Origin of the sequence: Streptomyces sp. NPDC002888 (assembly GCF_042888465.1) — a bacterium.
Classification (GTDB): domain Bacteria; phylum Actinomycetota; class Actinomycetes; order Streptomycetales; family Streptomycetaceae; genus Streptomyces.
Genome location: NZ_JBIAPU010000002.1, coordinates 387,511 through 444,270 on the forward strand (window position 1 = coordinate 387,511; position 56,760 = coordinate 444,270).

The window sequence follows — 56,760 nt, forward strand, 5'->3', positions numbered from 1 at the left end:
GAGGAGCTGCTTGCCGTACCGGCCGGTCGCGGTGGTCTGGTCGCCGGAGGTCGCCTTGTCCACGGGCAGCAGCTCCGTCAGCGGCCGGGCCGGTTCCTTCTCGTCGGACGCGACCTGCTCACGGGCGGTGCGGTGGTCCTCGACGCGCGACTCGAACCGGCTGAGCTGCCAGGACCCCATGAACACGCAGAAGGGGATGGCCAGCAGCACGAAGACGTTGATCCCCCACCAGCGGGGCGTCAGCAGGAACCGGTACACACCCCAAAGGTACGGTGCCGCCGCGCGCCCCCGGGCCGCGGGGTCGGCCCCAGCGGCCTGCCCGGCTGTCGGCCGCGTGGAGGTTGTCCACAGGTTGGGGACCTGGCCAGCGCATTGTCGGCGGGGGCAGGCAGTATGGGGTCATGACTGAGAGCAACGAGTCCGACTCCCGGGAACAGCAGGTGTCCGGCGAAGACATGCCGGACTGGGAGAAGCGCTTCCGGGCGCCCCGGGTGTGGCTGCCCGACTGGGCGGAGGACGCGCCCGAGCGCTCCCTGTTCGTGTCCAACGCGACGGGGACGTACGAGCTGTACGCCTGGGACCGGTCGACCGGCGGCCAGCGCCAGGTGACGGACCGGCCGAACGGGACGACGGACGGTGTGCTCTCCCCGGACGGCGCGTGGATCTGGTGGTTCGACGACAAGGACGGCGACGAGTTCGGCGTCTGGCGCCGCCAGCGCTTCGAGGGCGGCGAGAACGAGGTCGCGACGCCCGGCCTCGACCTGTCCTACCCGGCCGGGCTGGCTCTGGGACGGGACGGCCGCACGGCGGTCGTCGGCCGCTCCACGGACGAGGACGGTACGACGATCCACCTCGCGCGCTTGGGTGAGGCCCCCGCGGAGGTCTACCGCCACCGCGAGTCGGCGGGCGTCGGCGACCTCTCCCACGACGGCTCGCTGATCGCGATCGAGCACACCGAGCACGGCGACGCGATGCACTCGGCGCTGCGCGTCCTGCGCCCGGACGGCACCGCCGTCGCCGATCTGGACGACACCAAGGGCGGCACCGAGGAACTGGGCCTGGAGGTGCTGGGCTTCGCCCCTGTCGACGGTGACACCCGCCTGCTCATCGGCCACCAGAGGCGCGGCCGCTGGGAGCCCCTGGTGTGGGACGTCGCCACCGGCGAGGAGAGCGACCTCGCCCTGGATTTGCCCGGTGACGTGAGCGCCGAGTGGTATCCGGACGGCTCGGGACTGCTGATCGTGCACAGCTTCGAGGCCCGCAGCGAGCTGTTCCGCTACGACCTGGCGACCCGCGGACTCGTGAAGGTCCCGACCCCCGCCGGCACCGTCTCCGGGGCGACGGCCCGCCCCGACGGCAGCGTGGAGTACCTGTGGTCGTCGTCCGCCGAGCCGTCGGCGGTCCGCTCGACGACGGGCGGGGTCGTCCTGGACCCGCCCGGGATGAGGTCACCGGGCTCGGTCCCGGTGGAGGACGTGTGGGTGGAGGGCCCGGGCGGCCGTATCCACGCGCTGGTCCAGAAGCCGGCGGGCGCGACCGGTCCCCTGCCCACGGTGTTCGACATCCACGGCGGCCCCACCTGGCACGACAGCGACTCCTTCGCGGCGGGCCCGGCGGCCTGGGTGGACCACGGCTACGCGGTCGTCCGGGTCAACTACCGCGGCTCCACGGGCTACGGCCGCGCCTGGACGGACGCGCTGAAGCACCGCGTGGGCCTGATCGAGCTGGAGGACATCGCCGCGGTACGGGAGTGGGCGATCTCGTCCGGGCTGGCGGACCCCTCCCGCCTGATCCTCACCGGCGGTTCCTGGGGCGGCTACCTCACCCTCCTCGGCCTCGGCATGCAGCCGGGCGCGTGGACCCTGGGCATCGCGGCGGTCCCCGTCGCCGACTACGTCACGGCCTACCACGACGAGATGGAGGCACTGAAGGCGATGGACCGCACGCTGCTGGGCGGCACCCCGGAGGAGGTCCCGGAACGCTTCGAGGCGTCCTCCCCCCTGACATACGTCGACGAGGTGAAGGCCCCCGTCTACATCTCCGCGGGCGTGAACGACCCTCGCTGCCCCATCCGCCAGATCGAGAACTACGTCAAGCGCCTGGAGGCGCGGGGCGGGGTCCACGAGGTGTACAGATACGACGCGGGTCATGGGTCGCTGGTGGTGGACGAGCGGATCAAGCAGGTCCGCCTGGAATTGGAGTTCGCGGAGAGGCACCTGGCGAATAACTAGCCCCTCCGGCGTTTGAGGAGCGGGGGTCCAGGGGGCAGAGCCCCCTGGCGGGGTCGAAGGGGCGGAGCCCCTGGTGATGGGACGGGTAGGGGCGGCGGGGGCGAAGAAACCATGGGCCAGCCCCTACGTGGCTGCCCGCTCCCGCGGCCGCCGCCCCAACAGCTCCGCCAACCCCCGCCGCGTCGCCGCCAACACCACCCGATCCTCACCCTTCAGCACATAGGACTCGGGCAGGTCCCACACCAGCCCGGACGACTGCACATCCTCCGAGGAGTCCTCGCCCCCCTCCCCACGCGCCCGCTCCCGCTCCCGCGCCCCCGTATCCAACGCCAACACCCGCCACGCCCCCGCCCGAAACGCCTGAGCCATCGTCTTCCCCTCCAACTGCGGATGCCCGCCCACCTGCACCGCGGCGAACAGCAACACCCGCCGCTCCACCGGAATCGCCCCCAGAATCTGCCGCCCCAGCATCGCCCCGGCGAACGCGGGCGCGGCCAGATGGGACACACTCCGGCTCCGGGTCAGCGCATGCGGATGCGCGGCCCGCAACGTGCGATACACCGCCGTCGCGAAGTCGTCGTCGTACAGCCGCAGCACCACGCGCAGATCCGGCCGCAGCGACCGCGCGTACAACGCGGCCTCCAGATTCGTGGTGTCCGAACTGGTCACCGCCAGCAGCGCATGCGCCCGATGGATCTTGGCGGCCTCCAGCACGCCCTCCTGCGTGACGTCCCCCAGCACCACCGGCACCCGCAACCGCCGCGCCGTGGCCAGTCCACGAGCCTCGGGCCCGGCCTCGACGCACACCACGGGAATGTTCAGCTCCCGCAGCCGCGTCAGCACACGCGTCCCGATCTTCCCCAGCCCCAGCAGCACCACGTGCCCACCGAGCCCCCGAGGCGGCTTCCGCAACGCCCCGGCGCTCCGGAAGGTCCCCAACGCCTCCAGCACCGCCGCAAGCAGCACCGGGAGCAGCAGCAACCCCACCAGCCCGGACAGGAGCTGAAGAACCTGCCGCTCGGTGGACGCCCCGATCGCCGGATCGTTGATGGAGAACAGATCCAGCAGCGTCAGATACAGCGCCCCCAACGGATGAACCCCGGTGGCCAGCCACAACGCGACCGCCAGCGCGAGCACACACACCACCAACCCGGCCAGCGACCAACGCAACCGCCGTGAGAACAGCGAGGCGAACGGCGCCACCACCCCGACCCCGCGCCCTGCCGACAGCGCGGGCCCGGCGGCGGAGTACGACACCTGCTCGAGCACCACGGTCCCGCGCCCCGTCGCCTCCCGTACCGCCGTCGCGTCGGGCAGCAGCTGCGGCCCTTGCTCCCCGCTGCTCTCCGAACCGTCCGCTCCGGCCGGATCGTTGCTCGTCGTGGACAGCAGCGCCAGTGTGGCCAGCCCGGGATCGCCGCCCCGTCCGGGCCCGGTCGGCGGCCGGTCCACGGCGCGCAGCAGCAGCCCGTCGGTGTGGACGACCTTGGTGGTGCCGGCGACGGCGGTGGCCGTCAGCGCGGGCGCCGCGGTGTCGGCGTCGGACAGGACGGTGGTGGAGGCGTCGCCCGCCGGGTCCCCGGCCCCGGTGGCCAACGCGGCCGCCTGGTCGAGGAGTTCCTCTATGTGCTGCCCCAACCGCCGGTTGTACAGCCGCAGGACGAGCCGCAGACGGGGGTTGAGCCGGCGTGCGGTGAGCGCGGCACGGATGTTGGTCTCGTCGTCGTCGTACACGAGCGCCAGCGCGGCCGCCCGCTCCACGCCGGCGTCGGCGAGCACGGTCTCGGTGGGCTCGGCGGCCTCCATCACCCGCTCGTTCCCCGGGGGTTCACTGCCGCCGGCCGCATTGCTCCCGTTGCCGGCCGCCCGGTTGACCGCCGCGCTCACCACCCGGTCGAGCAGCGCCGCCGACACCGCGCGCGCCCGCCCGACCACCGGTGGTCTCACCGTGCGCTCGTTGGGCGGTACGACCAGGGTGACCTGTTCGCCGTACACACCGCGCAGCTCGGTGGCCAGCCGGTGCGCGAGCCCGTCGTCGCCGCAGACCACCATGTGCGCGCCGACGTCGGTCGGCAGACCTTGATTCGGAACGCTTGCCACGAGGGAAAAGACTGCCTTACCGGGACGGGTGGTTCCAGGGGCGACTGAACGTCCGTTCCTCCGATCCCGTATGAAAGGGGAGGCAGAGCACGGCAAACCCGGAGGGACCCGACCGTGGCCATCACCGAAGACGCCCCGCCGCGGGCGGACCACACCGGCGGGCCGCCCGGACCGGGCGCACGGGAGCAGGAGGGCCGGCGCCTGACCTCCCCGCTGGTGCTCACGATGGTGTTGCTGCTGGTGGTCGTGGTCCAGTCGCCGATCCGCCGCGCCCTGTCCGCGCCGGTGATGCAGAGCTGGATGACGGTGTTCGTGGCGGTGGTCGTGCAGGCCCTGCCGTTCCTGGTGCTGGGGGTTCTGCTGTCGGCGGCGATCGCCGTGTTCGTACCGGCGTCGTTCTTCGCCCGTGCCCTGCCGAAGCGGCCCGCGCTCGCCGTCCCGGTGGCCGGTGTGGCGGGCGCGGTGCTGCCGGGCTGCGAGTGCGCGTCGGTCCCCGTGGCCGGGGCGCTGGTCAGGCGCGGGGTGGCCCCGGCGGCCGCACTCGCCTTTCTTCTCTCCGCCCCCGCCATCAACCCGATCGTGCTGACCGCGACCGCCGTCGCCTTCCCCCGCGACCCCGAGATGGTCCTGGCCCGGTTCGTCGCGAGCCTGCTCGTGGCGTGCGCGATGGGCTGGCTGTGGCAGCGCGTCGGCCGCACCGACTGGCTGCGCCCGCCGACGCACTCCTCGTACGAGGGGCAGAGCAGGGGCGCGGCGTTCTGGGGTTCGGTCCGGCACGACGTGATGCACGCGGGCGGTTTCCTGGTGGTGGGCGCGATGGCCGCCGCCACCCTCAAGGCGGTCACGCCCGAGAGCTGGCTGCGTTCGGCGGCCGACAACCCGCTCTTCTCCGTCCTCGCGCTCGCCGTCCTGGCGGTGATCCTGTCGATCTGTTCGGAGGCGGACGCGTTCGTGGCGGCCTCCCTGACCCAGTTCTCGCTCACCGCCCGCCTCGCCTTCCTGGTGGTCGGCCCGATGATCGACCTGAAGCTGTTCGCGATGCAGGCGGGCACCTTCGGCCGCGGTTTCGCCCTGCGTTTCGCCCCGGCCACCTTCGTGCTCGCCGTCACCGTCTCGGTGCTGACCGGGGCGGTGCTCCTGTGAACCGCCAGGCCCAGGCAGCCGTCCTGTTCCTCCTCGGCGCGGCCCTGCTGCACGCGGGCTTCACCGACCTCTACCTGCGCTACGTCAAGGCGGGCCTGCAACCGCTGCTCCTGGCGTCCGGCGTGGTGCTGATCGCGGCGGCGGTGGCGACGGCGTGGTACGAGTGGCGGCAGACGAAGGAGGAGAAGGCGGCTCACGCGGACAAGACGGCCCAGGCGGAGAAGGCGGCTCACGCGGACGCCGAACACGGTCACCAGCACCGCGAACCCCGCGTCTCCTGGCTCCTCGTCCTCCCCCTCTTCGCCCTCATCCTGGTCGCCCCGCCCGCCCTCGGCTCCTACAGCGCCACCCGCACCGGTACGGCCCTGCAGGAGCCCCTCGCCTACCCCGCCCTCCCGGCGTCCGCCGGCCCCCTCCGCCTCGCCGTGGCCGACTACGCGGGCCGCGCGGCCTACGACCACGGCCGCTCCCTCGCCGGCCGCCGCATCGAACTCACCGGCTTCGTCGCCCTGGACCGCGCCGGCACGCCCTACCTGGTGCGCATGGCCCTCAACTGCTGTGCCGCCGACGCCCAGCCGGTCAAGGTCGGCCTGACCGGTCGGATCCCCCCGGTGCTGCAGCCGGACACCTGGCTGACGGTGACCGGCACCTACACCGCCCGGCAGACCAGGGACCCGGTCAACAACGGCCGGATCCCGTTCATCGAGGTCACCGCCGCCGAACCGGTACCGGTCCCGCACGACCCGTACGACGAGACCTGGAACAACTGACACCGGCGTACCCCCGCGGGGCGGCGGGTAAGGGGCCTCCATGGGGGAAACGGGGCAGGGGCTGGAGCCGGCGCGGGTCGCCGAGGTGCTGGTGTGGCGGCCGGGCGGACGGCCGGGCCGACGCGGTTCCGGCTACCGGGTGGGCGAGACCTGCGTACTGACGGCAGCTCATGTCGTGGCCGACCCGGTGGAGTCGATCCGGGTCCGCTTCGACGCCGACCTGCCGGAGGAGTGGAGCGCCGACGCGCGTGTGGTCCTGCTGTCCGAGGCCGCCGACATCGCCCTGCTGGAGCTGGGGTACGTACCCGCCGCACGGCTTGGCGCCGTCTCGTCGCCCCGCTATGCCGCGGTCCCCGACGCCGACGTGGTGCTGCCGTTCACGGCGGTCGGCTTCCCCCGCTTCAAGCTGCGCCAGGACATCCCGAGGCCGCCCCTCGACGACGCCTCCTCGGTCCAGTACCGCGACTCCTGCCACCTCTCGGGAACCGTCTCCGTGCTGTCCAACCGCCGGGAGGGCACACTCGAACTGGCCGTCGTCGCCCCGCCCGCCGACGTCGAACCGGAACGCTCCCCCTGGGAGGGGATGTCGGGGGCCGTGGTGTGGAGCGAGGGTGCCGTGATCGGTGTGGTGAGCGCCCACCACCGCGCCGACGGCCTGGGGCGGCTCGCGGCCCGCCGCGTGGAACGCTGGTACGACACCCTGTCGCCCGTCGAGCTCGACCTGATGGCCCGTCACGCCGGCCTGCCCCCGCGCGAGTCACTCGGGGCCCCCGGTGCGACACACCAGGTCACCTCCCTCGCGGGTCTTCCCGACAACCTGCCGCTGCGCGACCTGATGCTCCTTGTGGACGTCCTGATGACCCTGCCGACCCTGCGCGCCCCCGGTGGCATGTCCTTCGTCCTGGACAGCATCAGCTCCGTGATCGCCGCCAACAGCCCTCGCGACTCCCGGCTCCGCTTCGACCTCATCGGGGTCGTACGCACCTGCCTGCGCTACCCGGGGACGCTGGACCAGTTCCTGGAAGCCGTACGACTCCTGGAGGGTCCGTCGACGGAAGTGGAACGAGTGAACACCGTTACGGACCAACTTGCCCGGCAGCACGGCTGACTTGATCTCGCGGGCGCGGCGTGGATATGGGGTTTCGCGGGGTGGCCCGCTGGGTCATGATGGTTGAGGCACCGGCAGCGCCGACACATCGCACATCGTTAACGGGAGGGGACTTGGCAGCCGTGGAGGAAACGATGTCTGCCGTCGAGTCCGCTGTCGTGGATCTCTCGGGGGTCTCTCTTGCAGCGCTGCGCTCCATGGACGACACGGCCGTCGCCGAGTCCGTGGAGCAGTTGCTGCGCCACATCGACGGCCCGCAGGCCATCACGGTGTCGTTCAACCCGAACCGCTTCGACTGACTCGACCGAGGGGACCGGCAGGGTGCTGTGGAGGACTCGTGGCCGGTGACGCCACGACAGCGGCGGACCACCTGACGTTCCACCGGCTCTCGGCGTCCGCCGCCCTGGCCCTCGCGCGCGGGGAGGGCGACGAAGCGGTGCTCGACGAGGTGCTGAACGCGGAACGCAGCCGTCGGCTGTTGCTGCTACGCGCGTTGGACAGGGAACTTGCCTCACCGGCCCAGGCCGACGGGGCCCAGAACGACGGCACCGAGGACGACGGCACCGAGGACGACGCCGCCCAGGGCCACGACCCCGAACTGCCGTACGCCGAAGCCTGGGCGCTGCTGGAACGCGTGCAGCGGCAGGCGCCCGAGGTGTTCGAGGACGTGCTGATGTCCCCGGGCACCGGCATGTGGGTGTCGCTGGCGCTGCGCCGGCTGCGGGGCCGCTCCTACGAGGACGCGCCGACCTGGGTGGTCCTGGGCCATCTCACGGCACTGGCCGCGGCCGCCGGAGCGCGGGCCGGGCTGGACTTCGAGATCACCGTGCCCGTGCGCCGCAGCGTCGTCCCGCTGCCGACGCTGGGCTGCGCCCGGCTCCCCGCCCAGGAAGCCTGGGGCACGGCGCGGGTCGTGGCGCGCGAGGGGCGGCTGCGGATCAGCGGGGCGGGCGGGGAGGTCGAGGTTCCTCCAGGTCAGGCCGGTCGTGGCCCGGGGTGGCTTCCCGTACGCCGGTTGACGCTGGGGTCCGGGGAGCGGGCGAAGACGATGGTGCTGGAGGAGCTGGACCCGTACCGCACGTTCCCCCGGCCGAGCGAGCCACGGCTGCTGTCCGAGGACGAAGCGGAATCCTGGGAGACGCTGCTGGCGGGCGCCTGGGAGGTGCTGCTGCGCGACGAACCGGAGAGCGCCCAGGCGATGCGCCGTGGGCTGATGTCGGTGGCACCGACCCCGACGAGAGAAAGGTTTCGGCCGTACAGCGGCACGGCCGGGGACGCCTTCGGCGGGATCACTGCCTCCCGCCCGGACGACGCGCCCCAGCTGGCCGCGACCCTCGTCCACGAGTTCCAGCACACCAAGCTCGGCGGCCTGATGCACCTGGGCCGGCTGAGCCTGCCCGCCGACCGGCAGGCGCCCGAGCAGCTCTTCTACGCCCCCTGGCGCGACGACCCCCGCCCCCTCGGCGGCCTCCTCCAGGGCATCTACGCCTTCCACGGCGTGACCCGCTTCTGGCGCACCCACCGACACGCCGCCGACCCGGCCTACGCGCCCCTGGCCCACTTCGAGTTCGCGCTGTGGCGCGCCCAGGTGTGGCCGACGCTGAACGAGGTGCGCGGGCACGCACAGCTGACACCGCTGGGCCGCGGCGTTCTGGACCGCCTGGGCGAGCGGCTCGAGGAGTGGATGGCCGAGGAGGTGCCGGAGAGGGAGCTGCGCCTGGCCCTGGAGGCCGCCGCCGACCATCGGGCCCGCTGGCGCGCCCATCACCTGCGGCCGCCCGCCGAGGCCGTCGAGGAGGCGGTACGGGCCTGGCGGCGCGGTGACACCCGGCCCCCGGCCGCCCTGGCCGCCGCGCCGGCGGTCGTCCCCGACATCGAGGTGCGGTTCCTGGACGGTGCGGCCGTCCTCGCCCGGCACGGGCTCGACGATCCCGACGGTGACTGGCGGCACCACGCCGCTTCGCGTGACGGCGACGCCGGGGGAGTCGACGGCGCCGACGCGGCCGACGTGCTGCTGGCCTGCGGCGACCACACCGCCGCCCACGCCGCCTTCACCGACCGCCTCGCCACCAAGGGCACCCCGGCGGCCGCATGGGTGGGCTTGGGGCGCACCCTCCCCGCCGACACCCCCGCCGCCCGCCTCCTCATGGACTTCCCGGAGCGGGCCCGCGCCGTCCAGGACGCCCTCCGGGCGACGACGGACAGCGGCGCGGATCCCGACCCGGTGGCGCTGGCGGCCTGGCTGGCGGGCGGGGAGCCGACGGCGAGTTAGACAAGACGTGGGCCAGAGGGGACACAGGGGGCTGCTCGCAGCAGCCCCCTTCGCCTCACCTCACAGCGGCAGCGGATCGATGTCGCAGTTGGCGCGTTCACCCGCCCGGAACTGCACGGTGGCAGGGTGCGGGGTGCCCGACTCGACCTGGAGGCGGGGGGCGTCGAGCACACGCTCCATGCGCTCCAGGGTGTCCTCGCGCAGGGTGCGCGCCTGGGCCTCGGCGCCGGTGGCGGCGAGGTCCAACGCCAGGTTCCCGGCACACGCCAGCGTCGTCGGGTGGTCCTCCCCGAACGTGATCCGGCACAGGGCCAGCGTGTCCTCGCCCCGGCGCCGCGCCTCCTCGTACTGTCCGAGCGCGGCCAGGTCGCTGGCCAGGTTGATGGCGCAGACGAGGGCGAGGGGGTGCCCCGCGCCGAGCCGGTCGGTGAGCGAGCCGAGCGCCGTCTCGTCGAGTCGCCGCGCCTCCTCCGCCTTGCCGAGCAGCCGCAGCGTCACGGCGAGGTCGATGTCGGCGGACAGCACGTGCGGGTGGTGCGGGTCGTAGATCTGCCGGTATCCCTCGGCGGCCTTCACGCCCCGCGTGCGGGCCGCCTGGAGGTCGCCGTTCTGACGCAGCGCCACCGAGAGGGTCAGCGCCGCGGACAGGGAGCGGGGGTGGGTCTCGCCGTAGCGCCGGATGAACTGGGCGTGTGCCTCGGTGGCCAGCTCCAGTGAGCGGGCGTGGTCGCCCTCCTTGCGGCAGGACTCGCTCAGCTGGCGCATGGCGTCGACCGCGGCGGGGTTGCCGACCCCGAACACGTCCCGGTACGCCCCCTGCACGGCCTCGTGCAGGGACCGCGCACCCACGTAGTCACCGGTCTCCCGCACATCGATGGCCATGGCGTACTCGGTGATCAGCGTCCGCCGGTCGTCCCGTCCGAACAGCCTCAGCTTCAGGCCCAGCGTGCGCCGGTCCAGCTCCAGGGCCTGCTGGAAGTCACCGGCGAGGCGCAGGCTCACCCCGAGGTTGTGGGTGATGTTGAGCGTGGTCGGGTCGTCCTCGCCGAACGCCCTGCGTGCCCGCTCGTAGGCGACTCTGTCCAGCTCGGCGCCGGTGGCGAACCTGCCCTCGACCCGTCGTACGGCGGCTTCCAGCTGGATCGCGTCGAGCGCGTCCTCCCGGATGTCCTCGCTGTCGGGCGGGGCGGTGCGCTCGTAGACCTCGCGGAGGTGGGAGACCAGCCGGGCGGCGTCGTCGAAGCGGCCCACCACCCAGTACATGAAGCAGAGCCACTGCCCCATCAGCAGTGTCTGCTGGTCCTCCTCGCCGAAGATGGTGAGCCAGGACTCCCAGGCCTGCTCGGAGAAGTCGAGCGACACGTCGTGGTCGCCCCAGAAGTACAGGTACTCGGCGACGTTGCGCACCAGCTGGCGCACCCACGGCTGGTCGGACTTGATCGCGTCGGAGGCGATGACGTGGCTGTACAGCTCCGCGTACCGAGGCCAGCTCCCGGGATTCGAGGGAGTCTTCGGGTCGGCGGCGGCCAACAGGGTGTGAGCGCCATGACGCATACGGGACTGCTCCTGGGGAGACATGCGGTTGTTCAACACGAGCTGCACCAATCGATGCATCTCGATCGAATTCGTACGATGATCGATACGCGCCAGCGAATACCGGTTCACCTCCCTTATCGCACGCGCCAGCCGGATCGGGTCGTTCAGCGCCGCATCCAGCTCGGGGAAGATGCTGCTGTTCCCCAGCCCCGAGAAGATGGACCGCGAGATCGGGTCGGGAGCGAAGTAGGAGCACAGCTGGAGCAGACGCAGCGCTGCGGGGCTGCGGGTCTCCAGGTGGTCGAGGGAGACGTTCCAGGCGGCGGCGACCGGGAGTTGGTAGTCCGGCGGAGGGGCGACCTCGAGGAGCTCCATGCGCTTGGACTCGAAGAGGCGGAGGTACTCCGACGCCGGCATCCCGGTCTCCGCGCGCCACGCGGCGGCCTGTTCCAGCGCCAGCGGCAGATCGCCGAGTGCCTCGGCCAGCGCTTCGGCCTCCTCCTCCTGCAGCGGCAGGCCGGAGCGGCGCAGCAGCTCCTTGCTCTCCTCGCGGGTGAACACGTCCACCTCGAGGGAGCCGCCGACCTGGCCCCAGCGCCGGTTGCGGGAGGTGACGAGGATCGTGCCGTTGCCGCCCTGCGGGAAGTAGTGGCGGACCTGCTCGGGGTTGTCCGCGTTGTCGAAGATCAGCAGCCAGCGCGAGTACGGCCGTCCCTCGCGCAGCGCCTCCCGGACCGCGGGACCCGCGATGTTGGCCTCGGGGGAGGTCTCCAGGCCCAGCCGCTGGGCCAACTCCACCAGGGCCTGTCCGATCTGGCCCGGCCGCTCGGACGGGATCCACCACACGACGTCGAACTCACTCTGGTGGCGGTAGGCGTACTCGATGGCGAGCTGTGTCTTGCCGACGCCGCCCATGCCGTGGATCGCCTCCGGCAGCACCGTCGTCGTGCCCTCCCGCAGCCGCTGGTCGAGCAGCTCCAGCAGGGCGGAGCGCCCGGTGAAGTTCGGATTGCGGGGCGGCAGATTCCCCCAGACACGCGGCTGTGCCGTGCGGTCCCCCTCCGCGGTCCGCTGGGGTGTTGTCGACATCTGCGAGGCTCCTTCGGAAGCGGTTCGGGACGCGTGCGCCGCTTCGGGGCCGACCGCCGCCGAGGTCGGACCGGACGGCACGGTTCCCGTCAAAGTACGTAGTGGTTTCTCCAGGCTGACTGCGTATCGCCGATCGTGCCAGCTCAACACCTTCGCCAACATGGCGGCACGCTGGGCGTACCTGCCCGACAGGGCTCGTAGAGCGGTCAGCTCCACGCGGAAGAAGGCGATGTTGCGCCTGTTGACGCTCGGCATCGCCAGGGTGTCCAGCGGTTCTTGTGGAGAGGGCAACAACGCGTCGGCCGCCCGGTCTTCGGCGAATAACGCGCGTACGTCGTGCAGCACCCGCGCGGTGGCGCTGCGGCGGCCCAGCGCCAGCAGCTCCTCCCGGGTGTTCGGGGCGAACGTGAAGGTCACGTCGGCCGGTCCCTCACCCTCCGTACGGGTGGGCCGGACCAGTCCGCTCATCAGCAGTTCGGAGACATGGACGGGGCCGGCGTCCGGGGTGGTGCCGACGACCCTGCGGATGACGGGCAGGCTCAGCGGCGCGGCGGCCAGCCGGGTCGCGAGCGCGAACGCCGTCGGACTGGCCGCGGCCCTGAAGTCGGACACCCGTTCGGCGGCCGGGACGGGGCTGTGCGGGTCGGGCATGTCCTCGGCCCAGGGCAGGGCGCGGGCCGCGTCGGGCCTGCTCTTCCACTCCCTGGCCTGGATGGCGGACAGGTCCAGCCACTCGGGCTCCCGCCCGGACACCAGTCGGGTGAGGGCCTCGGCCCACCGGTTGGTGAGGGCGAGGACGGGGACGACGACCGGGTCGGACTCGGCCTCGGCCTCGGTTGTCTCCCCCTCGCTGCTCCCGGCTTCGGCGCCGGGCACCCCGGGTGCGTCCTCCAGCCCGGCCGGAACCTCGCGCTCGGCCCAGTCCCAGGCGCTGTTGGCCGTCCAGGGGCGGGATGCGCGGATGCGGACGCGGTACACGTCCAGGCCGGTGCGGAACCACAGGTGCTGAGGCAGCAGATGGACCACGGCGACGGGGCACGTACGGCCCCACTCGCGCAGCAGCGGCTGCACGGCGCCGAGCCGCCACCCGAGCGCCAGCGCGTCGGTCAGCACCAGCACGACCCGGCGCACATCCGCCGGCCTGGCACCGAGGGGTGCCTCCGGGGCCACCCGGGCCGGGTCGGTCTCGTCGGTGCCCAGCAGCCGTACCACCCGCACCCGGGTGAAGTCGCCCGCCTGCCGCAGCTCCTCGACGAGGTCGTCGACGGCCCGGTCCCACACCCTCATCGTGGGATGGGCGTCGATGACGAGGATCGCCTCGGCGGGCTCGGGCCCGTCCGGCTGTGCGAGCCTGCTCAGGGCGTGGGCGGCCTCCCGTCGCGCCCGCGCGGCCTGTGCCGGTCGCCGGCCGTCGTCATCGTGCATGGGAGCTCTCAAGGCGTCGCGGTGACGGCGAGAGTGACGCGGAGTCGCGCAGACCCCGGGCATGCGTGACATCCACGGGGAAAGCCTTGCAGTGCGTCCACCCCCGAGGCAAGTGCGTACGGGGGCTCATGCGGAGGGTGCGCAAAAGCATGCTAGGGGCAGGCAACCCGGCTCGGGACCGGCACCGGCCGATGGATGCACGTGGGTTCATTGCGTGGCACGTCCTCTCGCCGTCGAACCACGGTCCGCGACCCCGTGACCCGGCCGACCGGTTCACCGCTGCCCCGGCGCGTGGTCGGGGCCCGGCGGTCCGGGTCTGCGCTCCGGGTCGTCGAGCAGGATCGCGAGGTGGCGTCCCACGTGGTTGTCCCATCCCTCGGGGCCGGCCGCCAGCGCCTCTCTGCGCCATCTTCCGGTCCGCTCCAGAAGGCTGCCCAGTCCACGGTCCTGCACGATGTCCGCGACGGCCTCCTTGAAGGCCGGATCCGAGCAGTCGCCGCGGTGCCAGATCATGGCCGGGATCCCGGCCCGCAGACCCGCTCTGAACTCGCGGCGGCTGGTGGGGGAGTCACCGCCCGGCGGCTCGCTGAGCACCAGGCAGACGGCCTGCTCGTCCTCCTTCAGCTCCCGCTCCAGATGGAAGTGCGAGTGGCCGGGACGGTTCCAGTAGGGGTGGCTGTTCGCGGGCTGTTCCTTCAGCTGGCGCCACTTGTTGTGCCAGGGCCGGTGCCAGGAAGCCTTGCGCAGGCGTTCGAAGCTGCGGAGCAGGACGGGGTAGTCCAGCACCAGGGGCGTCGGGGAGGAGGAGGAGCCCGACTCCTTGTTCCACCACTCGACCGGCTCACCGAGGAGTTCCCACGGCAGGATGAATTCGATGACGACCGGTTGGCGCAGGTCCGACCAGCGCTCCTCGGTCTGCTCGATGAGCTGCTCGACCTCGGAGGGCAGCTCGTCGCGGTGCAGGTGCAGCGTCTCGCCGGGGACGGGGTGCCAGCCCTCCGCGTCCGACTGCCGCCAGTGGGAGAGGTAGTAGTGGTCGGGGTCCACGCCGTCGGGCTCGAACTGGATCATCAGATACGCCGGTACCAGCGACGGCGGCGGCTGGGCGACACCGGTGCGCTGCCAGTCGGCCATCCGGTCCTCCAGGCCCCAGTCGCGGGCCTGCTGCCGGTTCCAGCGCCGCAGCTGCTGCGCGGGCTCGGCCTTGCCGTCCTCCATGAGCTGGTCGGCGGCCAGGGACAGGAACGCCATGCTCACCGGCAGTTCCTTCGCCGCCGCGTTGTCACCGGCCAGCCTTAAGAACACCGCCCAGCCCGTGTCGCACCACGCCGGCAGTTCCTGGGTGCGCGAACGGCTCGCCCGGCGCGCCATCGCCGTCAGGGCGGCCGTCGACCGCATCTCCAGCAGGACGGACCGCAGCGGGTGCAGGTCGGCGCCTTCGAAGAAGTCCACGGCCTCCCACTCGTCCACCAGGCGCCGCAGCGCGCCGACGGCCGCCGACTGCTGCTCCACGTATTCCAGGCACCGCCAGGGACGGCATCCCCTCCGGGAGCCGGGCGCACTGCTCGACGAGCTGGAACATCTGCGGCCGCAGCTTCTCGTTGCGTGCGAGCTCCACCGGGGAGCCCAGTTCCTGGCCGAGCATGCTCACCACCAGGTCGGCGCTGTGCGTGTGCCGCATCGCGTCCGACTCCTGGAGCACGTTGACGACCTCGGCCACCAGCTCGTTGCGAACCCGCGCAGGGCTGCGCCCTTCCACCCCCGTGACCTCCCGATCGCCCGCCACCGTCATCGAGTTCGTCCTGATCGTGCCGACCAGCGTACGGCCCGGGCGGCGTGTCGGTCAGCGCTCATCGTCGACCTCGTTCCCGGAGATCAGCACCGTGTGGCGGGTGCCGTCGGGGGCGACCAGCTTCGGTTGCAGGGTGAGGCTGATCCGATGCGTGCGCTGGGTCCCCGTGGAACCGTCGGCGCCCGCCTCGACGACCCAGAACCGCACCTTGCCGGCCGCCCCGCCCTTCCGGTCGACCGCGACGGTCGCCTCGACCTCGACGGGCCCGAGCTCGAACCGCACCGGCCCGCCCGCCCCGTCCGTCATCGCGGCGTTCAACTCGTGCCTCAACTGCCGGATCATCTCCGCGAGTTCGATCACACTGCCCTCCCCAGAGCGCGCTCCTCCCTCAGTTCTACAGGTGTCGGCTGAGGCACGCCCGGGCTTGGGTGGAACGAGGGTCGTCGTGGGTCGTCCGAAAGGCCGACCGTCCCGCTTTCGGGTGGCGAAGGGTGGCCGAACGGCCGAGGCGGACGAGCCGGGTGGGACGCGAGATTAAAGCTCCCCTCGCCCAGGAGCGCGTTGATGTCGGTCCAGTCGATTCCTCCCCTCGCCGCACCACCGGTCGTCGAAACACCCGTCGCTGCCCCTTTGACGGTGCCCGTACGGGCCCTGCGCCGGGACGCCCTGTACTGGCTGGGCTGCGCGATGTTCGCGATGCTGCTGGCCCTGTTCACGACCCTCACCCCGCACCGCGTCTGGGGCGCCTGCGCGTCGGTCGGTTACGCCACGGCGGCCGTGCTCGCCCGCCGGTCACCGCGCGACTGGGGCAGCCGTACCGCTCCGGTCGCCGCCCTCGTGGGAGCGGTCGCCCTGCCGCTGCTGATCCTGATCGGAGTGGGCGCCGCGCAGTCGGAGGTCCACGTGGTCGAGCACGCGGGCAGCCTGCTCCTGAACTCGGGCAGCCCCTACGTCCCGCATCCGACCGACGTCGACGACTACAACCCGTACCTGCCCGGCATGGCACTCTTCGGCGTCCCCCACGCACTCCTGGGCGACACGGCGTTGGCGGACGCCCGCGTGTGGTTCGGCGCGGCGTTTTTGGCGTCGATGCGGGGGGCGTCGAGGGGCTTGGCGGCGAGGGGCCTGGGGTCGAGGGGCTTGGCGGCGAGGGGCTTGGCGTCGAGGGGCCTGGGGTCGATGGGCCTGGCGTCGAGGGGCTTGGCGTCGAGGGGCTTGGCGTCGACGAGCCTGGCGTCGAAGGGCCCGGCATTGATGGGCCTGGCGGAATGCGGACGCGGGGCGGGAGGAGCGAGTCGTACGTTCGCCTCCGTCCCCCTCCTCGCGGCCTTCCCCGCGGTCGCGCTGCCCTTGGCCGTCGGCGGGGTCGACCTGCCGGTGATCGGTCTGATGTGCCTGAGCCTTGCGCTGGCGGGCCGGGGCGGCAAGGGGATGGCGGCCGGGCTGGCGATGGGCGCGGCGGCCGCTCTGAAGTGGACAGCGTGGCCGCTGCTGCCGGTGGGCCTGGTCCTGCTGGCTCTCACCTCAGGGCGCAGGGCGGCCGTACGCGCCGCAGTGACGGCCCTCCTGCTGGCCTCCGCGGCCGTGGTCCCGGCCGCCCTGGCCGACCCGCACGCCTTCCTGGAACACGTGGTGCTGTTCCCCCTGGGCGAGGGCGGCACCCAGTCGCCCGCGACGAGCACTCTCCCGGGGTACCTGCTCGCCACATACGTCCCCGGCGGTTCCTTCCTCGCACTGGCCGCCCTGGCGGCAGCCGCCGTGGCCGTGGCGGTGTCGTTGCGGGTACGCCCGCCCCGAACCGTCGTGGCGGCGGCCGACCGCCTGGCCCTCGGCCTGGGCCTGGCCATGTGCCTGATCCCGGCCACACGCTTCGGCTACCTCGTCTACCCGCTAATCCTCGCGACCTGGTTCCGCCGCCCGGCGGCGCAGGGAGCGCAGGGAGCGCCGGGGGCGCAGGGGGGTGCTCGCCCGTGACTGAACACGACAGGCAGCACCTGATCCGGGTCACGGTCCTGGCGGTCGTCGCCCTGCTCGCGGCGCTGTGCCTGCCGCTGAGATGACCGGGCGGGGTGCCCGGTAGCCGCCGCTATGACGGCAGTCATAGAGTGAGCCCCGGATGGTTCGAGCATGCGGAGGTCGAGGATGGCGGCGCCCGAACGAGGCCCGCGCGAGCGGATGGTCTTCAGCGCGGCCCAGCTCATACGGCGCGACGGTGTCGCCTCCACCGGTATGCGCGAGGTCGCCGCCCACGCCGACGCGCCGCGCGGTTCGCTCCAGCACTACTTCCCCGGCGGCAAGGAACAGCTGGTCAACGAGGCGGTGGGCTGGGCCGGCCGCTACGCGGGCAACCGCGTCGCCCGCTTCCTCGCGGCGCTGCCCGAACCGACCCCCAGCGGGCTGTTCGCCGAGATGGTCCGCCAGTGGACCGACGAGTACGAGACCACAGGCTTCGCGGGCGGCTGCCCCGTGGCCGCCGCCACGGTGGACTGCGCGGAATCCACCGAGTCCACCCGTGAGGCGGCGTCCGCCGCGTTCGCCACCTGGACCGGCCCGGTCTCCCGCGCCCTGGCCGAGATGGGCGTCCCCCAGACCCGCACCGAGCCCCTCGCCACGCTCATGATCAGCTCCATCGAGGGCGCGATCCTCATCGCCCGCGCCGAACAGGACACCCGCGCCCTAACTACGGTGTCCCGCGAACTGGGTGCCCTCCTCGACGCGGCACTGCCCAGCACCGACTGACTCGGCTACGGGACGTCAGGGGCGCACAGCGCGTCGCCCCCTTGCGAACGACTGCGTACGACTGCGTACGACCCGGACAACTGGCAGATCCGTGCCACCGCCAGCGGCAAATCCCCTGGTAAACGGCGCCCACGTCTGGCACACATCCGCCAACCTCGGTGCTGCGGAGCTGCCGGTCGCCTCAGCCGGCCGCACGGAGACGGCCCCCGTCTCGGCAGTCCCTGCAGCGTCCGGGGTGGGGTGCGCGGAAGGCGCGGTCGCAGCCGTCGCAGGTTTGGAAGGGCTGTACGGACGGGCGGTCCGTGATCTGGGGGAGGGGGAGCGGTGGCGGTGCGGGCAGGGGGGTTTCCCGGAGGCGGAAGGCGAGGATGCCTGCCGGGCGGACCAGCAGGCGGTCGGGGAGCCCTGTGGTGAGCAGCTCGGTGATCTCGGGCGCTCCGACACCGGCTGCCAGCCACTGGGAGACGGCCGGGGCCAGGCGAGCGGCCTCCCGCACGGACAGGACGAGGCGGGGGTCGACCCGGCGCAGCCTGGACAGTACGGCGATCGCCTGGGGGTCGGCGTCGGTGAGCGACACCGGGTCTTCCCCTACGGTCACGGAAGTTGCGGTGACTTCAGCAGGGGCGGGCGCGGCGGGCTGCTTGCGGGGCCGAGGCGGCTTCGGTGGCTCGGGAGGCCCGTCCGGGCCCGGATCGCCGCCGGGGACGTCGTAGAAGTACGTCCGGGTACGGATCTGCCCGGTGGCCAGTCGTTCGCGGCGGCGTTCCAGGTATCCGGCCGCTTCGAGCTCCCTGAGGGCCCGCGAGATCAGGATCTCGCCCTCGGTGAAGTGCTCGCACAGGGCCGCGATGCTCACGGGGGAGCCGTCCGGCAGGGAGAGGATGTAGGCCGCGACGCCGATGGTGACCGCGCTGCCGCGTCGCTGCGCGAGGGCGTTGGAGATCACGGTGAAGTCGGCCGTGAGGCGGGTGCGTACGTGGATCACGCCGGAGGTCGGTGCTCCGGCGTCGGCGCGCAGGCGCGCGTTAGACTGCGGGTCAGCCATTGGGAAGGCGGTACTTCCTGATTGGTCAGGCCCTCGTTCGGGATGCCAGTCCCGGCCGGGGGCCGTATCTGTTTGCGGTTGTCGCGGCGAACGTAACCGCCCGTATCCCGCGCCTGCAAGCCGGTCACTCGGACGGGTGATGCGAACCGGGAGGGTGGGTGGGCGGGTAGTTCTTTCCCCGGTTCTTTGAGGAGGTCAGTGGCCCACCGGCCCCTCGCGTACGAGGAACCGGGGACCCCGGAACGCGGGCGGTGACCGGAACCTGGTCGCCTCAGACGCGGTAATGCGAGGCCTTCAACTCCCCTATGAAAGCCGCCCAGGAGGCGCTTTCGAAGGACAGGGCGGGACCGCTCGGGGCCTTGCTGTCACGGACGGGCACGACGTCCGTGAATCCGTCCGACACCTCCACGCAGTCGCCGCCCTCCTGATTGCTGTAGCTGCTCTTGCGCCAGACGACGCCGTTCAGATCGGGACGGGACATTCGCTTCACGGTGGTTGTCCTCCATCACGGATCGGATCATGTCGAGCGACATGAGTGGGGGCAGGGCTGCCGCCCGTAGCCGATCGTAGGTGACCGCGAACTTCCTGACCTCGGCTGGTTCCTCGATGAGTTGGCCGAAGTGCGCGCCTTCCGTGTAGGCGATCTCCGATCCGTCCGGCATCGTCAACACGGTCAGGGAACCGCCCATGACGTCGTGCTCGCCCTGGTCGAACGGCAGTACCTGCACGGTGACATGAGAGCTTGCCGCCGACTCCAGTAGTCGCTCCAACTGGTCCCGCATCACAGTCCTGCCGCCAATCGGGCGTCTCAGTACGGCCTCGTCGAGGACCGCCCACAGTTCAGGTCGGCCAGGCGATCCGAGCCGGTTCTGCCGTCCCATACGAGCGGTGAGCCGCTCCTCCAACTGCTCCTCGCTGCTCAGCGTCGTACCCACGCTCAGAACGGTCCGCGCGTATTCCTCGGTCTGCAACAGGCCAGGGACCAAGTGGGCTGCGTACTGCCTGATGGCCACCGCCCGCTCCGAGTACGCCATGAACGCCCGCGACCAGTCCGGAAACGCCTCCCGGTACACATACGGCCACAGCTCGACGAGCAAGTTGTCCGCCCCGAGGGCCGCGTCCAGCGCCCGTGCCAGCTCCAGCGTGGGTTTCGCCCCGGAGGCCCGCTCGATCTGGGTGATCCGGGTGCTCACCACGTGTGTCTTCTGGCCGAGGTCGGCCTGGGTCATTCCGGCCGCGGTGCGGAGCCTGCGTACCCGCGCTCCGAACAGCGCCGCCATCGACGTACTGGGATCAATTCCGTTGGCCAAAGCGTCACTTCCGTTCCTTACGGGCTGAAAAGTAAGGCTGCGTCACCTTTCGAGCGTAGGGCGGGCCGACGAGTCTTGAGCACGGAACGTGACGACTCACGCACAACGTGGGACGTCCCCGGGCTCGATGGACAAGGACGGACAGGCCGTGCTGACAGGAACGCTCATCCAGGGAGACGAACCGCGAAGCGGTGTGTGCACAGCGCGGTTCGCCTCTTCACCGCGAGGCGCACGGCTCGCTCGGCGCCTCGCCGTGCGGCGCATGGAGGAGTGGGGGCACCCGCCGGCGTCGGACGCGTCGGGCGTGGTCGCGCTCGTCGTCGGAGAGCTCGCCGCGAACGCCGTACGGCATGGCCGCGTCGCGGGACGGGACTTCGGTCTCCGGCTCACCCTCGACCCGGCGGCGGGTCTGGTCCGTATCGAGGTGGCGGACGCGGCCGCCGAGAAGCGAGTGCCCGCCGTCCCTCCCTCGGCCTGTCCCGACGGCGAGTCGGGCCGCGGTCTGCTCCTGGTGGACGTTCTGGCGGTGCGTTGGGGGTCGACCCCTCGTCACCCGGTGGGCAAGACGGTGTGGGCGGAGGTGTCCGTTGCCGCTCCGCTGTGATTGGTGCTTGGCGGCGAATCCTATTTGCCGCTCAAGAATATTTGAGAAGACAACTCACTCGAATCATCACGCGGATGACACTAATGAAAAAAGGTTCTGATCAACGTTTCCGTCTGCGCCAGGGTCACTCATTTGCCGCGCATCTGGAGGAGAGGGAGCGGAGTTAGCGGGATATGACGAAACCAAGGTTCCACGGCTTGCCCCGCCGAGGCGCGGGGAAAGATGGTATGTCTGCCATCCGTGATGTGGCAGTCGGGAAATACGCTTACGGGCCTGAAGCGGCCTACTTGGCGCTTGACGGCCGTGGAACCCTGCACGGGGGCGGTGCACGGGCCGAACCCCAGGTCACTGAGCCGCTGCTCCGTGAGTTCCTCACGCTTCTGGAAGCGGCCCAGGAGGAACTCAATCGGCGGTGGAACGGCCAGGGAAACCCCGGCTGCCACGCCGACCGCGTGTGACGGGGGAGGATTTTCATGAATCACGACTATGCGGACCCCTCCTTCGCGAGGCGTGAATGGTATTCCGACGCATACCCCTTCGGGACAGGCACCGGTGGGCACGGTAGTCCCAGCGAAACCCTGTACTCGGGGGTCCCCTTGGTGCCCCCCGACTCGGGCTGGGACCCGGGAGAGGAACTTGCCTACCTCCTGCAGGAGGCTGTGCCGGCGGAGCAGGCGGCCACCGTGCCGCCACCTCGCAGCGAGCCGTCGCCCGGCGTCGACTTCACCGACCCGATGGAGAACCTGGCGCAGATCACCGCCCAGTTGCCTCCTCTCCGACGTTCCGCTGCCGGACATCGGAAGATGCGAGTCCGGAAACTGCGTCTCAAGTGGTTGCAGACCGGCAGCTTCGTGATCGTCGCATTCGTTGCCGTCATCGTGGCGATGGTCAGTGTCTTCGGCGGCATGGTGGCCTACGGGCCTTTGCTGAACATCACGGCCGGTACGAAGAGCGGGGTGATTCCCTGGTGGCCTCTTCTCGTGTATGGCCCCTGGATGGTGGCCTCTCTCTCCATCCTGCGAACTGCCCTGCATCGGCGCCGAGCTCTGCACTCGTGGTTCATCGTTCTGCTGTTCTCGTCGGTGGCGATGATGCTGTGCGTGGCTCAGGCCGAAAGGACCTTCACCGGTATCGCCGGAGCCGCCCTGCCATCCCTCGCGTCCCTGGCGTGCTTCCAACAACTTGTCCGACAGATCACACTGACTCTGCCGCCGCAACAGGGTCCGCCCCGCCACCGGCAGTAGCACGGTGAGCGGTGCAGGACGTCCACTCCTGCGCCGCGGATCCGGCCCCGCCGCAAGGTGTCCGGTGAGGTGCCGCGCGCAGGACGTGTGTCACGGAGCGGCTGCCGCCGAGGGCTTCGCGGAGCGTCCGGTGAGGTTCTCGGGGCGCAGGATCGTCTCCAGTTGGGCGGCGGTGAGCAGGCCGGTTTCGGCGGCGAGGTCCTTGACGGTGCGGCCCGTGGCCAGCGCCTGGCGGGCGAGGGTGGTGCCGGCGGCGTAGCCGATGTAAGGGGCGAGCGCGGTCACCAGGCCGATGGAGTGGTGGACCGTGTCGTGGAGGTGTTCGCGGTTGGCGGTGATGCCGGGGACACAGCGGGTGGCCAGAGTGTCGCAGGCCGCGCGCAGGTGGGTCAGGGAGCGCAGCAGACTGTAGGCGATCACGGGTTCGAAGGCGTTGAGCTGGAGCTGTCCGGCTTCGGCGGCCATGGTGACGGTCAGGTCGTTGCCGATGACTTCGAAGGCGACCTGGTTGACGACTTCGGGGATCACCGGGTTGACCTTGCCGGGCATGATCGACGAACCCGCCTGCACCGGTGGCAGGTTGATCTCCCCGAGCCCGGCCGTGGGGCCGGACGAGGTCAGGCGCAGGTCGTTGCAGGTCTTGGAGAGTTTCACGGCGACGCGCTTGAGGACGCCGGAGAGCTGGACGAAGGCGCCGCAGTCCTGGGTCGCCTCGATGAAGTCGCCCGCGGGCCGGACGGGTTCGCCGCTGAGCTCCGCGAGGTACGTGCGGGCGAGCTCGGCGTAGCGCGGGTGGCCGTTGATGCAGGTGCCGATCGCCGTACCGCCGAGGTGGGACTCCAGCAGCAGGGCGGCGGCCTCGGTGAGACGCCGGCGGTCCTCCTCGATCATGACGGCGTACGTGGTGAACTCCTGGCCGAGGGTCATGGGGACGGCGTCCTGGAGCTGGGTGCGGCCGATCTTCAGCACGTCGCCGAACTCCGCGGCCTTCGCGGTGAAGGCCGCGGCCAGCGCCCGTAGCGAGTCGCACAGCCGGCGCAGTGAGGCGACCAGGGCCAGGCGGACGGCGGTCGGATAGACGTCGTTGGTGCTCTGGCCGAGGTTGACGTGGTCGAGGGGGTGGATCACCTCGTAGCAGCCGCGGGGGTGGCCGAGGATTTCCAGGGCCCGGTTGGCGATGACCTCGTTGGCGTTCATGTTCGTGGAGGTGCCGGCCCCGCCCTGGAGGGGGTCGACGACGAACTGGTCGGCGAGCCGTCCGGCGCCGATGTCCTCGCACGCGCCGATGATCGCTTCGGCGAGGTCCGGCGGAAGCAGGCCGAGGTCGCGGTTGGCTTTCGCGGCGGCCTGCTTGACCGCGGCGAGCGCGGCGATCAGCTCGGGGAACTGGGCGATGGTCGACCCGGTGATCGCGAAGTTCTCCACGGCCCGCACGGTGTGCACGCCGTAGTAGGCGTCCGCGGGGACCTCCTTGTCTCCCACCAGGTCGTGCTCTCTGCGTGTGGACCGCGCCATCTGATGCTCCTCGTCCTGGTCCTCGTCCTGGGCGGGACCCCTTGACAGGCCACTGCCTCCGGGCTCAGTGTTACCGCCCAACACGCAGAACGCAATATATTGCATATGGCAGGAGGTCCCATGAGCACCGCCGACACCGCCGACACCGCCGACACCTCGAACCCCCCGAACACCGCGCACAAGCGACGTCTCCGGATACCGATCGGAGTCCAGTCGATCATCGCCGTAGGGCTCGGAGCCCTCATCGGAACCCTCGCCCCGTCGGCGGGCGAGCAGATGAAGATCCTGGGGGAGGTGTTCCTGAACCTGGTGCAGGTCGTCGTCCTGCCCCTGGTCTTCCCCCTCATCGTGCTGGGCATCGCCCGCATGGAGTCGGTCAAGAAGGTCGGCCGGATCGCCGGCAAGGCCATCCTCTACTTCGAGCTCGTCACCACCGTCATCCTGCTGATCGCGGTGGGCCTGGCCAAGCTCACGGACATCGGCAAGGGCGCCCCCGTCCACACCGGCAACGCCCAGGACGTGGCAGGCCTGGAGCAGGGCATCGACTTCCACGAACTGCTCCTGCACGCCGTACCGAAGAACATCTTCGCGGCGTTCAGCGAGGGCAACCTGCTCGGCGCGATCGTCTTCGCCCTGCTCGTGGGCGTCGCGATGGCCGCGATCGGGGAGAAGTCCGACCCCTTCGCCTCACTGCTGGACTCCGTCGCCGCGGTGATGTTCAAGGTCGTCGGCTACGTCATCCGCATCGCGCCGCTGGGCGTGCTCGGCTTCATCTCCTACGACGTCGCCCACTACGGCTTCGGCAACCTGCGCAGCCTGATCGGCTTCATCGCCGTGGTCTACGCGGGCCTGGCCATCGTCATCGGCGTGCTCTTCCCCCTCATCGCCGCGATCTACCGCATCCGCTACGTCGACCTGCTGAAGTCGATCGCCGGGCTGGCCGGGATCGCCTTCGTCACCCGCAGCTCCGAGTCGGTGCTGGCCCCGCTGATGGGCAAGCTCGAAGCGTTCGGCGTCAGCCGGTCGACGACCTCCTTCGTGGTCCCCCTCGGCTACTCCTTCAACACCGACGGCTCCGTCCTCTACCAGGCCGCCGCCCTGGTCTTCCTCGCCAACGCCTACGGCACGGACACCTCACTGCCCGCCCTGCTCCTCATGGTCGGCGTGCTGGTGATCCTCTCCAAGGGCATGGCCGGCGTCGCCTCCGCCTCCATCGTCGTCCTCATCGCCGCCGGCAACTCCATCGGCCTGCCCGCCGAAGGCGTCGCCCTGCTCCTCGGCGTGGACTTCATCGTCGACATGGCCCGCACCGGCGTGAACGTCATCGGCAACTCACTCGCCGCCGCCGTCGTCGACAGCTCCGAGAAGCGCCGCGAAGCCAAACGTGCCGGCCTGGACAGCCGCGAAGCCCCCTGTCCCTCGCCGCCCGCTCACGAGACCAGGGCACTGCAGAAGGACACGGCACCGTGAGAACTCCTACTGCCTCCACTGGCTCCACTGCCTCCACTGCCTCCACTGCCTCCACTGCCTCCACTGCCTCCACTGGCTCCACCGCCCCCGTGCCCCCCAGCGCCACCACCGAGATCATCGGGATCCTGGGCGGCATGGGCCCGGCAGCCACCGCCGACTTCTACGCCAAGCTGGTGGCGACGACCCCGGGCAGCAGCGACCAGGACCACCTCAGGGCGGTCATCTGGTCCGACCCCACCATTCCCGACCGCACCGAGGCCCTGCTCGGCGACGGCCCCGACCCCACCCCCTGGCTCCTCGACGGCAGCCGCGTCCTGCGTGAGGCCGGCGCCACGGTCATCGCGATCCCGTGCAACACCGCGCACGCCTTCGTCCCGCGCATCGCCCACCACGTCGGCCTGCCCATCGTCCACATGATCGGCGAAGTCGCCCGGCATCTCACCACGCTGAGCCCCCGCGTCCACACCGCCGGACTGCTCGCCACCAGCGGCACCGTCCGAGCCGGCCTGTACCAGGAGTGGCTGGACCGCGCCGGGATCCGCCTCGTACTGCCCGATGCCGAAGCTCAGGACCGCGAGGTCATGGCCGCCATCCGCGCGGTGAAAGCGGGCGCCCGCGACGACCCGACGACCGCGCTCCTGGCCCGCGCCGCACAACGCCTGACCGCACAAGGCGCGCAGGCGGTGATCGCCGGCTGCACCGAAATCCCCCTCGGCCTCCCCGCCGACGCCGTGGACGTCCCCCTGATCGACCCTGCCCTGATCCTGGCCCAGGCCCTGGTCCGCCGGGCCAGAGGAACCGAGGGTGCAGCCGACTGAGACGAGGCGACCAGGACGAGGCGACCAGGACGAGGCGATCCGGGCGAGGCGATGAAGAGGAGGCGATCAAGATGAGGCGATCAAGATGAGGCGATCAAGATGAGGAGAGAGCGATGTACTGTACGCAATATGTCACTCGACAGCCCTGTCTCCCGCCGCCTCCTCAGTGACGAGGTCTTCGACCGCCTGCGCGACTCCATCGTGCGCGGCGAACTCGTACCCGGCGAGAAGGTCAAGGACGGTGAGCTGGCCGAGCGGCTCGGGCTCAGCCGAACCCCGGTGCGTGAGGCGCTCGCCCGGCTGGCCGACATCGGCCTGGTCGAGGCCAAGCCGGGCGTCTACACCCGCATCACCACCCTCAACCGCCGCGACGTCGAAAAGACCCTCGCCGTCCTGCACTCCCTCGACCAGCTCGCCATCGAAACAGCCGTTCCGGTCATGACCGAGCAGGACCTCCAGCGCATGCGCGAGGCCAACCGTGACTTCGAACGGGCCGTCGCCGCCAACGACACCACCGCCGCGCTCGCCGCCGACGACCGCTTCCACGCCGTCCCCATCACGGCCGCGGACAACCCCGTACTCAGCCGGATCGTCGAGCAGCTCCACCCGCAGATCCACCGCATCCTCTACCGCAAGTTCTCCACCCTGCTCGGCGGCCGCAACACCATCGAACACCACGACCGACTTGTCGACGTCTGCGCCGGCGGCGATGCCCGCGCCGCCGCCGAACTCTCCGGACAGCACTGGTCCGCACTCGGCGGACACATCAACCAGCTCTTCGACACCAACCAGTTCGCCGAGTGAGCGACCAGCCGGAAGCAGGCGCAGACCAACCGGAACCCGACATCCCTCAGGCGCGCCAGCGCGACTGAGCGGCGCGCCGCGCCAACGAGTCGAAGACCACCGCGGCGAACAGCACCCCACCGGTGATCATGAACTGGACCGGGGGTTCGACCCCCAACAGCGCCATGCCCGAGGCGATCGACTGGATGATGAGCACCCCCACCAGCGCGGACCAGGTCGAGCCACGTCCACCGAACAGGCTGGTACCACCGATGATGGCGGCGGCGATGGCGCTGATCAGCAGCATGCCGGAGCCCGGCACCTGGCTCGCCGAGGTGAGCCGCGAGGCCACGAACAGCCCGCCGACCGCGGCCAGGGTCCCCGACACCATGAACACCGAGATCCGTACGCGCGCCACATCGACACCGGCCCGCCGCGCCGCCTCCTCACCGCCACCCAGGGCGAGGACCTGCCGGCCGTAGGGCGTGCGGCGCAGGCAGAGGTCCGAGACCACGACGACCCCGAGGAAGATCAGCAGCGCCAGCGGCAGGCCCTCGAACCGGCCCAGCATGTAGACGGTGGCGAACGCGACCACGGCCAGGAGGACCGTACGCGCCCAGATCTCCCCCACCGGCCGGTACGGCATCCCGGCGACGCTGCGGCGCCTGCGGTCGTGGAAGGAGACGAGGAGGTACGCGGCCGTGCCGAGCGCCGCCAGGCCGTAGGTGACGACGGCGGAGTCGAAGTAGCGGCTGGTCAGCTTGGCGACCAGCCCGTCCTCGCTGAAGTTGATCGAGCTCTCCGTGCCCAGCAGGTAGAGCATCAGGCCGTTCCAGGCCAGCAGGCCCGCGAGGGTGACGACGAACGCGGGTACGCCGATCTTGGCGAAGGAGAACCCCTGGACGGCCCCGGCGGCCGCACCGGAGAGCACCGCGATGATCACGGCGAGCCATTCCGGCATCCCGAGGTTCACGTTCAGCGCCGCGAACAGCGCGCCCGACAGGCCGGCCAGCGAGCCCACCGACAGGTCGATCTCGCCGATGAGCAGCACAAAGACGATGCCGACGGCGATCATGCCGGTCCCCACGATGTCCACGCTGAGGACGGACAGGTTGCGCGGCGAGAGGAAGTTGTCGTTCAAGCTCTGGAAGACCATCCAGGTCACACCGAGAGCGAGCAGGGCCGGGGCCGGCCCGAGCTGTCCTTCATGCAGCCTGCGGCGCACGGCGCCGGCGTACGTCCTGAGATGCCCGGCGTACGAGGTGTTCCTGAGACGTCCGTCGCGGGGTCGGTCACGGAGTCGGTGGCGGAGTCGGCCGGCGGCGGGCGCCGCACCGACAGCGTGCGCCCGGGTCCGCCTCCCTCTCACGGCCATACCTCCTCCGGGCGGGTCGGGCGGTGGCCGACGGCGTTGTCCGACGCGCCGGTGATGGAGGAGATGATCTGTTCCTGGGAGGTGGTGTTCACGTCGAAGAGGCCGTTGTTGCGCCCGAGGCGCAGGACGGCGACCTTGTCCGCGACGGCCTTGATGTCACCCATGTTGTGGCTGATGAGGAGCACCCCGAGGCCCCGGTCGCGCAGTTCCTCTATGAGGTCGAGCAGCTGACTGGTCTGCTCCAGGCCCAGGGAGGTGGTGGGTTCGTCGAGCAGGAGCAGCCTGGGCGAGCCGAGGAACGCACGGGTGATCGCGACGATCTGCCGCTGGCCGCCGGACAGGTTGGCGAGCGGCACACGCACGCCGGGGATGCGCATGGACAGGGTGTGCAGCACCTCGCGGGTGCGCCGCTCCATCTCCACCTCGTCGAGGATGCCGAACCGGTGGATCTCCCGGCCGAGGAAGAGATTGCCGACCACGTCGAGGTTGCCGCACATCGCGAGGTCCTGGTAGACGGTCGAGATCCCCAGGACCTGGGCGTCCTGGGGACGCTTGATCTGGACGGCACTGCCCTGCCACTCGATGACGCCCCTGTCGGCGGGACCCACCCCCGAGATCACCTTGACCAGGGTGGACTTCCCGGCGGCGTTGTCGCCCATCAGGGCGACCACCTCTCCGGCCCTGATCTCCAGCTCGACGTCCACCAGCGCCTGGACGGCAGCGAATCGCTTGGAGATACCGCGCAACGCCAGCAGGGGCTGAACCGGCACGGTCCCACCTCCTTCGCCTTCGGGCAACGGCCTCGGATCTTCGATCTACGATCTTCGATCTTCAAGAAAGGGTCATCGGGTGAGTCCGGCCTTGTCGCAGGCGGACCGGAGATTCGGTGTGCAGATCTGACCGACGGTGTACAGACCGTCCTTGACCAGGGTGTCCTTGATGTTGTCGACGGTCACCGAGACCGAGGGCAGCAGAACCGCCGGGATGTCCTTCGCGGTGGCGCTGTCGACGGTGCCGGTGGCTATGGAGGCGACCGACTTGCCGCGCCCCAGGGCGACGGCCATCTCGACGGCGGCGTCGGCCGCGGGCTTGTAGGGCTTGTAGACGGTCATGTACTGGTCGCCCCTGATGATGCGACGGACGGCCGCGAGGTCGGCGTCCTGGCCGGTGATCGGGGGCAGCGGCCTGACCTCGGCGGCGTTGAGGGCGGAGACCACGGCGCCGGCGAGGCTGTCATTGGCAGCCAGAACGCCGTCGATGTTGCCCGCGCCCAGGGCGGCGATGGCTCCGGCCATGTTGACGAAGGCGTTCTCCGGCCGCCAGCCGACGGTGTCGTACGACTTGCCGATCTCCACCTTGCCCTTGAGCACGGAGAGCGATCCCTGCTTGAACCAGCCGGCATTGGGATCGATCGTGGCGCCGTTCATCATGACGATCTGGCTGCCGGGCACCTTCGTCCCCATGGCCTTCAGCAGCGCCTCGCCCTGAAGCCTGCCGACCGTCGCGCCGTCGAAGGTGACGTAACCGGAGATCGGTCCTTCAGCGAGTCGGTCGTAGGCGACGACCGGGATACCGGCCCGGTCCGCGGCCTCGACCGACGGGCGCAGCGCCTCGGCGTCTATGGCGGCGATGATCAGGACATCCACATCCCTGGTGATCATGGCGTCGACCTGCTGCCGCTGCACCGCCGGATCAGGCGTGGCAGCGACGCTCGCCGCCGGGCATTCCGGGCACAGCTCCTTCAGCTTCTTCTCGATCAGGGGCCTGTCGAACTGCCCGAACCGCGAGGCCCCACCCCCCGGAAGCAGCACCCCGACGCTAAGACTGCCGTCACCACCTCCACCGCCCCCATCACCCCCACCGCAGGCCCCGCACAGCGCCAGACCCGCCGCCACCACGATCGCCACAGACACCCGCCCGAGGGACCGACGCTTCCCGACCGCCAGGCCGTCACCGAGACCCATCTTCGGTTCCTTAGCACTTCGACCGATTTTGCCCCGTAGTGGGAGCTTAGTCCCAACCCCGCCCACCCTGCCGCCGCCCCCGTCGGGCCGGGCTCCTCCGCACGCGGGCGCCCAAGGAGTTCAGGAGGGCGGCTCCGCGTTCGGCGTCGTCCACACTCACGGCGAATTCCTTGCCCTTCGCGGAACGGATGACGAGGCACTCTCCGCTGCGCAGCATCACCGTGGTCCCCCGCCCGCCGAGACGGTAGCCCCAACCGCCGACCTGGGCGGGCGTGCGGTTCTCCGCGCGTGCCGACTCGATGTCCTCGGCGGCCCAGTGCCGTGTCGGCCGGCCGAACGGGCCGAAGGCGACATCCAGCCCCTGCTCGCTGACCCGTGCACGCACCGAGGAGCAGCCGAGGACCAGAACGGACGCGAGGGCGAACGGCGCGGCCGCCAGTAGGAACGGAAGGTCCGTCAGGCCCGCGAGCGCCGCCACAACGACGGCGATCGCCACCAGCCCGGTCACGCCGGCGAGCCCCTGCAGCCAGGAGTTCGACGTGCGGGCGAGCCATACGACCCGTTGCCCGGCGGGAATGTCCAGGGCCGGGCCGTTCGCCGCCGGCCGGGGATCGGTCGGTGCCCGCAGCGCGGCCGCCAGCCCGGCCGCGCCCACCGCGGCCGCCACGACGAGCGTGCCCACGACCCAGCTCGTCACCGATCCCGCCTCGTGCCAGTCCGTACGGTCCAGATTCGCCCGTACGACCGCTGCCTGTCCGCCGAGCAGCGTCACACCGCCGAACCCGAGACCTGCGGCGGCCCACCCCGGCATCGCCCCACCGCCCCCTGCCCGGCGCACCGTCAGCATGACGACGACCGCCAGCGCACCCCAGATCAACGCAGGGAGGAGGGCCGCGGCCCACAGCGGCATGGAGCCGTCGGGCCTGCCCGAGCCCGCCTCCCAGTGGGTCGCCAGCCGTCCCGGCAGCCGGCGACTCGCGGCCAACGGCAGCGCCACCAACACGGCCAGAACGCCGACACCCCAGCCGACGGCGCCCCATCCCGCTCCGCTCCCGCGCCCCTGGTCGTTCACGAGATCCCCCCGATGATGTCGATGAGGTCGTCCTTGCTGTAGCCGAGGTGCGCCGCCTCAGTCACCAAGTCGCGCACACGGTCGAGCAGCACGGAGCGCCGGTCCGCCCCCTCGGCCACCGTCACCCCCCGCCCTCGCCGGAACTCCAGCACCCCCTCGTCCCGCAGCGCCCGAAGACCCCGCAGAACCGTGTTCACGTTCACGTCCAGCGCCCGGGAAAGCTCCCGGGCCGGCGGAAGCCGATCCCCCGGCCCGCACTCGCCCTCCGCGACGGCCCGCCGGATAGCGCCGGCCACCTGCTCGTGCAGGGGGCGACTGTCTGCCGTGTTCAGTCTCAACAGCATGGTGCTAATGAAAATAGCACCAACCGCTTGAAGTGAGGAGCGGTCCAGCCGCGCAGCCGACGCCATGCGGTCACCCGGAGCAGCCCACGGCGGGATTTGAACCCACGGCCTCGTCGTCCCGAAGCAACCTGGTCAGGCGCTCAACCTGAGGTTTCCTCAGATCGGACGACCCTGAAAACACGCGAGGTGCATTGCCGCGGCCGTCATCTGCTGTCGCTACCTTGCCGACTGATCAACGGGCGCAAATTCGTTCCCTTCGTCGGGCAGGGCAGGCAAGGGGGCGGGGCCGGTAGCCAGGGTCGTGCCGCGGGCGAGGTCGGGCAGGACGGTGGCCAGGCCGACCAGCGCCAAGACAGCGCCGAGCCAGAGCGGAGCGCGCAGGCCCCAGGTGTCGATCACCACGGCGCCGACGGAGGAGCCGAGGATGATGCCGAGGGTGATGAAGGAGGAGTGCACGGTGTTGACCAGGGGGCCTGCGTTGCCGGTGCGCTGGACGCGGGTCACCATGGCCGGGTTCATGGTGACGCCGACCAGGCCGATGCCCATCATGCAGATGACGGCCGGGGCGGGCAGGTCGGCGAGGAGGGCGAAGCCGGTCAGGAACAGCGTGCTGAGGACGAGGCCGACAGCGAGGACCGGGACGGTGTGCTTGTCGGCGAAGCGGCCGACGACGTTGTTGCCGATGACGGTGGCGGCGCCGTAGGCGATGAGAAGCAGGGGGACGGTGCCGGTGGAGAAGCCGGTGACGTCGGTGAGGATGGGGTTGAAGTAGCTGAAGGCGGAGAAGGTGGCGCCAATGATCAGTGTGCTGCTGGACAGCACCAGCCACATCTTGGGCTTCCTGAAGACGCCGGCCTCCTGGCGGATGCCGCCGCCCTCCAGGCGTTCGATGCGGGGCACGCCGAACAGGGTGGTCCCGGCCGCGATCACGGTGATCAGGGTGATGGTCCAGAACGCGGCACGCCAGCCGAAACGCTCGCCGACCAGCGTGGAGATGGGCAGGCCGAGCAGGGTGCCGAGCATGAGGCCGTTCATCGCGACGGCGATGGCGCGGCCACGGATCTCGGGGCGGGTGATCTGGGCGCACATGGAGATGCCCACGCCGAAGAACGCCTGGGAGGCGATGCCGGTGGTGATCCGCGCGGCCATCATCGTGCCGTAGCCGGTCGCGGTGGCGGCCAGTACGTTGCCGGCGAGGAAGATGGCGAACAGCACCATCAGCGCCGTACGCGGGGGGAACTTCATCAGGGCCACGGTCAGAAACGGGCCGCCGACAGCCATGGCCACCGCGAAGGCGGTGATGAGGTAGCCGATCTGAGGGATGGTCGAGTCCAGTCCTTCGGCCATCTGCGGCATCAGCCCGGCGACCACGAACTCGCTGGTCACCATGGCGAAGATGCCGAGTGCTAAGACGTATACGGCACGAGGCACGGGTCGGTCTCCTTCACGGTCAGTTATGTATTGATCGATCCAAAACCTGGGTATGCGTGAATACGGCTCCTGGCGGCGTACGCCGTCAGCCGGTGAGTGCGTCCATGGTGATTTCGGCGATCGACTCCAGTGCGGCCCGGTCGGCACCGCCCTGGCTGGAGATGCGCATGCCGCCGATCGCAGCGTTGACGAAGCGGGCAAGCGCTCCGGCGTCACGGGGGGAGGTGATGCTGCCGTCCCGCTGGCCCACCTCGATTACCGCACGCAGCGCCGTCAGCCGGCGCCGTGTGTCGCGGTCCAGCATTTCCGCTGCCCGCGGGTCCCGGGCGATCAGCTCGACCGTCGTGTTCACGGTCAGGCAGCCGAGTCCGCGTCCGCCCGTTCGGTGTTCCGTCTTTGTCTCGCCGTCGACAACCATGGCGAACAGGGTGCGCAGCCGGTCAGCGGCGCTGTGTCGGGTGTCCTCCAGGACGGCCAGCTGTGCGGTCGTCATGGAGTCGATGTAGCGGGCCAGCACGCGCTCGAAGAGGTCGTGCTTGCTCTTGAACGTGTTGTAGATGCTGCTGCGTCCCAGTCCTGTGGCGTCACACAGGTCCTGTGTGGAGGTGGCCTCGTAGCCCTTCCTCCAGAACGTGCGCATCGCCGCATCCAGGGCACCTTCCTCGTCGAACGTCCTCGGTCGGGCCACGGCGCGACCTTAGCTGTTTTGGATCGTTCGTTGCAATACCTCCTTGGCGGCGCGGTAGTTCACGCAGACAGACCTGTAGCAACGCCAGAGGGCCCTTACCTACCCGGTAAGGGCCCTCTGGTATTGCTACTTAGCTGTCGGGGTGGCGGGATTTGAACCCACGACCTCTTCGTCCCGAACTCTCGGCTGGGAGGTCATTGAGGTCTTGCCAGCTGGTCAATCGGCCGCAGGTGACTCTTGAGGTTTAGCTGGGGGCGTTGAGGTTGCTGTACTTCTCTGCTGTACAGCTTCGGCAGCTCGGCGGGCGACGGCAAGGTTGTTGCGGGCGGTGAGGGTGTGAGGTGGGCCTTGGCAGCCTCAGCGATCGGTCCGCCGTCGGCGGCCTGGATGACGCCGTGCGGTTGGTGGTTGCTCACCCGCTCCTCATTGGCGGGCCATGTGCATGCGCATCTCGCTCTCGGCGTCGAGGATGAGATCGCCGGACAGGTCGACGGTGACGCTGTGGAGGGTGCCGGTGAATTGGAACGGCGCCTGGTAGTCGGGGGTGACGGCAGAACCGGGGTTGGCACCGCAGGCCATGCCGCCCGGATTGAAGGTGATCGGCGTGGTGACCGGCATGTCGTTCTGTCCGACGAGCCGGCCGTCGATGTAGAGCTGGGCGCGGCCGGGTGCGCCCTTGCCGTGGGCGATGTCCGGGGCGCCGGTGGGCTCGAACTCGAAACGCAGCGCGTGCCGCCCCTCGGGCAGGCTCTCGCTGGAGACCACGTGGTGCAGGGTCCGCTGGACGTAGTTGTGGGCGTAGTGCAGGTGGCCGTCCTTGACGTAGAGGGACCAGCCGCCGGCGTTGGTGCCCTGGCAGAGCAGGACGCCCTGCGCGCCGCCGGGCGGGATCTCGACGTCGGCGGTGACGCTGTGCGGGCGGTTGAGGACTCGGGGCGCGACCGCGGCGGGCACGGCCTGGGTACCGGAACGGAAGGTGTAGCTGGTGCGGTTCTCGGTGATCTGAGGGCGCTCGGTCATGATGCGCTGAAGGACGCTGCCGTCGATCGGCATCACGTTGTACTTGCCCGCCTCCACGTACCACAGCGCGATCATCTCGATAAGTTTGCTGCGGTGCTCCTGGGCGAGATTCTTGGTCTCGGCGATGTCCTCGTCGACGTGGTAGAGCTCCCAGTGGTGGGCGTCGAGGTCGTCGAGGTCCGCCATCGTGATCGGAGTGCCGAACGGCCGCTCGGCCTCCTCGAATGAGGGGCCGGGCCAGGGGCACACCGCCCGCCACCCGTCGTGGTCGATCGCCCGGTGTCCGAGCATCTCGTAGTACTGGGTGCGGTGGCGGCTCGCTGCGCTGGCGTCGTCGAAGGTGTGCGCGAAACCGACCCCGTGCAGGGGCGACTGGGTGACACCCCGAATGGTCGCGGGCGCCTCGATGCCGAGCACGTCCAGGACGGTGGGGACCATGTCGATGATGTGCGCGAACTGGTCGCGGATCTCGCCGCGGGCCCGGATCCCGTCGGGCCAGTGGACGAGGAACGGGTCGCTGACGCCACCGCGGTAGGTCTCCCGCTTCCACCGGCGGAACGGCGTGTTGCCCGCCCACGTCCATCCCCACGGGTAGTGGTTGAACGTGGCCGGGCCACCGAGCTCGTCGATCCGTGCCAGGCTCTTTTCCAGCGTCTCGGGCGCGTTGTTGAAGAACTGCACCTCGTTCGTGGTGCCGGTCACCCCGCCCTCGGCGCTCGCCCCGTTGTCGGAGACGACCATGATCAGCGTGTTGTCGAACTCGCCGGTCTCCTTCAGGAAGTCCACCAGCCGCCCGAGGTGGTGGTCGGTGTGGGAGAGGAACCCTGCGTAGACCTCCATGAACCGCGCGGCAAGCCTCCTCGCCTCCCGCGACAGCGACTCCCACGCGGGCACGTCCGGATCGCGCGGGGACAGCTGCGCGTCCGCGGGCACCACTCCGAGCTGCTTCTGCCGGGCGAAGGTCTGCTCACGGTAGGCGTCCCATCCGTCGTCGAACCGCCCCCGGTAGCGGTTGGCCCACTCCTTCGGCACATGGTGCGGGGCATGCGTCGCACCGGGGCACAGGTTCAGGAAGAACGGCTTGTCCGGGGCGACCTGCTTGGCGTCGGCGATGAACGACATCGCCCGCTCGACGAGGTCCTCCGTCAGGTGGTAGCCCTCCTCCGGCGTAGCCGGCGGCTCGACCTGGTGGTTGTCGTACACGAGGTCCGGATACCACTGGCTCGTGTCGCCGCCCAGGAACCCGTAGAACCGCTCGAAGCCCCGCCCCAGCGGCCACCGGGCGTACGGGCCCGCCGCCGACTCCTGCTCCGAGGGCATCAGGTGCCACTTGCCGACCATGTACGTGTTGTAGCCGTGCTCCAGCAGCATCTCCGACAGGAACCCGTTCTCGAACGGGATCTGCCCGTCGTAGCCCGGATAGCCGGTGGCCAGTTCCGTGATCGCCGCCATGCCGTTGGCGTGGTGATTGCGGCCCGTGATGATGCAGGAGCGCGACGGCGAGCACAGCGCGGTGGTGTGCATGTTGCTGTACAGCAGCCCGCCCCCGGCAAGCGCGTCCAGATTCGGCGTCTCGATCGGGCTGCCGTAGCAGCCCAGCTGTCCGAACCCGGTGTCGTCGAACACGATGAACAGCACGTTCGGAGCACCTGCCACCGCCCGCACCGGCTGCGGCCACGCCGGATTCGACTCCTCGGTCGTCCGACCGATAACTCCTGGGAACCGCTGCCCCGGCCTGTACTCACTCAACGACGACTGGGTCATCTGTCTCCGTCCACACCAGGAACACAAGCGCCGGTGACGTTTGTGCGGCCCGCTACGACGACAGATCCTGTCGCCGACACGGGATCCCGATCGGATGACCGATGGGAGAAAGCCCTGTGATCGGTCATCCAATCGGCGCGCGATTCGCCGGCCGTCGGCCGGGATGGAGCCGCCGAACACTTCCAAGCTAGGCCGCTTGCATCACCACGGCGACCGGGGGCCGTTGTCTCCCGTTCGCCACGAGCGGGCGCAGACCCCGTGAGGTCGGTGGAGTCTCAATGGCCGAGTCGAGACCCTCCTGCCGACCCGGCCCCTCGATGCGAACCGCAGGCACGAAGGTCGCTGAGGTCTCCCGACCTAGTCAGGAGGAGGGTAGTAGCTCGGGACGGTTGCGTGCGGTCGTCGCGGTTGCTGTACTTCCTCGACGGTGCGCCCTGGGGACTGCTGCAGGGTTGGGTGACACCTGACCTGGCTTGCTGAGAAGCGGCCTGGAAGGATGTTGCAGTGCCCAAGCCGTATCCGAAGGAGTTCCGCGAGGACGTCGTGCGGGTCGCGCGCAACCGCGAGCACGCTAGTCCTGAAACTTGTGGCGCCCGAGCGTGAGACGCTCGGGCGCCGGGGGCGACGTCATGGGGTCCTGGGGTATGAGGGCAATCCCTTAGACGCATGGCGTGGTGTAGAAGCGGTCCCCTGATGGCTGTTGCGGCCTGTGATCACTGAGGGTGCCAAGCTGTGCGTGGACCTTTGCTGACGACCAGGCAGCGCAGCTTGATCGTATTCGTTTGGCCCCCTGTTTGGCCCCCACGCACGGCAGAGGGCCTGGTGCAACTTGCACACCAGGCCCTCTGACCAGCGTCGGGGTGGCGGGATTTGAACCCACGACCTCTTCGTCCCGAATAGGGTCAGGGTGAGATCCAGACCTGACCTGTGGAGTGTTTCTGCAGGTCAGCGCCTTGGTATCGATAAGTCTGGCAAGGCGTCTGGGAGGCAACGGGAGAAGATCTTCTCGCAGATTTCTCCCAGCGTCAGGGCGCGTGGGCAGGGCGGTTAGGCCGAAGGACGACCCCGGTGGCTTCCCTCTGGAAGTGGGTAGCGGTACGCGGTGGCAATAAGCTCTTCCCGCCTTGGCCTCCACGCAGTCCACGTCCGCCAACGTCCGCCGTGGCAGCGGAGATCGTCGTCGAGTTCGATCTGATCTATCACTATGAGGCAGGTAGATATGCCTTCAGCGTGGCGTACCTCTCCCTCGGTCAGGTCGATAGCCTCGCGGGTGGTTGTGCTGCCCTTCACCTCTATGTGAGTCTCACTCTCGTCCTTGCGCACGGTGATGTCCCACGGCGAGTGATCACCCACGTCCTCAGCTTCATAGCCCAGTGAACCGTAGTGGCCGAGTACGAGATCCATGGCGTACCGTTCGACAGCCTGTCGCCGTTTGGCGTCGTGCTGGCGACCGTAACCGGAAGACCTCACCAGCTTGGTCGACGACGAGGGCGACAGGTCGGGTGCTTCCGCCTCGTGGGGCTCGGAGATCGCAGTCTGGCGTAGCTCCAGAAGCTCAGGGAGCTCTTCCACCAGTGCTCGCGGCAGCTTGGTCAGGTATCCCTGTGCGGCTCGGAGTGGCCGGGTAGCCGACAAGGCGAAGGGGAAGTAGAGAGGCCCCTCGACTGCTTCTGCCAGGTGATCTCGCAGAGTTCGGATGGTCGGCTCGATCTCACGCAGGCGTGCCTGCGTGACTGGATGCTTCAATCGCCGATACCCGCCTAGGAGCGCCTCCCAAGCTGACTCTGGGCCCGATGTACTCCGCTGCCGGCCGTAGGTGCCTCGGCTCTGCCACGTGATCGTGGAGGCGAAAGCCTCACCCCGAACGTGGGAGTACCCCACTACTCCGGGGCCGTGGTTCTTGTCCCAATGCAGAACGAGGTCACCGGGCCGTACCTCGCGGACGAGTGCGTAGGACCAGTACTCCTCGCCCCGGTCATTGACTTGGGGTGCGAGCAGGTTGGTGCCGATGTCCTCGCGGTTCGTAATCTCCACCCAGAAGCGTTCGTTCGGGTCGTGTCGCCACCACCTGTTGACGGGCATGGTCCCCCCTGACTAGCAGCCTTTGTCTTCCGCCGATCTTGTCAGGGCCGTTTGGATCAGTGGGCGCATTTGAGGGCACCACCTAAGGGCCGTCCCGTAAATAATCTCTGGCCGGGTGTGGACATGGCCAGTGACCGATCTGGCCGCGCGCCTACCCGGCGAGGTTGAGGTTGTGCAGGCGGGCGATGCCGAGCATGGGCGTGGTGGACGCCATCGCCCTTGAGACGGCAGTCGCGGAGTACCTTCCAGGTCTTCATGCGGGCGAAGACATGCTCGACGCGGGCTCGGACTTGCTTGTGGGAGCGGTTGTGCTCTTGCTTCCAATCGCATAGTTCACCGCCGACGGGGCGTCGATGGGGGATCACAAGGCCGGTGCCCGGGTAGCCGCCATCGGCGATTGTTGTCGTCTTCCCGACGGCCGCCTTGGCTCCGGACTCGGCCCATGCTTTGCAGTCGTTGCGGTTGCCCGGGACCGGCCGTCCGACCGCGACGACCAGGCGGGTGTCAGCGTCGACGACGACCTGGTGGTTGGTGGAGTATCGGTAGTTCTTGGACTGTTCGGCCACCGTGTGGTCGCGGGTGGGAACCAGGGTGCCGTCCACGATGAGCACCGTGCCCTCGCGGAAACGCTGTCGCTGCTTGAGCGCGAGCAGTGGGCCGGTGCGGGCGACGATCCGATCAGCTGCGGACTTCGAAACGCCGAACAGCGGGGCGAGCTGCCGCAGCGTCAGGTTGGTGCGCCAGTAAGCAGCAACGAGCAACACCCGGTCCTCCAGCGGCAGCGACCATGGGCGCCCTGGCCGCAGCACTTCGGCTCCCTCGCGGCGCAGCAGCGTGAGCAGCTTGCGGAAAGCGCGCGGGTTCAGCCCGGTGAACGGGACTATCCAAGACGGCTCCGACGCCGTGATCACTGCCGTCACATCAAGATCGTCCCACTACCCCAGAGCCCGGACTTACAAAGATCCCTACGTGTCGGAATTTCACTGGGCGGTCTCGTCATCGGCCGGTACCGTGCGACGCAGAACCAAGGGGGATGAGCCGGTGCGCCCAGTGCTGTTGGTGGATGTGGACGGACCGCTGAATCCGTATGCCGCGAAGCCGCACCGCCGGCCCGAGGGCTATGAGACGCACCGCCTACTGACGCCTCGCTGGGAGGCCACCGAGCGACGTCGGCTGACTGAGTGGGGACTGCCGAACAAGCCCGTGAAGCCGCTGCGGGTGTGGCTTAACCCGGATCACGGCCCGGCGCTGAATGCCCTTCCCTGCGACCTGGTGTGGGCGACCACGTGGGAGGAAGAAGCCAACGCTTTCATCGCGCCAGTCCTGGGATTGCCGGAGCTGCCCTTCATTCCCTGGCCCTCCCCGCGGGCTCAGCCCGGCGGCGGTGTGTTCTGGAAGACGCCTGAGATCGTCGCGTGGGCGAAAGGCCGGGCGTTCGCTTGGATCGACGACGAGATCACAGAGGCCGATCACGCCTGGGTGAAGGAACACCACGACGGTCCCGCCCTACTGCACCGGATCGACCCCCGATGCGGCCTTGCCATCGACGACTTCGCCGCGCTGACGGCATGGGCGACCGGCCTGGACTGACTTCACCGCCGGTCGACAACCGCCCCCGACGCCGTTCCGCACGAACATTGCGGGACAGCCCTTAGTGAGCCTGAGCCTGGCGTGGGCGCCAACGCCAGGAGACAGGCCGTGCGGCGGGCGCCACACCAGGCGCCGTGCGCAGTGCAGCAGCCCGATGGCAGCGACCTCTTCGTCCCGAACGCGATTGAAGCTTCTGTGACCTGCCTTCTGGTGTCACTGGCCTGCATGCCTGGCGTCAGCACCGTCCACTACTGTCCAGAAGAGTCTTGGTTTGGCCTACTCGTTTGGCCCCCGTTTGGCCCCCTTGCTAGGGCGGCTCTGGCCTGTAGTGCGGGGCACGCCCCTGAGTTCGACTGCTGGGTGCCCGCCCCCACAGAGCGTCCCTCGACTGGCTCCACTCGACAGGCGCGAAAGACGCTGGCAAACAAGGATGGTTCCTGTGTTCAGGTCTGACCGAGGAGGCGTCGGTGAATCTACTTCAAGAACTTTCTCACGAAATACTGAAGCAGGTATTCGATGAGGCTGGCGATGGCGACGTTAACCTGGGGCACCTAATTAACTGTGAGTTGGTGCACGGGCTTCCGGATGAATTTTTGAGCAGCCCGATCGGGGTCAACTCTTTCCTGCTCTGCGAGAGTGAGAAGAATTGGTATTCGACGTTGAATGTGATTCCAGAAGTGTCCGATGAGGAAAGTTCATCCATCGTTACGTGGACCGTAGGCGTCCCTTATTGCGAAGGTCTAATTCTTTTGATGCCCGACGGTCCGTGGGAGGGCGATTCGCTGCAACTTTCAGTCGCTTCGGTGAGCTATGGGGCCGCCTAATTCTCCTCGGTGAAAGGTACAAGGCGGGGCTGAAGGTGAGGCATGCCACCGTGTCTCTAGATATTCACTGCCCATCGGTTCCATGTGGCCACAAGGTGAACGGTCGCACATGTCAGGATTGGTGCAGCGAATGTAGATGCGTTAAAAAGCCGCGCAAGCATGGATTTGTCAATACGGCTTGCTGGTGTCCCGGGCATCATGACCAGTAGCGCAACGAACTTGAACTTTTTGCGGGAGTACCTATGGTTTGCGCCGTCTCCTACGCCGACCTTCCTACCTAGCGTTGTCGTTAACCAGGAGTCCAATTCCTGGTTAACTGTTGCCCAGATCTGCACTGTTGGCGTGATTGGGATCGTCGGAATTGTGATTTCTGTAGTCCAGGTGCAGAACAGTCGCTTCGCTCCGAAAATTCTTGCCGTTGTCGAGCCTCATCCCACGGACCGGAACAAGCTAGAACGGATCGCCATCAGGATCGCGAACAAAGGTGGCGCGTCTGGCATGATCCGGTTTATTGAAGTCATTGATGGACCCAATGACGTTGTTCGCGAGGTCGTCTACGTAGGGTGGCTGCATGGTGACCCCTTTCCCTTCTATCTGATTGGAAGGGCGTCCGCTGAGATTATTTTGGAACCGAGGGAGGGGGTGATCCTATTGCGGTACGACAAAATTAAGATTGGGTACGGGCTGGATAAAGAGAAGTACGTGAAGGTGAAGTCTGAAGTGTCGGAGATCTCGGAATCTTGTATGCTCCCGCCAGATTCGTCTCCAGTTTCTCCCCCCGGTGGAGCTGGAAACAATTAGTCGAAACTATTTAGCGCGGCCTGAATCCTGGCTTTTGCTCGGCGAGTGTCCGAAGTCGGCCAAGATACTCCTGAGCTGCTGGCTCGGAGCTGTATCGGCGCCGCATTTCGGCAGCAAGTTCGCGGCTGGTCATGATCAGGGACGGCACCGACTGACGGTCCCCTTCGAGAGCCCGCTCTCCCATGATGAGTGCCTGCTCCAAGTCGCCCTCTCGCGCTGCCGCGACTCCGAGAGTGACGCGCGCTTCCGCGTTACGCCTCGGCGAGCGCTCGGTGCCGTCGAAGTCCGTTCCCGCCCTCAGCACCTCGTCGGCGAGGGTGCGCGCAAGCTTGTCTTCGCCGACGAGGCGGTAGCAGTCCATCGCGTAGAAGGTCGAACTTGGCGAGGTCCCGAACGCGATTGCGCCCGTGGTGACCTTGATTCAGGACACCCGACCTGCTCGTTCGGCTCCGGCACTGTCCATTACGGTTCGGGACCGTTTCGGTGGGCTCGCCGCGTTTGGCCCCCCATGTCGGGTGGCTGACTGCTGTATCTGCGCTGGTCAGATGAGGGGCTGGGGGGAGACTGGGGAGGGCCGGGGCCTGGTTCGGTCGGGCCCCGGCCGGTCGTGCTCCTAGACCGCGATGAACAACTGGGGAAGCTGGGTAAGTTCGACGACGGTGGCCCGGTATTGCTCGGTCGGGAGCATCGCGAGGAGCTTGGCTGTGATCTGGTCGACGGGTTCGGCGGGAGAGATCCCAAGCATGGTCAAGGCCATCTCGAAGGCGCGCCGGTCCTCGTTGGGAACGGTGCCCTCGAACCGCTTCCACTCCCTTCGCAGGCGATCGGGCACGGCACCCTCGAAGTCCATGCCGTCGTGTCGGAACCGTCCCTTGGTGAACATGCGCCATCCACCGGGGGTCTTCTCGCTCAGGTGCAGGCTGTCGCCGGCTTCGGGCTGGGCGTGCGGGCGGTGGATGGTCCCGTAGATGATGCGGGCCTGCACGTACAGGTCGGCTATGGGGTGCGAGTGCCGGCCGACGCCGGGCATCTGCACGGCTGACCGCCGGAGTTCGTCCCCGTACTGCCAGACGACGTGCAGGTGTGCGGGGGCGTCTGCGCACTTGTCCGGGTGGTAGTTGACGATGCCCCACGGCTCGCCGAGGAGGTTGCCGTCGTCTTTGATCAGCGGGGTTTCCTGGAGTTGGCGGAACACGGCCAGGGTGACCTGCTTCTTGCCGATGGTCAGGGCCTGTACCTGGATGGTTGCGGTGGTGATCGTCGCGTTCTGCGGTGTGAGGTGGTTGCCTGTCACTGCTTTCCCCCGTTAGTGCGGGCGCCTTCGAGCCGGTGCTGGTGGTATTCGCCGTCGGCATCGTCGGTGAATGCGTTGGTGGCGTTGTGCGTGAGCTGCTTGAGGAAGTCGCCGATGTCGTCCCACAGGTCCATCCATCCGTCGCTGGCCGGGTAGCCGGCGTGAAGCATGGCCTCGACCTTGCGTCCGCATTCGCCTTTGTGGGCGACGTACAAGGGGGATTGGCTGTGGAGCCGACTGCTGCCGTCTCCGATGGTGGTAGCCCAGGTGACGATGCCTGCGCCGACGACCTGTTGGCGGCATGCGTCGCAGATGAAGGCCGGGCAGTTCATGGCTTCCGGGGGCCCGGATCGGGCGACGTATTCGATCACGCTCTCTCCTGGTCGTTTCGGGTGGGTCTGTGCTGTGACGTTACGACCGACGGCGCTTGTACGTCCGGGAGTTGGATCAGCACGACACGAGGGGACTGGCGGGCGACGGCGAAGAAGCAGAGACCGCGCGTAAGCCGTAGGGCGCCCCTATGCGTTGCTCGGGGACGGTCCGCCTTTGCTTCGTGACGGCTTGCTCCCGAACGCGATCAGGGCCCACGTAACCTTGCTTTTTGGGCCACTGACCTGCGCGTTCGTCTCTGGCTCAGTCCATTACCGTCTGGGACGGTACTTACGGGGTCGCACCGTTTGGCCCCCTGTTTGGCCCCCAGCAATGGGCTCGCGGTGACGGGCTACTCTTCGGAATCGGGGTCTCTCTCGGGGATGTCGTCGTACAGCGTGATCCTCCATGAGAGTTCGTGACTGCCGTCGTCGCCGGCAGGGTGGTACTCGCTGGAGATGTCGATGCCGAGTCCAAGCTCCGCCGCAGACTCCAAAGCACGCTTGACGTCGTCCAGCGTGTTCGTCCACATAAGCTTGATCGGGTTCGGCTGAACCTCGTCTGCCATGCACCCCTCCACGCCTTGAAGCTATCTGTCTCCCTAGCCTCGATCCTGCCAACCTGGCTGCCCCTAGTAGGGCTTGGTCAGGTTCGTTTGTCGGTGGCGTGTCCGGTTGAGGAGCTGTGTCGTTGACCGGGCATGACGCCTGAGGAGTTGGATGAAGTCCGGTGCCGTTTGGAGGACTTCGCGGCGGATGTGTTCGAGCCGTTCGCGCGGGCGGATCAGCGTCGGTGGGGCGGGGTGTATCTGCGGGGTCTGCTGCTGGACGGGCAGCGCAAATCGGTGGAGCCGATGGCCGCCCGGCTGGGTGAGGACGGCAACCGGCAGGCCCTGGCCCACTTCATCACCACCAGCCCGTGGGATCCGGTGCATGTGCGGGCCCGCCTCGCGTGGAAGATGGCCCCGGCGATCAACCCGACCGCGCTGATCATTGATGACACGGGCTTCCTCAAGGACGGCGACGCCTCGGCGTGCGTGTCGCGGCAGTACACCGGCACCGCCGGCAAGGTCACCAACTGCCAGGCGGGCGTGTCCTTGCATCTGGCCTCCGACATCGCCTCGGCAGCGGTCGACTGGCGCCTGTTCTTGCCCAGGAGCTGGGATCCCGCCTCGCCGCAGGCCGATCCCGCCAAGGTGGCCCGCCGCGAGCGGTGCGGCATTCCGCCGGACGTGGGCCATGTCGAGAAGTGGCAGCTGGCCCTGGACATGATCGACGAGACCCGGTCCTGGGGCGTCGATGTCCCCCTGGCAGTGGCCGACGGCGGCTACGGAGACACCGCAGCCTTCCGGCTCGGCCTTCAGACACGCGGCCTGCACTACGTGGTGGGCAGTTCGACCACCGTCACGGCCCACCCGCACGACGCGAGACCGCACACCCCGCCCCACAGCGGCCGCGGGCGCCCGCCCCAGCCGGCTTATCCAGAAGCGCCGAGAAGCGTGAAGGAGCTGGTCATCGCTGCGGGGAAGCGGGAGGCCCGGCCGGTGCAATGGCGGGAGGGTTCCCGCCCAGGCAGCGGCCGCAGCGGGTTCAAACGCATGTACTCGCGGTTCGTGGCGCTGCGGATCCGGCCTGCGGGACGCGAGATCCGCAAGGCCGTCGAGGGGGCGGAGCTGCCCGCGTGCTGGCTGCTGGCGGAGTGGCCCGCCACCGAGCCGGAGCCGGTGCAGTTCTGGCTGTCCAACCTGCCCGACGACACCCCGCTCACCACGCTGGTGCGGCTGGCCAAGCTGCGCTGGCGGATCGAGCACGACTACCGCGAGATGAAACAGGCCCTGGGCCTGGCCCACTTCGAGGGCCGCACCTGGAACGGGTGGCACCATCATGTCACCCTCGTCTCCGCCGCCCACGCCTTCTGCACGCTCCAGCGACTGGCCCGGACCCCAAAAGAGACGGCGCCGGCCTGAGCCTCTACCAGGTCGTCCGCGAGATGCAGTTACTCCTCGCGGTCTGGACCGGCGCCTGCCCCACCTGTCACCGCGACATACCCGCGGCGATACCAACCTGACCAAGCCCTACTAGTCCGTGCGCATTGGTCACCACGCCGCCGGCTCCGGCGGAAGACGACGTGCTCCACTACGACTCGATGGTGCAGCGCATGGCGCACGAGTACGACACGCGGTTCTCGATGATCTGAGCTCGCGCTTCTTTCCGTGATCATCCCAGGCGGGCGCGCCGGGGAAGTACCGTGCGAAGATGGCGATGCCCCCTCCCCGGCGCAAACGGGGAGGGGGCACCTGTCTATGGACCGGGTGTAATACCTACACGGTGGTCTGGTTGGGCACGAGGCCACGGACCTGCTGGCCAGCGACAGAGGTCGGGTCGCTGAGGGCGTCGTACACCTTGTGTCCCGAGTCGCGGGCGCCGCCGGCCCAGGAGACGACGCCCTTGCTGTTGACCTTGGCAGCGATGCCGCCCCAGTAGGCCGCCTCACGCTTCCACTGCACGTTCTTCAGCAGGCCATCGACCGTCTGCCCGGCGGGGAACGGTTCCTTGGTCCACGAGGTCTCACGGTGCATGACCGCCCCAAGCCCGGCCAGGACCGCGGGCGCGACGATGGCGGTCTTGGTGTTGAACAGGTCGGCGTTGGCACGCATGAACTCGGCCAGGAGTTCGACCGTCTCCCGCTTCACCGTCTGGGGGTCGGGCTCCCCGGGGATGTCCGTGGGTTCCACGTCGCCGGACGCCGCGTGGATGCCCGTCTTGCCGAGGATGGTCGTCACGACCAGAGTTCGCAGGCCGGAGAGCGTAAACCACTCGGGGGCGCTGGGGCTGACCTGACGCTTGCCCGTGAGGATGAGCTTTGAGAGGGGGGTCTCCACGCCATCCAGGGTGACGGTGGTGGAGTCGACGAGCGTCTGCGTGACGGAGGTGCCGAAGTCGCGCATGTCCATGGACATGGCGAGCGACTTGTCCACGGGGGCGCCCTTGAGGTTGCGGTCGTGGAAGATCTGCCGGGCCGCCAGGGGGCTGATGCCGTGATAGACCTCGAAGGCGATCACCGCACCGTCGAAATCGAAGTCAAGAAGGTCGAACGCACCGGGGTTCTTTTTGATGCGGTGCATGGCGGTGATCTGAGTCTCGCCGTCGATGGTGATCAGGCCATCTCGGATGGGGAAAAAGGCGCTGCCGTCCTCCTGGATGTCCAGCGGCCGAGGGCACCAGAGGGTGATCGGGGGGATCGACCAGGAGTGGCCGAGGTCGCCCCTAAGGCCAGCGGCGATGTAGTCGGCGTAGCTGCCGATGTTCTTGGCCTTGGGGCTCGCGGCGGTGCCGATCATCCGCTGAACCATGGCCCGGAGCTTGGCGTATTCGTCGGGTTCGTGGCCCGCCTTGGCGTCCTTGGCGGCGTCCTGCTCCACCTTCACCGGGTCATTGACCATGTACAGCAGGTTCTCGATGTCAAGCGTCCCGATGGCGAGCGTCTCGCGCACCACGGTGAGCTTGAGAGGGAAGCCCGTGGTGACGGGCTTCAGGGTGCTGGGCATGAAGGTCCTTCCTTTTGGGCGCCGGATACGCCGCAATGAGCCGTTACCGTAGACGACGGAGCGTCAACTTTCAACCGCGGTTGCAGTTTTGATGGTCATTCACGCACCGCAGATGCGTTTAAACGGAGTTGAGGAGAGAGGGGGAAGTTCTTATGGCACCTGCGGCGGAGCTCGTGGTGCGATGTCCTCGACCGCGGAATCTTGTAGTCCGCCTCCATGGGCAGCTGCATCTGTGCGCATGCTGCGAGTAACCGGCCGCGGACACCGTTCAGTGGACTTGGCCGCCTGTGGGGCACTCGCTTGTGGAGGGCTCGGGTATGCCTTCGGCCGAGATGTCGCCGGTCGTGGCGAGCTCCGGTGAAGGGGGCGGCGTGAGCGCGCGTCTCCCCTTCGCCGCCTGCAAGTCATCCGGTGAGGCTTGATTGAAGGTCGCGCTCGCCGACATCTGCTCCGGCGGGCCGGCGTTGATGGTTTCGGATCGCCATGTGTCCAGCGGCATGACTGCCGCGTTAGCGACAAGGTGAGGGGGTTCCTAGCGCTGGAGTGAGCGAGGTCCTCTGGGAGCAGAAATCCGAGATTTTCTCCCAGATTTCTCCCAAGGGGCCCTGGAGACCACTCAGGGGCCCGATCCGCGATGCGGATCAGGCCCCTGACCTGGTACTTCACTGTCGGGGTGGCGGGATTTGAACCCACGACCTCTTCGTCCCGAACGAAGCGCGCTGCCAAGCTGCGCTACACCCCGATGTCGCTGCTGTCGCGGCGACGACGTTTACTTTAGCCCACTGGTGGCTGGAGACGAAATCCGGTTTTGGGGCGGTGGTGGCGGGTCAGGTTGGGGCGGGTGTGGTCGAGGGCGACGAGGAGGAGGGCGAGGGCGTAGAAGGAGAGGCCGAGGAGAAGGGCGTTGGCGAGGACGCTCTTGTAGCCGTGGAGGTCGACGTCGAGGAAGGGGTAGAGGTAGCGGCCCGGGGTGTGGGGGAGGAGGAGCAGGTCGCCGCGGACGAGGGTGAAGATCAGGTAGGCCAGGGGGTAGAGGAGCCAGGTCGCGGCCTGGCGGAGGTGCAGGCGGCCGGGGGCGGTGAGGAGCAGCCAGTCCAGGACGGCGGCTGCGGGGACCGCGGTGTGGAGGATGTGGCCGGCCAGCGCCTGCCAGACCGTGTGGGAGGCGGGCGCGCCCGTGAGGGAGTACGGGGGCGTCGTGTCCGCGAGGAGCAGGTGGTAGACCAGGGCTGTGATCACGGCGTAGAGCAGCGCCGCGCCGGTCAGGGCGGACGGCAGGGGGTGGCGGGCCGTCCAGGCGCGGCGGGCCGCGAGGGTGAGGACCAGGGCCAGCAGGATGCTGCTCTGGATCGTGAAGTGGCTCAGGACCAGGAGTGGGCTGCCGATGGCGAGGTCGATCGTCACCGCCGCTGCTGCCAGCGCGGCGGTCAGGAGGCGGAACAGGGCCGTCAGGGGGTGGCGCACGGGGGTCACCACGGCCGAGGCGGGGACGCGTGAGGGCAGCAGCGCGGACGTGCCCGGAATGGCGGGGAGATCCGGGATGTCCCTGGGTATCGGGGAGGTCATGCCCTCACGCTAGGCACCACCGGCAAAAGGGGCGATTAGGGTGATCCGGGTGGGTGACCTGGGTGGGTCCCGGGTGGGTGATCCAGCCTCGCCAGGATCAACACCCCATCGCTCAGTCCCGTCCCACCAACGTCAGCAACGTCGCCTCCGGCGGGCAGGCGAACCGTACCGGTGTGTAGCGGTTCGTGCCGCAGCCCGCCGAGACGTGGAGGTGGGCCGTACGGCCTTCCGCCGTGTGTGTGGACAGGCCCTTCACCCGGTCGGTGTCCAGGTCGCAGTTGGTGACCAGGGCGCCGTAGAAGGGGATGCAGAGCTGTCCGCCGTGCGTGTGGCCGGCGAGGATCAGGGGGTAGTCGTCCGCGGTGAAGGCGTCGAGTGTGCGCAGGTAGGGGGCGTGCACCACGCCCATCGAGAAGTCCGCCGCGTCGGACGGGCCGCCGGCCACCCGCTCGTAGCGGTCGCGCTTGATGTGCGGGTCGTCCAGGCCCGTCAGCTCCACGGCCACCCCGTCGACCTTCAGCGTCCCGCGGGTGTTCGTCAGGTTGAGCCAGCCCGCCGCGTCGAAGCCGTCGCGGAGGTCCTCCCACGGGTTGTGGATCACCCCGACGGCGGGCGCGTTGCCGTTCAGGCCGTGGCGGCCCTGCACCTTCTCCAGCAGGTAGCGGGCCGGGTTGCGAGGCTTGGGGCCGTAGTAGTCGTTGGAGCCGAAGACGTAGGCGCCGGGGAAGTCCATGAGCGGGCCCAGTGCGTCCAGGACCTCGGGCACGCCCTCGGGGTCGGACAGGTTGTCGCCCGTGTTGATCACGAAGTCGGGGCGCAGGCCCGCCAGCGAGCGCAGCCAGCGCTGCTTCTTGCGCTGGCCGCCGACCATGTGGATGTCGGAGACCTGGAGCACGCGCAGCGGGCGCATCCCCGCGGGCAGGACGGGCACCGTCACCCGTCGCAGGCGGAAGGAGCGGGCCTCGAAGCCCGCCGCGTACACCACACCGGCGGCACCAGCCGCCGCGATTCCCAGAGGTACTCCGTATCGCGCGCGCATACGACCATCGTGTCAGACACCGAGCCGTGCCCGTGCCCGTGCCCGTCCCCTGCCCGTCCCCTTGCCGGTGCCCGACCGTCCTCGAACTGCCCTCCCTGCGGCTCCCCTTAAAACGCTCCCCACGACGCTCCCCGAATATGACGGGCGTTCCGACGGCCGCACCTGCGACAATCGAGCCATGACCACGCTCAAGTCGAAGCTGCAGGAAGACCTCAACGCCGCGATCAAGGAGCGCGACGAGCTCCGCTCCTCGACGCTCCGGCTGACGCTCACCGCGATCACCAAGGAGGAGGTCGCGGGCAAGGAGAAGCGCGAGCTCTCCGACGACGAGGTCCTCAAGGTGATCACCAAGGAGGCGAAGAAGCGTCGCGAGGCCGCGGACGCGTTCGCGCAGGGTGGTCGTGCGGAGTCGGCCGAGCGGGAGAAGGCGGAGGGCGAGTTGCTCGCCGCGTACCTGCCCAAGCAGCTCAGCGACGAGGAGCTGAACGACATCGTCGCCCAGGCCGTCGCGGAGGCGAAGGCGGCCGGGGCGGAGGGGCCGCGGGCCATGGGCGCGGTCATGAAGATCGTGAACCCGAAGGTGGCCGGCCTGGCCGAGGGCGGCCGCGTCGCCGCCGTGGTCAAGAAGCTCCTGGCCGGCTGACCGACCGGCGCACCCGCTCATACAGCGGACGGCCCCTTCCTCTCGGTACGGAACGGAGAGGAAGGGGCCGGTTTCGTCCTCAGGCTCAGGCCGTGGGGCTCAGGCTCAGGCCGCGGGGCTCAGGCCGCGGGGCTCAGGCCGTGGGGCTCAGGCTCAGGCCGCGCGGGGCTCAGGCTCAGGCCGGGTGGCTCAGGCCTCAGCCCCGCCTCCCGCCGTTCCCGTTCCCCCCGTTGCCCTGTCCCTGGAACAGGTTGTCCGGGAAGGAGAACGTGGGCGTCGGGAACGTACCGCCGTCGGCGCCGCCGATAATGCCGCCGTTGTCCCCGTTGTCGCCCCCGTTGCCGTTGCCGTTGCCACGGCCGTCCCGGTCGCCCTTGTCGGTCTCCTTCGGCTTGGGGTCCGGGATGTGGACCAGGTTGAAGCTTGGGGCCTCCTTGCCCTCGAGCGCGCCGCTCATGGCGTCGCGCCAGATCGGGCCGGGGGTGTCACCGCCGTAGACGAGGGCGTGGTACTGGCCACCGATGTAGATGTCGGTCATCTTGACCTTCTGGGTGGCGCTGCCGACCCAGACCGCGCCCGCGAGGTTCGGGGTGTAGCCGACGAACCAGGCGTTCTTGCGCTCGTCCGTCGTACCCGTCTTACCGGCGCTCGCGCGGCCCGACAGACCGGCCTTCTGGCCCGTACCGGAGTCGACCACGCCGCGCAGCAGCGAGTTGACGGTGTCGGCGGTCTTCTCGGACATCGCGCGGGAGCAGGTCGACTTGGGGACCTCCAGCGACTTCTGCTGGTTGCCGACCTTCTGCTCGATCGACTCGATGGCGATCGGCGTGCAGTACATGCCGCGCGAGGCGAAGGCGGCGTACGCCGTCGCCATGGTCAGCGGGGAGATGCCCTTGGAGCCCAGCGCGATGGCGGGCACCTCGGGGAGCTTGGTGTTGTTGCCCTGCACCACGTGCAGCGCGTCGGTCATCTTGACCACGGGGCACAGGCCGATGTCGGAGATCATCTGGACGAAGTAGGTGTTGACCGACTTCTCCATCGCCTTCTTCAGCTGGTACGGGCCGACCTCGGACTCGTCCTCGTTCTCCACGGTCGCGCCGTCCTGGTTGACCCACGGCTTGCCGCCACAGGTCTGCACAGGGCTCGGGTAGTCCATCTTGTACGGCGACGCGTACTCCTGCGTCGCGGGCCGGCCCTCTTCCAGCGCGGCCGCGGCGACGAACGGCTTGAACGTCGAACCGGTCGGGAAGCCGAAGTTGGAGCCGCCCATGTCGTTGCCGACCGAGTAGTTGATCTCGGTCTCGTTCTTGCCGTAGCCGTACGGCTTGGACTGGCCCATCGCGAGGATCTTGCCGGTGCCGGGCTCGACGAGGGTGGAGGCCGCGGCGACCTTGTCGGACTTGTAGATGTGGTCCTTGAGCGAATCCTGCACCGACTTCTGGGCCTGCGGCTCCATCGTGGTCCGGATGGTCAGGCCGCCCTGGTTCCAGATCTTCGCCCGGGCCTCCTTGGTCTTGCCGAAGACCGGGTTGCTGAGGAAGACGCGCTCGACGTACTTGCAGAAGAAGCTGGAGTCCTTCACCGCCGTGATGCAGCCGTTCTTCGGCTGACGGACCTTCAGGCCCAGCGGCTTCTCCTTGGCCGCGTCGGCGTCGGCCTGTGAGACGTCCCCGACCTCGGCCATGCGCTGCAGCACGGTGTTGCGCCGCTTGGTGGCCTCGGCCTCGTCGTTGATCGGGTCGTACCGGCTGGGCGACTGCACGATGCCCGCGAGGAGGGCCGACTCGGCGAGGGTCAGGTTCTTGGCGTGCTTGGAGAAGTAGCGCTGGGCGGCGGCCTCGACGCCGTAGGCCTGCTGGCCGAAGAACGTGATGTTCAGGTAGTTCTCGAGGATCCTCTTCTTGCCGAGCTCCTCCTCCACCTGGATCGCGTACTTCAGCTCCTTGATCTTGCGGCCGATGGTCTGCTGGGTGGCCTGCGCGACCTTCGTCGGGTCGTCGCCGGCCTCCTCGACGAAGACGTTCTTCACGTACTGCTGCGTGAGCGTGGACGCGCCCTCGGACACGCCGCCGCTCTGCGCGTTCTTGTTGAGCGCGCGGAGGATGCCCTTCAGGTCCACCGCGCCGTGCTGGTAGAAGCGCGAGTCCTCGATCGCGACGATCGCCTTCTGCATGTACGGCGAGACGTCCTTGAGGTCGACCACCGTGCGGTTGCGCGAGTAGACCGTGGCGATCTGGCCGCCCTCGGCGTCGAGGATGGTGGTGCGCTGGCTCAGCGGGGGCGTCTTGAGGTTGGCCGGGAGCTCGTCGAAGCTCTCCACCGACCCCTTCGCGGTCAGGCCCAGCGCACCGACGGCAGGCAGCGCGATGCCGGCCAGGACGGCTCCCGAGAGCACACTGACACCGAGGAACTTGGCGGCCTGCTGCGTTGCCGTCAGACCGCCGCCCGAGCGCTTCTTTGGCATAGGGGCAGCCTACGTTCTCATTCACCGGACACGCGTACAGGCCTTGGCCTAAGCTGCTCTCAACTGTCACAGCAGTAGGGCCACGTATCAATACGTCCGGCGACCCCGAATCGTTCCGGAGGTTCCCCAACTTTTTTGGTGGGGGCGTGTCCGAATCCGCCTTGTGTGTCAGTCGGCGTCCGATGTGACCCAACAGAACTGTCCTGGTTTGCCGGGAAAGTCATGTATGTCGCAGGCTCACTCCCCCGGGTGATCTGCCGCTTACGCATAGTCCGTTCGGGCCATTCAAGATTGGGCCCGAAGGGGGTGTTGCGCTGTGCCCACCTTCCGTAACGTCCTCAACTGGCGGCGGTGAATATGCCGCTGCCGCCGTGGGGGAGCCTCGATTCGGGAGAGGACGGCGCCGGTATGGGCTGGGTAGTCGACTGGAGTGCGCAGGCGGCCTGCCGCACTACCGATCCGGACGAACTGTTCGTTCAGGGAGCAGCGCAGAACAGGGCCAAGGCGGTGTGCACCGGATGCCCGGTGCGCACGGAGTGCCTGGCCGACGCGCTCGACAACCGCGTCGAGTTCGGCGTGTGGGGAGGAATGACCGAGCGGGAGCGCCGCGCACTGCTGCGCAGGCGGCCCACCGTGACCTCCTGGCGCCGACTGCTGGAGACCGCGCGGACGGAGTACGAGCGCGGGGTGGGCATCCTGCCCCTCGACAGCGACGAGGTGTACGAGAACTACGCGGCGGTGAGCTGAGGGGGGGCACCCCCCTGGACCTACGCGGCGCTGAGGGGGGCACCCCCCCTGGACCTACGCGGCGCTGAGGGGGGCACCCCCTGGACCTACGCGGCGCTGAGCTGAGGGGACACCCCCGGCTCAGTCGTCGGCCGTCTCGGGCAGCTCCGGCCGGTTGGCCGCGAGCCGGTCCCCGATGTTCCGCAGCCCCGCGAGGTCGTGTACGTCGCCGGGCAGCGCGGCCACTTCGGCCACCGCCACCTCGGGGTGCAGCGCGGTGAAGCGGTCACGCGTGCGCTGCTCCCGGGAGAGCAGTTGCATACGTTCCGCGTGCAGCCTCAACAAGCCCGCCGTGAGTCCTTCGACGCCCAGAACCGCCTGATCCGCGCTGGGGGAGTCGGTCTCGGAAGCGGGGGGCTCTGCGTCGGCGGAAGCGGGAGGTTCTGAACTGCCGTACGTGTCGGGAGAGTTACGAAGTCCAGCTTTCCCGCCGTCCTGATCCACAATGCGGGTCTCTTCAAGATTTTCCGCGGCGGCGAGCGCCCGCTCGGCCGACAGCCGGCCGGCGCCGCTGCCGTGGACCCGGTTGAGCACCAGACCGGCGAGCGGCATGTCCTCGGCGGCGAGCCGCTCCACGAAGTACGCCGCTTCCCGCAGCGCGTCCCGCTCCGGCGCCGCCACCACCAGGAACGCCGTCCCGGGCGCCTGGAGCAGCTTGTACGTGGCGTCCGCGCGGGTGCGGAACCCGCCGAAGGTGGTGTCCATCGCGGCCACGAACGTCTGGACGTCCTTCAGGAGCTGACCGCCGAGCAGCTTGCCGAGGGTGCCGGTCATCATCGACATCCCGACGTTCAGGAACTTCATCCCGGCGCGCCCACCCAGCTTGGCCGGCGCCGTCAGCAGCCGGATCAGCCGCCCGTCCAGGAAGGACCCCAGCCGCTTGGGCGCGTCCAGGAAGTCGAGCGCCGAGCGGGACGGCGGCGTGTCGACCACGATCAGGTCCCACTCGTCCCGCGCCCGCAGCTGCCCCAGCTTCTCCATCGCCATGTACTCCTGCGTGCCCGCGAAGCCCGCCGAGAGCGACTGGTAGAAGGGGTTGTTCAGGATCGTGGCCGCCCGCTCGGCGTCCGCGTGCGCCTCGACGATCTCGTCGAAGGTGCGCTTCATGTCGAGCATCATCGCGTGCAGCTCGCCGTCGCCGTCGACGCCCTTCACCCGGCGCGGGGTGTTGTCGAGCGAGTCGATGCCCATCGACTGGGCGAGCCGGCGCGCCGGGTCGATCGTCAGCACCACGACCTTCCGTCCCCGTTCGGCCGCCCGCAGGCCCAGAGCCGCCGCGGTGGTCGTCTTGCCGACCCCGCCCGAGCCGCAGCACACCACGATGCGGGTCTTCGGGTCGTCGATCAGCGGATCGAGGTCGAGCACCCGCGCGGGGGACAGACGGTGGTGCCCGCGGTCCTGGGCCGGGTCCGGACTCATGACATCCCCTGCTTCCGCAGCTCGGTGGCCAGTTCGTACAGACCCGCCAGGTCCATGCCCTCGGCGAGCAGCGGCAGTTCGTGCAACGGCAGGCCCAGCTCGCCCAGGACGCCACGCTGCTCCTGCTCCAGCGCATACCGCTCGGCGTACTCCTCGGCCTGCCCCAGCAGGGGATCCACCAGCCGCTCGGCGTGCCCACCGCGCCGCGCCCCGCCCAGCCCGGCGGCGGACAGCGACCGGGCCACGGCGGTGCGCGGAACGCTCCGTACGAGGTCCAGGTCGGCCGCGTCCAGCAGCTGGGGGCGCACCATGTTCACGACGACCCGCCCCACCGGCAGCCGCGCGGAGCGCAGTTCGGCGATCCCGTCCGCGGTCTCCTGGACGGGCATCTCCTCCAGCAGCGTCACCAGGTGCACGGCCGTCTCCGCCGACTTCAGCACCCGCATCACGGCCTGCGCCTGATTGTGTATCGGCCCGATCTTCGCGAGACCGGCGACCTCGTCGTTGACGTTGAGGAAGCGGGTGATGCGGCCGGTGGGCGGCGCGTCCATCACGACGTAGTCGTAGGCGAACCGTCCGGACCTGTCCTTGCGCCGCACCGCCTCGCACGCCTTGCCGGTCAGGAGTACGTCCCTCAGGCCGGGCGCGATGGTGGTGGCGAAGTCGATCGCGCCGAGCTTCTTCAGGGCCCGACCGGCTCCCCCCAGCTTGTAGAACATCTGGAGGTAGTCCAGAAGGGCCAGTTCGGGGTCTATGGCGACGGCGAACACCTCCCCGCCCCCGGGAGCGACGGCGATCTTCCGTTCCTCATAAGGCAGCGCTTCCGTCTCGAAGAGCTGCGCGATGCCCTGCCTCCCCTCGACCTCGACGAGAAGCGCCCGCTTCCCCTCTGTCGCGAGGGAGAGCGCGAGGGCCGCGGCGACCGTCGTCTTTCCGGTCCCGCCCTTACCGCTGACGACCTGGAGCCTGCTCACGTCTTCGAGCGTAACCAGTCCGCGCCCCGACCAATCGGGAGGCTGTGGATAACGGCGCCCGTCGTCGGCCACCCGGCCTGTGGACGACGTGCGCGCAGCCGTGCTCACAGCCGACGATCTGCCCCACCCGCGGCAGCGGATACAGTCGGCCCCATGACCAAGTGGGAATACGCAACCGTGCCGCTGCTCGTCCACGCCACGAAGCAGATTCTGGACACCTGGGGCGAGGACGGCTGGGAGCTCGTCCAGGTCGTGCCCGGCCCGAACAACCCCGAGCAGCTGGTGGCCTACCTGAAGCGGGAGAAGCAGGCGTGAGCGCGGTCGAGGCCCGCCTCGCCGAACTGGGGCTGACCCTGCCGGCGGTCGTGCCGCCGCTGGCCGCGTACCAGCCGGCCGTCCAGTCCGGCCCGTACGTCTTCACCGCCGGCCAGCTGCCGATGGTGGACGGCAAGCTGCCGGTCACCGGCAAGGTCGGCGCGGAGGTCACCCCGGAGGAGGCCAAGGAGCTGGCGCGTACGTGCGCGCTGAACGCCCTCGCGGCCGTCAAGTCGGTCGCGGGCGACCTGGACCGTGTCGCGCGCGTGGTGAAGGTCGTGGGCTTCGTCGCCTCGGCCGCCGACTTCACGGGCCAGCCGGCCGTCCTGAACGGCGCGAGCGAGCTGCTGGGCGCGGTCCTCGGCGACAAGGGCGTGCACGCGCGCAGCGCGGTC

Annotated in this window: 49 protein-coding genes, 1 tRNA gene and 2 pseudogenes (2 of these 52 cut by a window edge); 21 read left to right on the forward strand and 31 right to left on the reverse strand. The window is 69.3% G+C overall.

What is annotated here, in order from left to right; genetic code table 11:
* Positions 1-258, reverse strand: partial view of an SURF1 family protein gene (locus ACFYWX_RS04725; RefSeq protein WP_389422495.1) — the start only. Its footprint begins 564 nt before the window's first position; only the first 258 of its 822 coding nucleotides appear in the window; it begins with the start codon at positions 256-258; the stop codon falls past the left edge of the window.
* A gap of 143 nt (positions 259-401) precedes the next feature.
* Here ACFYWX_RS04725 and ACFYWX_RS04730 point away from each other — a divergent pair, with 143 nt between their 5' ends.
* Positions 402-2,231: a prolyl oligopeptidase family serine peptidase gene (locus tag ACFYWX_RS04730; RefSeq protein ID WP_389422496.1), complete on the forward strand. Its 1,830-nt coding sequence runs from the start codon at positions 402-404 to the stop codon at positions 2,229-2,231.
* A 123-nt stretch (positions 2,232-2,354) separates the two neighbouring features.
* Here ACFYWX_RS04730 and ACFYWX_RS04735 read toward each other — a convergent pair whose 3' ends face one another.
* Positions 2,355-4,283: an NAD-binding protein gene (locus ACFYWX_RS04735; RefSeq protein WP_389422649.1), complete on the reverse strand. Its 1,929-nt coding sequence runs from the start codon at positions 4,281-4,283 to the stop codon at positions 2,355-2,357.
* A gap of 162 nt (positions 4,284-4,445) precedes the next feature.
* Between ACFYWX_RS04735 and ACFYWX_RS04740 the strand changes: the two genes are divergently transcribed.
* The 5 genes from ACFYWX_RS04740 to ACFYWX_RS04760 all read left to right on the forward strand — a co-directional run bounded on the left by ACFYWX_RS04740 (position 4,446) and on the right by ACFYWX_RS04760 (position 9,624).
* Positions 4,446-5,474 (forward strand): permease, encoded by a 1,029-nt coding sequence (locus tag ACFYWX_RS04740; RefSeq protein WP_389422497.1) that lies wholly within the window; start codon positions 4,446-4,448, stop codon positions 5,472-5,474.
* Complete coding sequence (locus ACFYWX_RS04745; protein ID WP_389422498.1) at positions 5,471-6,244, forward strand: TIGR03943 family putative permease subunit; 774 nt, start codon at positions 5,471-5,473, stop codon at positions 6,242-6,244. Before ACFYWX_RS04740 ends, ACFYWX_RS04745 begins: the two co-directional genes overlap by 4 nt.
* A 40-nt stretch (positions 6,245-6,284) precedes the next feature.
* Entirely contained in the window at positions 6,285-7,352 is a 1,068-nt protein-coding gene (locus ACFYWX_RS04750; RefSeq protein WP_389422499.1) for a trypsin-like peptidase domain-containing protein, read from the forward strand.
* 134 nt (positions 7,353-7,486) lie between these two features.
* A complete protein-coding gene (locus ACFYWX_RS04755; RefSeq protein WP_389422500.1) occupies positions 7,487-7,651 on the forward strand; it encodes a hypothetical protein in 165 nt (54 codons plus the stop codon).
* A gap of 38 nt (positions 7,652-7,689) precedes the next feature.
* Complete coding sequence (locus ACFYWX_RS04760; protein ID WP_389422501.1) at positions 7,690-9,624, forward strand: HEXXH motif domain-containing protein; 1,935 nt, start codon at positions 7,690-7,692, stop codon at positions 9,622-9,624.
* Positions 9,625-9,684: 60 nt separating this feature from the next.
* Here the strand turns inward: ACFYWX_RS04760 and fxsT are convergent, their stop codons facing one another.
* From fxsT to ACFYWX_RS04780, 4 genes and pseudogenes are all read right to left on the reverse strand, one after another.
* Positions 9,685-13,674 (reverse strand): FxSxx-COOH system tetratricopeptide repeat protein, encoded by a 3,990-nt coding sequence (fxsT, locus tag ACFYWX_RS04765; RefSeq protein WP_389422502.1) that lies wholly within the window; start codon positions 13,672-13,674, stop codon positions 9,685-9,687.
* 273 nt (positions 13,675-13,947) lie between these two features.
* Positions 13,948-15,186 (reverse strand): hypothetical protein, encoded by a 1,239-nt coding sequence (locus ACFYWX_RS04770; RefSeq protein WP_389422503.1) that lies wholly within the window; start codon positions 15,184-15,186, stop codon positions 13,948-13,950.
* Positions 15,187-15,211: 25 nt separating this feature from the next.
* Positions 15,212-15,466, reverse strand: a pseudogene (locus ACFYWX_RS04775) (hypothetical protein); the annotation flags it as partial.
* 51 nt (positions 15,467-15,517) lie between these two features.
* On the reverse strand, positions 15,518-15,826 hold the full coding sequence (locus ACFYWX_RS04780; RefSeq protein ID WP_389422504.1) for a trypco2 family protein: 309 nt from the start codon (positions 15,824-15,826) through the stop codon (positions 15,518-15,520).
* A 204-nt stretch (positions 15,827-16,030) separates the two neighbouring features.
* Here ACFYWX_RS04780 and ACFYWX_RS04785 point away from each other — a divergent pair, with 204 nt between their 5' ends.
* Entirely contained in the window at positions 16,031-17,440 is a 1,410-nt protein-coding gene (locus ACFYWX_RS04785; protein ID WP_389422505.1) for a glycosyltransferase 87 family protein, read from the forward strand.
* A 168-nt stretch (positions 17,441-17,608) separates the two neighbouring features.
* Positions 17,609-18,205, forward strand: coding sequence for a TetR family transcriptional regulator C-terminal domain-containing protein (locus tag ACFYWX_RS04790; RefSeq protein ID WP_389422650.1), 597 nt, complete (start codon positions 17,609-17,611; stop codon positions 18,203-18,205).
* A gap of 181 nt (positions 18,206-18,386) precedes the next feature.
* Here the strand turns inward: ACFYWX_RS04790 and ACFYWX_RS04795 are convergent, their stop codons facing one another.
* The 3 genes from ACFYWX_RS04795 to ACFYWX_RS04805 all read right to left on the reverse strand — a co-directional run bounded on the left by ACFYWX_RS04795 (position 18,387) and on the right by ACFYWX_RS04805 (position 20,530).
* Positions 18,387-19,250, reverse strand: a complete 864-nt coding sequence (locus ACFYWX_RS04795) for a hypothetical protein (RefSeq protein WP_389422506.1) — start codon at positions 19,248-19,250, stop codon at positions 18,387-18,389.
* A 271-nt stretch (positions 19,251-19,521) separates the two neighbouring features.
* Complete coding sequence (locus ACFYWX_RS04800) at positions 19,522-19,659, reverse strand: DUF397 domain-containing protein (protein WP_389422507.1); 138 nt, start codon at positions 19,657-19,659, stop codon at positions 19,522-19,524.
* Positions 19,616-20,530, reverse strand: coding sequence for a Scr1 family TA system antitoxin-like transcriptional regulator (locus ACFYWX_RS04805; protein ID WP_389422651.1), 915 nt, complete (start codon positions 20,528-20,530; stop codon positions 19,616-19,618). The genes ACFYWX_RS04800 and ACFYWX_RS04805 overlap by 44 nt, the downstream gene beginning before the upstream one ends.
* Positions 20,531-20,687: 157 nt before the next feature.
* Between ACFYWX_RS04805 and ACFYWX_RS04810 the strand changes: the two genes are divergently transcribed.
* Both ACFYWX_RS04810 and ACFYWX_RS04815 read left to right on the forward strand, forming a co-directional pair.
* Positions 20,688-21,164, forward strand: a complete 477-nt coding sequence (locus tag ACFYWX_RS04810; RefSeq protein ID WP_389422508.1) for an ATP-binding protein — start codon at positions 20,688-20,690, stop codon at positions 21,162-21,164.
* Positions 21,165-21,637: 473 nt separating this feature from the next.
* Entirely contained in the window at positions 21,638-22,408 is a 771-nt protein-coding gene (locus ACFYWX_RS04815; RefSeq protein ID WP_389422509.1) for a DUF2637 domain-containing protein, read from the forward strand.
* Positions 22,409-22,498: 90 nt separating this feature from the next.
* Here the strand turns inward: ACFYWX_RS04815 and ACFYWX_RS04820 are convergent, their stop codons facing one another.
* Entirely contained in the window at positions 22,499-23,923 is a 1,425-nt protein-coding gene (locus ACFYWX_RS04820; RefSeq protein WP_389422510.1) for an aspartate ammonia-lyase, read from the reverse strand.
* Between the two features lie 120 nt (positions 23,924-24,043).
* On the opposite strand from ACFYWX_RS04820, the gene ACFYWX_RS04825 reads away from it, so the two are divergent.
* From ACFYWX_RS04825 to ACFYWX_RS04835, 3 genes are all read left to right on the forward strand, one after another.
* A complete protein-coding gene (locus ACFYWX_RS04825; RefSeq protein WP_389422511.1) occupies positions 24,044-25,393 on the forward strand; it encodes a dicarboxylate/amino acid:cation symporter in 1,350 nt (449 codons plus the stop codon).
* Between the two features lie 89 nt (positions 25,394-25,482).
* Positions 25,483-26,211 carry an aspartate/glutamate racemase family protein gene (locus ACFYWX_RS04830; RefSeq protein ID WP_389422512.1) on the forward strand — a complete coding sequence of 243 codons (729 nt, stop codon included), beginning with the start codon at positions 25,483-25,485 and terminating at the stop codon, positions 26,209-26,211.
* A 129-nt stretch (positions 26,212-26,340) separates the two neighbouring features.
* Positions 26,341-27,015 carry a GntR family transcriptional regulator gene (locus ACFYWX_RS04835; RefSeq protein WP_389422513.1) on the forward strand — a complete coding sequence of 225 codons (675 nt, stop codon included), beginning with the start codon at positions 26,341-26,343 and terminating at the stop codon, positions 27,013-27,015.
* A 46-nt stretch (positions 27,016-27,061) separates the two neighbouring features.
* Here ACFYWX_RS04835 and ACFYWX_RS04840 read toward each other — a convergent pair whose 3' ends face one another.
* From ACFYWX_RS04840 to ACFYWX_RS04885, 10 genes and pseudogenes are all read right to left on the reverse strand, one after another.
* Positions 27,062-28,369, reverse strand: coding sequence for a sugar ABC transporter permease (locus tag ACFYWX_RS04840; RefSeq protein WP_389422514.1), 1,308 nt, complete (start codon positions 28,367-28,369; stop codon positions 27,062-27,064).
* Positions 28,360-29,139, reverse strand: coding sequence for an ATP-binding cassette domain-containing protein (locus ACFYWX_RS04845; protein WP_389422515.1), 780 nt, complete (start codon positions 29,137-29,139; stop codon positions 28,360-28,362). Before ACFYWX_RS04845 ends, ACFYWX_RS04840 begins: the two co-directional genes overlap by 10 nt.
* Positions 29,140-29,211: 72 nt before the next feature.
* The gene (locus tag ACFYWX_RS04850) at positions 29,212-30,333 is read right to left on the reverse strand and encodes a sugar ABC transporter substrate-binding protein (RefSeq protein ID WP_389422516.1); all 1,122 of its coding nucleotides are present in this window, start codon (positions 30,331-30,333) and stop codon (positions 29,212-29,214) included.
* 46 nt (positions 30,334-30,379) lie between these two features.
* Positions 30,380-31,405, reverse strand: coding sequence for a DUF1648 domain-containing protein (locus ACFYWX_RS04855; RefSeq protein WP_389422517.1), 1,026 nt, complete (start codon positions 31,403-31,405; stop codon positions 30,380-30,382).
* Entirely contained in the window at positions 31,402-31,749 is a 348-nt protein-coding gene (locus ACFYWX_RS04860; protein ID WP_389422518.1) for a GntR family transcriptional regulator, read from the reverse strand. The genes ACFYWX_RS04855 and ACFYWX_RS04860 overlap by 4 nt, the downstream gene beginning before the upstream one ends.
* A gap of 216 nt (positions 31,750-31,965) precedes the next feature.
* Complete coding sequence (locus tag ACFYWX_RS04865; protein WP_389422519.1) at positions 31,966-33,180, reverse strand: MFS transporter; 1,215 nt, start codon at positions 33,178-33,180, stop codon at positions 31,966-31,968.
* An 85-nt stretch (positions 33,181-33,265) separates the two neighbouring features.
* Entirely contained in the window at positions 33,266-33,868 is a 603-nt protein-coding gene (locus ACFYWX_RS04870; protein WP_389422520.1) for a TetR/AcrR family transcriptional regulator, read from the reverse strand.
* A 423-nt stretch (positions 33,869-34,291) separates the two neighbouring features.
* Positions 34,292-36,526 carry an arylsulfatase gene (locus ACFYWX_RS04875; protein ID WP_389422521.1) on the reverse strand — a complete coding sequence of 745 codons (2,235 nt, stop codon included), beginning with the start codon at positions 36,524-36,526 and terminating at the stop codon, positions 34,292-34,294.
* A gap of 1,173 nt (positions 36,527-37,699) precedes the next feature.
* Positions 37,700-38,734: a DUF3883 domain-containing protein gene (locus tag ACFYWX_RS04880; protein WP_389422522.1), complete on the reverse strand. Its 1,035-nt coding sequence runs from the start codon at positions 38,732-38,734 to the stop codon at positions 37,700-37,702.
* A gap of 151 nt (positions 38,735-38,885) precedes the next feature.
* Positions 38,886-39,654 (reverse strand): annotated as a pseudogene (locus tag ACFYWX_RS04885) (transposase).
* Between the two features lie 130 nt (positions 39,655-39,784).
* Here ACFYWX_RS04885 and ACFYWX_RS04890 point away from each other — a divergent pair.
* From ACFYWX_RS04890 to ACFYWX_RS04900, 3 genes are all read left to right on the forward strand, one after another.
* The gene (locus ACFYWX_RS04890) at positions 39,785-40,324 is read left to right on the forward strand and encodes a hypothetical protein (RefSeq protein ID WP_389422652.1); all 540 of its coding nucleotides are present in this window, start codon (positions 39,785-39,787) and stop codon (positions 40,322-40,324) included.
* 467 nt (positions 40,325-40,791) lie between these two features.
* Positions 40,792-41,148, forward strand: coding sequence for a hypothetical protein (locus tag ACFYWX_RS04895; RefSeq protein ID WP_389422523.1), 357 nt, complete (start codon positions 40,792-40,794; stop codon positions 41,146-41,148).
* Between the two features lie 198 nt (positions 41,149-41,346).
* On the forward strand, positions 41,347-41,949 hold the full coding sequence (locus ACFYWX_RS04900) for a hypothetical protein (protein ID WP_389422524.1): 603 nt from the start codon (positions 41,347-41,349) through the stop codon (positions 41,947-41,949).
* Between the two features lie 10 nt (positions 41,950-41,959).
* On the opposite strand, the gene ACFYWX_RS04905 is transcribed toward ACFYWX_RS04900, so the two are convergent.
* From ACFYWX_RS04905 to ACFYWX_RS04920, 4 genes are all read right to left on the reverse strand, one after another.
* Complete coding sequence (locus tag ACFYWX_RS04905) at positions 41,960-42,310, reverse strand: hypothetical protein (protein ID WP_389422525.1); 351 nt, start codon at positions 42,308-42,310, stop codon at positions 41,960-41,962.
* 252 nt (positions 42,311-42,562) lie between these two features.
* Complete coding sequence (locus ACFYWX_RS04910) at positions 42,563-43,243, reverse strand: hypothetical protein (protein ID WP_389422526.1); 681 nt, start codon at positions 43,241-43,243, stop codon at positions 42,563-42,565.
* Positions 43,240-43,614, reverse strand: a complete 375-nt coding sequence (locus ACFYWX_RS04915) for a hypothetical protein (protein WP_389422527.1) — start codon at positions 43,612-43,614, stop codon at positions 43,240-43,242. The genes ACFYWX_RS04910 and ACFYWX_RS04915 overlap by 4 nt, the downstream gene beginning before the upstream one ends.
* A gap of 350 nt (positions 43,615-43,964) precedes the next feature.
* The gene (locus ACFYWX_RS04920) at positions 43,965-44,180 is read right to left on the reverse strand and encodes a hypothetical protein (protein WP_389422528.1); all 216 of its coding nucleotides are present in this window, start codon (positions 44,178-44,180) and stop codon (positions 43,965-43,967) included.
* A gap of 132 nt (positions 44,181-44,312) precedes the next feature.
* Between ACFYWX_RS04920 and ACFYWX_RS04925 the strand changes: the two genes are divergently transcribed.
* Positions 44,313-45,578 carry an IS701 family transposase gene (locus ACFYWX_RS04925; RefSeq protein WP_389422529.1) on the forward strand — a complete coding sequence of 422 codons (1,266 nt, stop codon included), beginning with the start codon at positions 44,313-44,315 and terminating at the stop codon, positions 45,576-45,578.
* Between the two features lie 354 nt (positions 45,579-45,932).
* On the opposite strand, the gene ACFYWX_RS04930 is transcribed toward ACFYWX_RS04925, so the two are convergent.
* From ACFYWX_RS04930 to ACFYWX_RS04945, 4 genes are all read right to left on the reverse strand, one after another.
* Positions 45,933-47,159, reverse strand: coding sequence for a DNA sulfur modification protein DndB (locus ACFYWX_RS04930; protein ID WP_020134522.1), 1,227 nt, complete (start codon positions 47,157-47,159; stop codon positions 45,933-45,935).
* A 668-nt stretch (positions 47,160-47,827) separates the two neighbouring features.
* A tRNA-Pro gene (locus ACFYWX_RS04935) sits at positions 47,828-47,901 on the reverse strand.
* A gap of 32 nt (positions 47,902-47,933) precedes the next feature.
* Positions 47,934-48,725, reverse strand: coding sequence for a Pr6Pr family membrane protein (locus ACFYWX_RS04940; RefSeq protein ID WP_389422530.1), 792 nt, complete (start codon positions 48,723-48,725; stop codon positions 47,934-47,936).
* A 112-nt stretch (positions 48,726-48,837) separates the two neighbouring features.
* Complete coding sequence (locus ACFYWX_RS04945; protein ID WP_389422531.1) at positions 48,838-49,764, reverse strand: metallophosphoesterase; 927 nt, start codon at positions 49,762-49,764, stop codon at positions 48,838-48,840.
* A 178-nt stretch (positions 49,765-49,942) separates the two neighbouring features.
* Here ACFYWX_RS04945 and ACFYWX_RS04950 point away from each other — a divergent pair, with 178 nt between their 5' ends.
* Positions 49,943-50,407 (forward strand): GatB/YqeY domain-containing protein, encoded by a 465-nt coding sequence (locus ACFYWX_RS04950; protein ID WP_389422532.1) that lies wholly within the window; start codon positions 49,943-49,945, stop codon positions 50,405-50,407.
* A gap of 196 nt (positions 50,408-50,603) precedes the next feature.
* Here the strand turns inward: ACFYWX_RS04950 and ACFYWX_RS04955 are convergent, their stop codons facing one another.
* The gene (locus ACFYWX_RS04955; RefSeq protein ID WP_389422533.1) at positions 50,604-52,871 is read right to left on the reverse strand and encodes a transglycosylase domain-containing protein; all 2,268 of its coding nucleotides are present in this window, start codon (positions 52,869-52,871) and stop codon (positions 50,604-50,606) included.
* Positions 52,872-53,279: 408 nt separating this feature from the next.
* On the opposite strand from ACFYWX_RS04955, the gene wblA reads away from it, so the two are divergent.
* Positions 53,280-53,618, forward strand: a complete 339-nt coding sequence (gene wblA / locus ACFYWX_RS04960) for a transcriptional regulator WblA (RefSeq protein WP_389422534.1) — start codon at positions 53,280-53,282, stop codon at positions 53,616-53,618.
* Positions 53,619-53,738: 120 nt separating this feature from the next.
* Here wblA and ACFYWX_RS04965 read toward each other — a convergent pair whose 3' ends face one another.
* Both ACFYWX_RS04965 and ACFYWX_RS04970 read right to left on the reverse strand, forming a co-directional pair.
* Positions 53,739-55,076: an ArsA family ATPase gene (locus ACFYWX_RS04965; RefSeq protein WP_389422535.1), complete on the reverse strand. Its 1,338-nt coding sequence runs from the start codon at positions 55,074-55,076 to the stop codon at positions 53,739-53,741.
* Complete coding sequence (locus ACFYWX_RS04970) at positions 55,073-56,050, reverse strand: ArsA family ATPase (protein ID WP_389422536.1); 978 nt, start codon at positions 56,048-56,050, stop codon at positions 55,073-55,075. Before ACFYWX_RS04970 ends, ACFYWX_RS04965 begins: the two co-directional genes overlap by 4 nt.
* 153 nt (positions 56,051-56,203) lie before the next feature.
* Between ACFYWX_RS04970 and ACFYWX_RS04975 the strand changes: the two genes are divergently transcribed.
* A complete protein-coding gene (locus ACFYWX_RS04975) occupies positions 56,204-56,365 on the forward strand; it encodes a DUF4177 domain-containing protein (RefSeq protein ID WP_003975360.1) in 162 nt (53 codons plus the stop codon).
* Positions 56,362-56,760 carry the 5' portion of a RidA family protein gene (locus tag ACFYWX_RS04980; protein WP_389422537.1) on the forward strand. The gene runs 69 nt beyond the window's last position, so only the first 399 of its 468 coding nucleotides appear in the window; it begins with the start codon at positions 56,362-56,364; its stop codon lies beyond the right edge, outside the window. The genes ACFYWX_RS04975 and ACFYWX_RS04980 overlap by 4 nt, the downstream gene beginning before the upstream one ends.

Excerpts from the sequence above, each read along its gene's own strand:
- ACFYWX_RS04730 (WP_389422496.1), top strand. The coding sequence starts at position 402 with ATGACTGAGAGCAACGAGTCCGACTCCCGGGAACAGCAGGTGTCCGGC.
- ACFYWX_RS04735 (WP_389422649.1), bottom strand. The coding sequence starts at position 4,283 with ATGGTGGTCTGCGGCGACGACGGGCTCGCGCACCGGCTGGCCACCGAG.
- ACFYWX_RS04750 (WP_389422499.1), top strand. The coding sequence starts at position 6,285 with ATGGGGGAAACGGGGCAGGGGCTGGAGCCGGCGCGGGTCGCCGAGGTG.
- ACFYWX_RS04755 (WP_389422500.1), top strand. The coding sequence starts at position 7,487 with ATGTCTGCCGTCGAGTCCGCTGTCGTGGATCTCTCGGGGGTCTCTCTT.
- fxsT (WP_389422502.1), bottom strand. The coding sequence starts at position 13,674 with ATGCACGATGACGACGGCCGGCGACCGGCACAGGCCGCGCGGGCGCGA.
- ACFYWX_RS04785 (WP_389422505.1), top strand. The coding sequence starts at position 16,031 with ATGTCGGTCCAGTCGATTCCTCCCCTCGCCGCACCACCGGTCGTCGAA.
- ACFYWX_RS04790 (WP_389422650.1), top strand. The coding sequence starts at position 17,609 with ATGGCGGCGCCCGAACGAGGCCCGCGCGAGCGGATGGTCTTCAGCGCG.
- ACFYWX_RS04795 (WP_389422506.1), bottom strand. The coding sequence starts at position 19,250 with ATGGCTGACCCGCAGTCTAACGCGCGCCTGCGCGCCGACGCCGGAGCA.
- ACFYWX_RS04805 (WP_389422651.1), bottom strand. The coding sequence starts at position 20,530 with ATGGCGGCGCTGTTCGGAGCGCGGGTACGCAGGCTCCGCACCGCGGCC.
- ACFYWX_RS04810 (WP_389422508.1), top strand. The coding sequence starts at position 20,688 with ATGGACAAGGACGGACAGGCCGTGCTGACAGGAACGCTCATCCAGGGA.
- ACFYWX_RS04815 (WP_389422509.1), top strand. The coding sequence starts at position 21,638 with ATGAATCACGACTATGCGGACCCCTCCTTCGCGAGGCGTGAATGGTAT.
- ACFYWX_RS04820 (WP_389422510.1), bottom strand. The coding sequence starts at position 23,923 with ATGGCGCGGTCCACACGCAGAGAGCACGACCTGGTGGGAGACAAGGAG.
- ACFYWX_RS04825 (WP_389422511.1), top strand. The coding sequence starts at position 24,044 with ATGAGCACCGCCGACACCGCCGACACCGCCGACACCTCGAACCCCCCG.
- ACFYWX_RS04835 (WP_389422513.1), top strand. The coding sequence starts at position 26,341 with ATGTCACTCGACAGCCCTGTCTCCCGCCGCCTCCTCAGTGACGAGGTC.
- ACFYWX_RS04840 (WP_389422514.1), bottom strand. The coding sequence starts at position 28,369 with ATGGCCGTGAGAGGGAGGCGGACCCGGGCGCACGCTGTCGGTGCGGCG.
- ACFYWX_RS04850 (WP_389422516.1), bottom strand. The coding sequence starts at position 30,333 with ATGGGTCTCGGTGACGGCCTGGCGGTCGGGAAGCGTCGGTCCCTCGGG.
- ACFYWX_RS04860 (WP_389422518.1), bottom strand. The coding sequence starts at position 31,749 with ATGCTGTTGAGACTGAACACGGCAGACAGTCGCCCCCTGCACGAGCAG.
- ACFYWX_RS04880 (WP_389422522.1), bottom strand. The coding sequence starts at position 38,734 with ATGCCCGTCAACAGGTGGTGGCGACACGACCCGAACGAACGCTTCTGG.
- ACFYWX_RS04900 (WP_389422524.1), top strand. The coding sequence starts at position 41,347 with ATGACCAGTAGCGCAACGAACTTGAACTTTTTGCGGGAGTACCTATGG.
- ACFYWX_RS04905 (WP_389422525.1), bottom strand. The coding sequence starts at position 42,310 with ATGGACTGCTACCGCCTCGTCGGCGAAGACAAGCTTGCGCGCACCCTC.
- ACFYWX_RS04920 (WP_389422528.1), bottom strand. The coding sequence starts at position 44,180 with ATGGCAGACGAGGTTCAGCCGAACCCGATCAAGCTTATGTGGACGAAC.
- ACFYWX_RS04925 (WP_389422529.1), top strand. The coding sequence starts at position 44,313 with ATGACGCCTGAGGAGTTGGATGAAGTCCGGTGCCGTTTGGAGGACTTC.
- ACFYWX_RS04930 (WP_020134522.1), bottom strand. The coding sequence starts at position 47,159 with ATGCCCAGCACCCTGAAGCCCGTCACCACGGGCTTCCCTCTCAAGCTC.
- ACFYWX_RS04940 (WP_389422530.1), bottom strand. The coding sequence starts at position 48,725 with ATGACCTCCCCGATACCCAGGGACATCCCGGATCTCCCCGCCATTCCG.
- ACFYWX_RS04945 (WP_389422531.1), bottom strand. The coding sequence starts at position 49,764 with ATGCGCGCGCGATACGGAGTACCTCTGGGAATCGCGGCGGCTGGTGCC.
- ACFYWX_RS04950 (WP_389422532.1), top strand. The coding sequence starts at position 49,943 with ATGACCACGCTCAAGTCGAAGCTGCAGGAAGACCTCAACGCCGCGATC.
- ACFYWX_RS04955 (WP_389422533.1), bottom strand. The coding sequence starts at position 52,871 with ATGCCAAAGAAGCGCTCGGGCGGCGGTCTGACGGCAACGCAGCAGGCC.
- wblA (WP_389422534.1), top strand. The coding sequence starts at position 53,280 with ATGGGCTGGGTAGTCGACTGGAGTGCGCAGGCGGCCTGCCGCACTACC.
- ACFYWX_RS04965 (WP_389422535.1), bottom strand. The coding sequence starts at position 55,076 with ATGAGTCCGGACCCGGCCCAGGACCGCGGGCACCACCGTCTGTCCCCC.
- ACFYWX_RS04975 (WP_003975360.1), top strand. The coding sequence starts at position 56,204 with ATGACCAAGTGGGAATACGCAACCGTGCCGCTGCTCGTCCACGCCACG.